At 59.8% G+C, this 56,025-nt stretch carries 57 protein-coding genes and 2 pseudogenes (1 of these 59 only partly in view); 32 read left to right on the top strand and 27 right to left on the bottom strand.

All coding sequences use genetic code 11. The features are described from left to right. The first annotated feature begins 362 nt into the window (after positions 1–362). Both HB780_RS16590 and HB780_RS16585 read left to right on the top strand, forming a co-directional pair. Positions 363–731 carry an Hpt domain-containing protein gene (locus HB780_RS16590; RefSeq protein WP_183693764.1) on the top strand — a complete coding sequence of 123 codons (369 nt, stop codon included), beginning with the start codon at positions 363–365 and terminating at the stop codon, positions 729–731. A 149-nt stretch (positions 732–880) separates the two neighbouring features. Beyond that, positions 881–1,201 (top strand): 2Fe-2S iron-sulfur cluster-binding protein, encoded by a 321-nt coding sequence (locus HB780_RS16585; protein ID WP_183693762.1) that lies wholly within the window; start codon positions 881–883, stop codon positions 1,199–1,201. A 372-nt stretch (positions 1,202–1,573) separates the two neighbouring features. Here HB780_RS16585 and HB780_RS16580 read toward each other — a convergent pair whose 3' ends face one another. Then, positions 1,574–2,194: a DUF922 domain-containing Zn-dependent protease gene (locus tag HB780_RS16580; RefSeq protein ID WP_183693759.1), complete on the bottom strand. Its 621-nt coding sequence runs from the start codon at positions 2,192–2,194 to the stop codon at positions 1,574–1,576. Positions 2,195–2,371: 177 nt separating this feature from the next. On the opposite strand from HB780_RS16580, the gene folP reads away from it, so the two are divergent. From folP to folK, 3 genes are read left to right on the top strand one after another with little or no spacing between them, the layout of a single operon-like run. Next, entirely contained in the window at positions 2,372–3,160 is a 789-nt protein-coding gene (gene folP / locus HB780_RS16575) for a dihydropteroate synthase (RefSeq protein ID WP_286203209.1), read from the top strand. 5 nt (positions 3,161–3,165) lie between these two features. Beyond that, a complete protein-coding gene (gene folB, locus HB780_RS16570; protein WP_183697178.1) occupies positions 3,166–3,528 on the top strand; it encodes a dihydroneopterin aldolase in 363 nt (120 codons plus the stop codon). Beyond that, a complete protein-coding gene (folK, locus tag HB780_RS16565; protein WP_183697181.1) occupies positions 3,521–4,039 on the top strand; it encodes a 2-amino-4-hydroxy-6-hydroxymethyldihydropteridine diphosphokinase in 519 nt (172 codons plus the stop codon). The genes folB and folK overlap by 8 nt, the downstream gene beginning before the upstream one ends. Before the next feature lie 62 nt (positions 4,040–4,101). On the opposite strand, the gene HB780_RS16560 is transcribed toward folK, so the two are convergent. The 4 genes from HB780_RS16560 to HB780_RS16545 all read right to left on the bottom strand — a co-directional run bounded on the left by HB780_RS16560 (position 4,102) and on the right by HB780_RS16545 (position 7,944). Beyond that, positions 4,102–4,653 (bottom strand): hypothetical protein, encoded by a 552-nt coding sequence (locus tag HB780_RS16560; RefSeq protein WP_183693753.1) that lies wholly within the window; start codon positions 4,651–4,653, stop codon positions 4,102–4,104. A gap of 112 nt (positions 4,654–4,765) precedes the next feature. Next, positions 4,766–5,854: a YcjF family protein gene (locus HB780_RS16555; RefSeq protein WP_183693750.1), complete on the bottom strand. Its 1,089-nt coding sequence runs from the start codon at positions 5,852–5,854 to the stop codon at positions 4,766–4,768. After that, a complete protein-coding gene (locus HB780_RS16550; protein ID WP_183693746.1) occupies positions 5,851–7,326 on the bottom strand; it encodes a YcjX family GTP-binding protein in 1,476 nt (491 codons plus the stop codon). The genes HB780_RS16555 and HB780_RS16550 overlap by 4 nt, the downstream gene beginning before the upstream one ends. A 126-nt stretch (positions 7,327–7,452) precedes the next feature. Then, positions 7,453–7,944, bottom strand: coding sequence for a SixA phosphatase family protein (locus HB780_RS16545; protein ID WP_183693744.1), 492 nt, complete (start codon positions 7,942–7,944; stop codon positions 7,453–7,455). 280 nt (positions 7,945–8,224) lie between these two features. On the opposite strand from HB780_RS16545, the gene dksA reads away from it, so the two are divergent. Then, on the top strand, positions 8,225–8,644 hold the full coding sequence (dksA, locus tag HB780_RS16540; RefSeq protein ID WP_183693741.1) for an RNA polymerase-binding protein DksA: 420 nt from the start codon (positions 8,225–8,227) through the stop codon (positions 8,642–8,644). Positions 8,645–8,745: 101 nt separating this feature from the next. Here the strand turns inward: dksA and HB780_RS16535 are convergent, their stop codons facing one another. After that, positions 8,746–9,588 carry a flagellar biosynthetic protein FliO gene (locus HB780_RS16535; protein ID WP_183693738.1) on the bottom strand — a complete coding sequence of 281 codons (843 nt, stop codon included), beginning with the start codon at positions 9,586–9,588 and terminating at the stop codon, positions 8,746–8,748. 290 nt (positions 9,589–9,878) lie between these two features. On the opposite strand from HB780_RS16535, the gene cckA reads away from it, so the two are divergent. Then, a complete protein-coding gene (gene cckA / locus HB780_RS16530) occupies positions 9,879–12,494 on the top strand; it encodes a cell cycle histidine kinase CckA (protein WP_183693735.1) in 2,616 nt (871 codons plus the stop codon). A 159-nt stretch (positions 12,495–12,653) separates the two neighbouring features. Here cckA and HB780_RS16525 read toward each other — a convergent pair whose 3' ends face one another. The 3 genes and pseudogenes from HB780_RS16525 to HB780_RS16515 form a co-directional block, all read right to left on the bottom strand. Then, the gene (locus tag HB780_RS16525; RefSeq protein ID WP_183693734.1) at positions 12,654–12,905 is read right to left on the bottom strand and encodes a hypothetical protein; all 252 of its coding nucleotides are present in this window, start codon (positions 12,903–12,905) and stop codon (positions 12,654–12,656) included. Positions 12,906–13,227: 322 nt separating this feature from the next. Continuing rightward, positions 13,228–14,153: pseudogene (locus HB780_RS16520) on the bottom strand (pseudouridine-5'-phosphate glycosidase). Positions 14,154–14,199: 46 nt separating this feature from the next. Beyond that, complete coding sequence (locus HB780_RS16515; protein ID WP_183693730.1) at positions 14,200–15,144, bottom strand: carbohydrate kinase family protein; 945 nt, start codon at positions 15,142–15,144, stop codon at positions 14,200–14,202. A 239-nt stretch (positions 15,145–15,383) separates the two neighbouring features. Here HB780_RS16515 and recA point away from each other — a divergent pair, with 239 nt between their 5' ends. The 3 genes and pseudogenes from recA to HB780_RS16500 all read left to right on the top strand — a co-directional run bounded on the left by recA (position 15,384) and on the right by HB780_RS16500 (position 20,290). Then, a complete protein-coding gene (gene recA / locus HB780_RS16510) occupies positions 15,384–16,469 on the top strand; it encodes a recombinase RecA (protein WP_183693727.1) in 1,086 nt (361 codons plus the stop codon). Positions 16,470–16,642: 173 nt separating this feature from the next. Beyond that, on the top strand, positions 16,643–19,303 hold the full coding sequence (gene alaS, locus HB780_RS16505; protein WP_183693725.1) for an alanine--tRNA ligase: 2,661 nt from the start codon (positions 16,643–16,645) through the stop codon (positions 19,301–19,303). A gap of 136 nt (positions 19,304–19,439) precedes the next feature. Beyond that, positions 19,440–20,290: pseudogene (locus HB780_RS16500) on the top strand (AraC family transcriptional regulator). Between the two features lie 46 nt (positions 20,291–20,336). Here the strand turns inward: HB780_RS16500 and HB780_RS16495 are convergent. Further along, on the bottom strand, positions 20,337–20,963 hold the full coding sequence (locus HB780_RS16495; protein ID WP_183693722.1) for a glutathione S-transferase family protein: 627 nt from the start codon (positions 20,961–20,963) through the stop codon (positions 20,337–20,339). Between the two features lie 118 nt (positions 20,964–21,081). Further along, positions 21,082–22,296, bottom strand: coding sequence for an NADP-dependent isocitrate dehydrogenase (locus HB780_RS16490; protein WP_183693719.1), 1,215 nt, complete (start codon positions 22,294–22,296; stop codon positions 21,082–21,084). A 313-nt stretch (positions 22,297–22,609) separates the two neighbouring features. On the opposite strand from HB780_RS16490, the gene HB780_RS16485 reads away from it, so the two are divergent. The 13 genes from HB780_RS16485 (at position 22,610) to HB780_RS16425 (ending at position 34,142) form a co-directional block, all read left to right on the top strand. Then, positions 22,610–23,110, top strand: coding sequence for a hypothetical protein (locus HB780_RS16485; protein ID WP_183693716.1), 501 nt, complete (start codon positions 22,610–22,612; stop codon positions 23,108–23,110). Between the two features lie 111 nt (positions 23,111–23,221). Next, entirely contained in the window at positions 23,222–24,064 is an 843-nt protein-coding gene (locus tag HB780_RS16480) for an RNA methyltransferase (RefSeq protein ID WP_183693713.1), read from the top strand. After that, the gene (murI, locus tag HB780_RS16475; RefSeq protein WP_183693710.1) at positions 24,045–24,845 is read left to right on the top strand and encodes a glutamate racemase; all 801 of its coding nucleotides are present in this window, start codon (positions 24,045–24,047) and stop codon (positions 24,843–24,845) included. The genes HB780_RS16480 and murI overlap by 20 nt, the downstream gene beginning before the upstream one ends. 4 nt (positions 24,846–24,849) lie before the next feature. Further along, positions 24,850–25,314, top strand: coding sequence for a GNAT family N-acetyltransferase (locus tag HB780_RS16470; protein WP_183693707.1), 465 nt, complete (start codon positions 24,850–24,852; stop codon positions 25,312–25,314). Positions 25,315–25,393: 79 nt separating this feature from the next. After that, on the top strand, positions 25,394–26,539 hold the full coding sequence (locus tag HB780_RS16465; protein WP_183693704.1) for an alpha-hydroxy acid oxidase: 1,146 nt from the start codon (positions 25,394–25,396) through the stop codon (positions 26,537–26,539). 138 nt (positions 26,540–26,677) lie between these two features. Then, positions 26,678–28,195, top strand: coding sequence for a helicase HerA domain-containing protein (locus HB780_RS16460; RefSeq protein WP_183693700.1), 1,518 nt, complete (start codon positions 26,678–26,680; stop codon positions 28,193–28,195). 220 nt (positions 28,196–28,415) lie between these two features. Further along, positions 28,416–29,033 carry a 30S ribosomal protein S4 gene (gene rpsD, locus HB780_RS16455; RefSeq protein ID WP_183693697.1) on the top strand — a complete coding sequence of 206 codons (618 nt, stop codon included), beginning with the start codon at positions 28,416–28,418 and terminating at the stop codon, positions 29,031–29,033. A gap of 71 nt (positions 29,034–29,104) precedes the next feature. Then, positions 29,105–30,034: a glutaminase gene (locus HB780_RS16450; RefSeq protein WP_183693685.1), complete on the top strand. Its 930-nt coding sequence runs from the start codon at positions 29,105–29,107 to the stop codon at positions 30,032–30,034. Positions 30,035–30,093: 59 nt separating this feature from the next. Then, the gene (gene ttcA / locus HB780_RS16445) at positions 30,094–30,957 is read left to right on the top strand and encodes a tRNA 2-thiocytidine(32) synthetase TtcA (protein WP_183693683.1); all 864 of its coding nucleotides are present in this window, start codon (positions 30,094–30,096) and stop codon (positions 30,955–30,957) included. A gap of 90 nt (positions 30,958–31,047) precedes the next feature. Further along, positions 31,048–31,875 carry an inositol monophosphatase family protein gene (locus HB780_RS16440; protein WP_183693680.1) on the top strand — a complete coding sequence of 276 codons (828 nt, stop codon included), beginning with the start codon at positions 31,048–31,050 and terminating at the stop codon, positions 31,873–31,875. A gap of 17 nt (positions 31,876–31,892) precedes the next feature. Further along, a complete protein-coding gene (locus tag HB780_RS16435; protein WP_183693677.1) occupies positions 31,893–32,717 on the top strand; it encodes an inositol monophosphatase family protein in 825 nt (274 codons plus the stop codon). A 54-nt stretch (positions 32,718–32,771) separates the two neighbouring features. Next, a complete protein-coding gene (locus HB780_RS16430) occupies positions 32,772–33,107 on the top strand; it encodes an antibiotic biosynthesis monooxygenase family protein (RefSeq protein ID WP_183693675.1) in 336 nt (111 codons plus the stop codon). Between the two features lie 114 nt (positions 33,108–33,221). Beyond that, positions 33,222–34,142, top strand: coding sequence for an adenylate/guanylate cyclase domain-containing protein (locus HB780_RS16425; protein ID WP_183693671.1), 921 nt, complete (start codon positions 33,222–33,224; stop codon positions 34,140–34,142). Between the two features lie 26 nt (positions 34,143–34,168). Here the strand turns inward: HB780_RS16425 and HB780_RS16420 are convergent, their stop codons facing one another. The 3 genes from HB780_RS16420 to grxD all read right to left on the bottom strand — a co-directional run bounded on the left by HB780_RS16420 (position 34,169) and on the right by grxD (position 37,171). After that, the gene (locus tag HB780_RS16420) at positions 34,169–35,449 is read right to left on the bottom strand and encodes a multidrug effflux MFS transporter (RefSeq protein WP_183693668.1); all 1,281 of its coding nucleotides are present in this window, start codon (positions 35,447–35,449) and stop codon (positions 34,169–34,171) included. Positions 35,450–35,462: 13 nt separating this feature from the next. Then, entirely contained in the window at positions 35,463–36,695 is a 1,233-nt protein-coding gene (locus HB780_RS16415; protein WP_183697172.1) for a multidrug effflux MFS transporter, read from the bottom strand. 140 nt (positions 36,696–36,835) lie between these two features. Then, positions 36,836–37,171, bottom strand: a complete 336-nt coding sequence (gene grxD / locus HB780_RS16410; protein ID WP_183693665.1) for a Grx4 family monothiol glutaredoxin — start codon at positions 37,169–37,171, stop codon at positions 36,836–36,838. A 330-nt stretch (positions 37,172–37,501) separates the two neighbouring features. Here grxD and HB780_RS16405 point away from each other — a divergent pair, with 330 nt between their 5' ends. Continuing rightward, the gene (locus HB780_RS16405) at positions 37,502–37,810 is read left to right on the top strand and encodes a hypothetical protein (RefSeq protein ID WP_183693662.1); all 309 of its coding nucleotides are present in this window, start codon (positions 37,502–37,504) and stop codon (positions 37,808–37,810) included. A gap of 143 nt (positions 37,811–37,953) precedes the next feature. After that, complete coding sequence (locus HB780_RS16400) at positions 37,954–39,153, top strand: hypothetical protein (RefSeq protein WP_183693659.1); 1,200 nt, start codon at positions 37,954–37,956, stop codon at positions 39,151–39,153. Here HB780_RS16400 and HB780_RS16395 read toward each other — a convergent pair. The 4 genes from HB780_RS16395 to HB780_RS16380 form a co-directional block, all read right to left on the bottom strand. Continuing rightward, a complete protein-coding gene (locus HB780_RS16395) occupies positions 39,139–39,372 on the bottom strand; it encodes a BolA family protein (RefSeq protein WP_004108912.1) in 234 nt (77 codons plus the stop codon). The two genes, HB780_RS16400 and HB780_RS16395, sit on opposite strands and share 15 nt — an antisense overlap. Before the next feature lie 17 nt (positions 39,373–39,389). After that, complete coding sequence (gene purL / locus HB780_RS16390; RefSeq protein ID WP_183693656.1) at positions 39,390–41,621, bottom strand: phosphoribosylformylglycinamidine synthase subunit PurL; 2,232 nt, start codon at positions 41,619–41,621, stop codon at positions 39,390–39,392. A 155-nt stretch (positions 41,622–41,776) separates the two neighbouring features. Continuing rightward, positions 41,777–42,307 (bottom strand): acyloxyacyl hydrolase, encoded by a 531-nt coding sequence (locus HB780_RS16385; protein WP_286203122.1) that lies wholly within the window; start codon positions 42,305–42,307, stop codon positions 41,777–41,779. A 193-nt stretch (positions 42,308–42,500) separates the two neighbouring features. Next, a complete protein-coding gene (locus HB780_RS16380) occupies positions 42,501–43,919 on the bottom strand; it encodes an aminotransferase-like domain-containing protein (protein ID WP_183693650.1) in 1,419 nt (472 codons plus the stop codon). A gap of 103 nt (positions 43,920–44,022) precedes the next feature. On the opposite strand from HB780_RS16380, the gene HB780_RS16375 reads away from it, so the two are divergent. Beyond that, on the top strand, positions 44,023–44,271 hold the full coding sequence (locus tag HB780_RS16375; RefSeq protein WP_183697169.1) for a DUF1127 domain-containing protein: 249 nt from the start codon (positions 44,023–44,025) through the stop codon (positions 44,269–44,271). A gap of 222 nt (positions 44,272–44,493) precedes the next feature. Here HB780_RS16375 and HB780_RS16370 read toward each other — a convergent pair whose 3' ends face one another. The 5 genes from HB780_RS16370 to HB780_RS16350 form a co-directional block, all read right to left on the bottom strand. Next, positions 44,494–44,901: a hypothetical protein gene (locus HB780_RS16370; protein WP_183693647.1), complete on the bottom strand. Its 408-nt coding sequence runs from the start codon at positions 44,899–44,901 to the stop codon at positions 44,494–44,496. 127 nt (positions 44,902–45,028) lie between these two features. Then, entirely contained in the window at positions 45,029–45,700 is a 672-nt protein-coding gene (gene purQ, locus HB780_RS16365) for a phosphoribosylformylglycinamidine synthase subunit PurQ (RefSeq protein WP_183693644.1), read from the bottom strand. Between the two features lie 103 nt (positions 45,701–45,803). After that, entirely contained in the window at positions 45,804–46,046 is a 243-nt protein-coding gene (gene purS, locus HB780_RS16360) for a phosphoribosylformylglycinamidine synthase subunit PurS (RefSeq protein WP_007696302.1), read from the bottom strand. An 18-nt stretch (positions 46,047–46,064) separates the two neighbouring features. After that, entirely contained in the window at positions 46,065–46,829 is a 765-nt protein-coding gene (gene purC, locus HB780_RS16355) for a phosphoribosylaminoimidazolesuccinocarboxamide synthase (RefSeq protein ID WP_007696300.1), read from the bottom strand. 264 nt (positions 46,830–47,093) lie between these two features. Further along, entirely contained in the window at positions 47,094–47,648 is a 555-nt protein-coding gene (locus HB780_RS16350; protein ID WP_183693641.1) for an RBBP9/YdeN family alpha/beta hydrolase, read from the bottom strand. A 172-nt stretch (positions 47,649–47,820) separates the two neighbouring features. On the opposite strand from HB780_RS16350, the gene HB780_RS16345 reads away from it, so the two are divergent. After that, positions 47,821–48,627, top strand: coding sequence for a DUF2189 domain-containing protein (locus tag HB780_RS16345; RefSeq protein ID WP_183693639.1), 807 nt, complete (start codon positions 47,821–47,823; stop codon positions 48,625–48,627). Positions 48,628–48,747: 120 nt separating this feature from the next. Then, on the top strand, positions 48,748–49,218 hold the full coding sequence (locus HB780_RS16340; protein WP_183693636.1) for a low affinity iron permease family protein: 471 nt from the start codon (positions 48,748–48,750) through the stop codon (positions 49,216–49,218). 12 nt (positions 49,219–49,230) lie between these two features. Here HB780_RS16340 and purB read toward each other — a convergent pair whose 3' ends face one another. The 3 genes from purB to rpe form a co-directional block, all read right to left on the bottom strand. Continuing rightward, positions 49,231–50,532 (bottom strand): adenylosuccinate lyase, encoded by a 1,302-nt coding sequence (gene purB / locus HB780_RS16335; RefSeq protein ID WP_183693633.1) that lies wholly within the window; start codon positions 50,530–50,532, stop codon positions 49,231–49,233. Positions 50,533–50,634: 102 nt separating this feature from the next. Beyond that, positions 50,635–51,156, bottom strand: a complete 522-nt coding sequence (locus HB780_RS16330) for a hypothetical protein (RefSeq protein ID WP_183693631.1) — start codon at positions 51,154–51,156, stop codon at positions 50,635–50,637. Then, on the bottom strand, positions 51,143–51,829 hold the full coding sequence (gene rpe / locus HB780_RS16325; RefSeq protein ID WP_183693627.1) for a ribulose-phosphate 3-epimerase: 687 nt from the start codon (positions 51,827–51,829) through the stop codon (positions 51,143–51,145). Before rpe ends, HB780_RS16330 begins: the two co-directional genes overlap by 14 nt. 167 nt (positions 51,830–51,996) lie before the next feature. On the opposite strand from rpe, the gene HB780_RS16320 reads away from it, so the two are divergent. After that, positions 51,997–52,284, top strand: coding sequence for a hypothetical protein (locus HB780_RS16320; protein ID WP_183693624.1), 288 nt, complete (start codon positions 51,997–51,999; stop codon positions 52,282–52,284). Between the two features lie 31 nt (positions 52,285–52,315). Here HB780_RS16320 and HB780_RS16315 read toward each other — a convergent pair whose 3' ends face one another. Beyond that, entirely contained in the window at positions 52,316–53,398 is a 1,083-nt protein-coding gene (locus HB780_RS16315; RefSeq protein WP_183693621.1) for a branched-chain amino acid ABC transporter substrate-binding protein, read from the bottom strand. Positions 53,399–53,544: 146 nt separating this feature from the next. On the opposite strand from HB780_RS16315, the gene HB780_RS16310 reads away from it, so the two are divergent. The 3 genes from HB780_RS16310 to HB780_RS16300 form a co-directional block, all read left to right on the top strand. Further along, entirely contained in the window at positions 53,545–54,063 is a 519-nt protein-coding gene (locus tag HB780_RS16310) for a flavin reductase (RefSeq protein WP_183693618.1), read from the top strand. Between the two features lie 123 nt (positions 54,064–54,186). After that, positions 54,187–55,116: an AAA family ATPase gene (locus HB780_RS16305; protein ID WP_183693616.1), complete on the top strand. Its 930-nt coding sequence runs from the start codon at positions 54,187–54,189 to the stop codon at positions 55,114–55,116. A gap of 4 nt (positions 55,117–55,120) precedes the next feature. Then, positions 55,121–56,025, top strand: partial view of a vWA domain-containing protein gene (locus HB780_RS16300; RefSeq protein ID WP_183693612.1) — the 5' portion only. The gene runs 343 nt beyond the window's last position; the window shows 905 of its 1,248 coding nt (coding positions 1–905); the start codon lies at positions 55,121–55,123; the stop codon falls past the right edge of the window.

The raw sequence follows: 56,025 nt of genomic DNA, 5'->3' as shown, positions 1-56,025 counted from the left end.
ATTACATTTCAGGGTGGATACCCGCTTTATCAAACGGAAGGTATGAAAACATTACCACCATCCACTTTTTGGGCAAAGGCATGTGCCATAAACCCAATTTAACAGTATCGTAGTGACACATTCCCCCTAGCGTGACAATTAATTCCACCGCCGCCCCACTGTGACATTAAGCTGTTGTTAACATTTTTCGACTGCGGAACCCGTTGAAAATCTAATAATTCAGCCATGTTTAACGCGCGTTAACCATGTCGCGAGATTTGCGTCCTGAATGTGCCAAAATTTAACTCGATGGCCATCAGCAGGCCGCAAGCATGCGGCAGATCCCAAAGAAGTCATAGATAGATAAGACGGGAAGTTGGCACATGGCAGCATTGAATATCGCGTTCGAGGCCCCGGATAATTCGCGCGGCGCGGCGCCGTCGCGGGAGCGGGCGATCGACCTGGTTCACCTGGCGAAGCAGACGATGGGCGACAAGGCCCTGGAAGTGGAAGTGCTACAGATGTTTGCCCGGCAGGCCCGGTCCTGTCTGCAGGAAATCGGTAGCGGCGACAGCAAACGCATTCTGGCTGCATCGCACCGGCTGAAGGGTGCCGCCAGTGCGGTCGGCGCCTTCAAGGTGGCGGATGCCGCCAATGCGCTCGAAAGCGATGCCGGCGACGCTTCCTGCATGGCGAAGGTGACGACCTGCGTCATCGAGGCAGAGAACTTCATTCTCAAGCTGTCGCGTTGAACTGAGACTGCCGGACACCAAAGATTCTTCTCATTGCGCCGCCAAACGGTTTCAGCCGTTTCGGCGGCGCAAATGTTGACTGCCTCGGGGAATTGGTGGAAGAAAAATTCCGGATCATCCTTGAAACACGAATACCGGAATTCATTCACATGACCAAACTGACCATCGTCGCTTTCGACGGCACGCGTTTTGACCTCACTGCCGACGATGGCTCCACAGTGATGGAGAATGCCGTTCGCAACTCCGTTCCTGGCGTTGACGCCGAATGCGGCGGCGCTTGTGCCTGCGCCACCTGTCATGTCTATGTCGATGAGGACTGGGTGGAGAAAGTCGGCGGTCCGGCGCCGATGGAAGAGGATATGCTGGACTTCGCCTTCGACGTTCGTCCGAGTTCAAGGCTCTCCTGTCAGATCAAGGTAACGCAGGCGCTCGACGGTCTTGTCGTGCACGTTCCCGAACGTCAGGCTTGATAGGCAGCAATCTTTTCATACTGTTGGCAAAAGATGCCTCGCTCAGCTTGTCGCAGCGAGCGAGGCAAGGCGGGCGCATCACCAACAGGCAAGGGAGGAAACACCTGTGGTTTGAGGACGCGCCAGGAGAACACCTGGATATATGCGTTAAGAGCAGAACTCTGACAGGTCTTTGCGAAAAGCTTTTTTTTTTTTCGCCCTTAGATCCGCCAGCATCGGATCAGCGCTGTAACTACTAGGAAGAACCTGTTTTAGATTCTCGTAAAGTTCAAAGAGTGAAACTGGTGAACGATTCACAGCTAATAGTGACAGTTTTCACACAGGTGGCTGTGATCAAAGTATGATTTTGGTGGAAAACCGCCTTGGCGACCCTTATTCGCCACGCCGCTGGCTGCGATAGGTCAGCAGCCGCTGCATGCGATTCTGGAAATTCAGCGCTTCGATTCGGTCGAATCGGGCCTGATCCTTGTCATGGAGTTCGGTTTCCCGCGCGGTGGCGTCGTTCGCTTTGTCTTGAAGCGTATCGCAATCCCTGGCTGGCGGCAGGGCGAGGATCGCCTGTTCCATCCGACGTGCATGCTGGCGCGCGATGTCTACATGCCGGTCCTCGTGCCGCCGGATGTCCGCCGAGAGCGTATCCCAGATCATCGATAGCTGCCGGCTCGCATGCCGCCGGTCGCGCCAGCGTGGCAGGATGATTTCGGTATCGACCGTGATCTTGACGCCGGCGATATGGCAACGTCCGTCTCTCTGCACATAGGTTGCATTGCCGCCGAAGCGGATTTTCGTGGCGCCGGGATGATGGCTGCTGGAGCCCATGGCGAGCGGTCCGCGCGCATTCAATGACGCATCGAGCGTATCGGCGCCGCTGCCCTTGATATCGAAATAGGAGACGGATTTGTGGGCGATCACCTCTGCCTGCGCTACGCCGGAAATGCCGCACAGAAGTAACAGGATAAGCGGCAAGCGGATGTGGCGGGATGCAAACGGCATTCATGCTGCTACCAGTTGAACTTCGATCAAGCTTGCGGCATAGCCACTGCGAGCGCAATATCGGGCGCGAGGTTTTTTTGTTTTCAATGGGATGGACGGTTCGTGACGGAGCTTCGCAGCCATAGCTGGCATGTTGCGCACGGGCGCAGCCTCGATGTCGGCGAACAGAGCGTCGTCATGGCGATCGTCAACGTGACGCCTGATTCCTTTTCCGACGGCGGTCACTATGAGGCCGTCGATGCGGCGGTCGCCCATGCACTCGCTTGCGTCGAGGAGGGAGCTGATATCATCGATATCGGCGGGGAGTCGACCAAGCCGAACGCGGCCGCCGTCAGTGCCACGGAAGAGCAGGGGCGTGTGCTGCCCGTCATCGAGGCGTTGCGCGGCAAGACGGATGCGCTGATCTCCATCGACACCTATCGCGCCGATACGGCACGGCTGGCGATTGGCGCCGGCGCGCATATCGTCAACGATATCTTTGGTTTACAACGAGAACCTGAGATTGCGGCGTTGGCGGCACAGACGGGCGCGGGGCTCTGCATCATGCATACCGGCCGCGATCGTCAGAAGCTCACCGATGTCATCGACGACCAGGTGCTGTTTCTGAGCCGATCGCTCGATATTGCCGCGGCGGCCGGCGTGAGCAGGCAGAACATCGTGCTCGACCCCGGCTTCGGTTTTGCCAAGGATAACGAGGAGAATCTGGAGTTGATGGCGCGCTTCACCGCGCTGCTGCGCTTCGAATTACCCCTGCTGGCCGGCACGTCGCGCAAGCGTTTCGTCGGTGCGATTACCGGGCGCGAGGCGTCGCAGCGGGATGTGGGGACGGCGGCGACCAGCGCTATATTGCGTTTGCAGGGAGCCGCGATTTTTCGGGTACACAATGTCGCAATCAACAGGGACGCACTGGCGGTCGCGGATGCTATCCTTAGGACACGGGCGAAATTAGGCGGCAGGACGCCATGAGCGAAATGATCTACACCATCACCCTTCAGAACTGTGCCTTCTTTGCTCGCCACGGCGTGCATGATGAAGAGGAATTCCTCGGCCAGCGCTTCTTCGTCGATGCCGAACTCGATGTCGACGGAGGCGATGCGCTGGATAAGGATTCGATCGTCGATACCGTCAATTACGGCATCGCCTTCAGCGTCATCGAGGAAATCGTCACCGGCCGTCGCCGCTATCTGATCGAAGCGCTGGCTCTCGACGTCGCCAGGGAATTGTGTCGGCGTTTTCCGACCATTCGCAGGGCGAAGATCACTGTGCGCAAGCCGAATGCGCCGGTTCCGGGCGTTCTCGATTATGTGCAGGTGAGCGTTGAGCACTTTGCCTGAAGCTGGTTTCACGCGCGCCACTCTCGGCCTCGGCGGCAACCTCGACAATCCCGTGCGGGCCATGGCGCTTGCCTTGCAGATGCTCGATGCGCGCGCCGACTGCCGCGTTGTCGCAGTCTCGAGGGTCTACCGCACGCCGCCATGGGGCAATACCGACCAATCCTTCTTCTATAATTCCTGCGCCGCCGTCGATACGACGCTGTCGCCGGAAGCGCTGCTCGATGTCTGCCTGAATATCGAGCGCGAGATGAAGCGGGTGCGGCTCGAGCGTTGGGGGCCGAGGACCATCGATATTGATGTCCTGACCTATGGCGATGTCGAGCAGGTCGAACCTTTGCTGACCATCCCGCATCCGCGCATGACCGAACGGGGGTTCGTGATGATGCCGCTTGCGGATATCGCCGCCGCTCTCGTGGTCAAAGGGAAAGCGGTGAGGGATTGGCTGAGCACGGTGGACGTGCAGGGCATCGAGATTGCCGACGAAAACCGCGATTGGTGGCGCTCGGCCTGAGCCACGAAACGAAAAAAGCCGGCATCTGCCGGCTTTTCCATAAATAACGATAGGCCAGTATTTTACTGGATCGATCCCACGGCCATCTGGTCGACATCGGCGCGCTGCAGTGTGACACCGATCACCGGTACCATCTGTTCCCCGACCTTGACCGAGATCGTGACGTTCATCGACTTGTTGTCGGTGACGCGGGCGATCATCGCGCCGTTCAGCTTCTGGCGGTTGAGCCCAAGGACTACAGTGCCGTCACTGACGGTGCCAGACGTGATGTCGAGGCCCTTGCCCGCCGCTCCATCCAGGAATTTGCCGCTATAGCTGCCACCATTTTGGGTGATTTCGGCCGACATCGGCTGCTGGAAGACGCCGACGCGGCAGGTGCCGTCGAGCTTGACGCCGCTCGCGCCGCTGTCGAGCGGCTGACCGGTCAGATTGCAGGTGAATTTCGTACCCTTGTATTTGCCGGCGACGATCTCGCCCGGGCCGCGCCAGGAGCCGGCGACGGACTGGAAGAAGGCTTTATCACGGGATCCCGCATCGGCTGAATGCACCCAGGCACCTAAGGAAAGAGCCGCGGCGGCAAAGCCGCTAACAAGAAGAAACTGGCGCGAAAACATGGACATTCCCTAACGAAGAGGAACCTGAAACTGATGTCTACTTTTGCATTAGAATGGTTAATGCTTGGTTTCTTATGAAGGAGAAAGCCGCTTTCGTGGGCGTTTAAAGCATTCAGCGACCGGTAATGTTCGGGGTGAGGTCCCCGACAAAATCGCCGATTCCCGGCCGTTTCAATGCCTTGAACGACAGGGGCCGGCAGAGATCCATGGCGGCGATGCCGATGCGCGCCGTCATCATGCCGTTGACGACGCCTTCGCCCAGCCGGGCCGAGAGTTTCGAGGCAAGGCCGTGGCCGATCAACTGCTGCACGATGCTGTCGCCAACGGCGATGGAACCGGTGACGGCGAGGTGGGCGAGCACGTCGCGCATCAGCCGGATCATGCCGAGCCCGCCGGGCCTGCCGCCATAGAGTTCCGCCATGGCGCGCACCAGCTTGGCTGACTCGTAGAGGACATAGAGGATATCGACGAGCGCGCGCGGGCTGACGGCGGTGACGACGGAGACGCGTTTCGAGGCGCCGAGAATGAGCGCGCGGGCGCGGCGGTCGAGCGGACCGAGCAATTCGCGCTCGGCGAGGTCAATGAGGTGCGGCGCGTCGATGATATCGTCTTCGGCGGCTTTCAACGTGGCGCGACCCTTCGCTGTCGCCGGATTGGCCTCCAAAAGCGTGCAGAGGCGCTGAACAAGGGCTTTGGCGCGCGCCGGTCGCGTTTCGATAATAGCGGCGTCAGCCTCCGCCTTGATCGTCTGTACTGCCGCAAGCCGCATCATGCCGGCCGTTTCGCGTACGACAATGGCAAGGACAGCGAGGATGCCGATGGCAAGTACGGTCAACGCCGTATAGCCGAGCCAATCGGCGCGGCTGAACAGATTGCGAATCAATTCGTCTGTCCACAGGCCGAAGGCGAGCGAAACGAGAATGCCGAAAGCGCTGAGCGCGACCTTGCCGAAGGAGAATCTGCGGCGGCGCGGCGCGGCAATGGCGGCTTCTGCATCCGATGCGGTAAGGGCAGGGCTGAGGAAAGGATCCTCTTCGTCCGGTGTCAGAACGATCTCGGTGTCGAAACTCTGCGGCTTGCGGCGCGGTGTCTCTGCTGCCGTTTTGGTGTGACCACCGTCCCTTGGCGCCTCCGGCTCCAGCGAAAAGGCGGCGGGACGGCGGGAGAGGCCCTTTGGATCGTCTTCTGTCGGCTTCGTCATGCGAGGCGGTCTCCGAACAGGAACTGCATGGCGCGGTCGAGGCGGATATGCGGCACGGAGAGTTTGATGCCGCCGCCGGTCTCGTCCAGCTCCGGCGGACGGAAGCGGACCACGTTCACCTCGGGCAGATGGACATTTGTCGCGCCGGGTTCAAGCGCATCGAACAGCCATTGCGGATTTTCCGGCAGGTCGCCGGGAAAGACCGCCGTCTTGCGATTGCCGTCGAAGCGCTCGCCGCCGATCGTTTCCCCATCCATCGGTGTGCCGACGATGACGGGCAGGGTCTGGCCGTCGCGTTTGACTGTCGCCTCGCGGGTGGCGCGCACCGAAGCGATCGCCATGACGTCGATGCCGGCGCCGGCCATGCCGATACGGTCGATGGCGCGCTCCACAAGGCGGCGGGTCAAGGCTTCCAGTCGGTCATGGCTTTCGTGATGGAGGTGATCGGCCTTGGTCGCGGCGACCAGCACGCGGTCGATACGGCGGCCGAGCAGAGCCGACAACAAGGAATTGGTTCCCGGTCGGAAGCAGGCGAGCACATCCGTCAGTGCGCGTTCGAGATCCTGCACGGCCTCCGGACCGCGATTGATCGCCTGCAGCGCGTCGACGAGGACGATCTGGCGGTCAAGGCGGGCGAAATGCTCACGGAAGAAGGGTTTCACCACGACGGATTTATAGGCCTCGTAGCGCCGCTCCATCATCGCCCAGAGCGAACCTTTCTGGGCGGAAGTCTCGACCGGAAGCGCCAAGGGCGCGAAAGTGAGCGCCGGCGAGCCATCGAGATCGCCGGGCAAAAGGAAACGGCCGGGCGGCAAGGTCGACAGCGAGCGCTCATCGGATTTGCAGGCTTTGAGATAGTCCGCGAAGGCGGAAGCGAGATCGCGCGCCGTCATCTCGTCCGCGGGTGCGGCAATGTTGGTGGCTTGCGTCATCGCCAGCCATTTTTGAGAGAGTTCGGCGCGCACGCCAGTTTTCGCCAGCGCCAGCGTCTCCTCGCTGAAGGTGCGGAAATCCTTGGCGAGCAACGGCAGATCGAGCAGCCATTCGCCGGGATAGTCGACGATATCGATGGAGAGGCGACCGGGCGAGAACAGCCGATTCCAGCCGCTGGCGCTCTGGTAATCCAGCGTGATGCGCAGCTCCGAGATCGCCCGCGTCGAATCCGGCCAGATGCGCTCCTTCACCAGTGCGCGGATGTGATCCTCGTATTGGAAGCGCGGCACGGCGTCGTCCGGCTGGGGCTCCAGGCGTACGGCGGAGACGCGGCCGGATTGCACCGGCTCGAACAGCGGCAGGCGTCCGCCATTCAGCAGATTGTGTACCAGGGAGGAGATGAAAACGGTTTTGCCCGAGCGCGACAGGCCGGTGACGCCAAGACGAATGGTCGGATTGACGAGGCCCGTTGTGCGGTCGACGAGGTTGTCGAAGGCGATCCGGGCGTCGTCCGTGAAGGAGGTCAGGCTTGGCGGCAAGGTAGGATCCCTGAATGACAGCGTGGTCGTCAATATAGGAAGCAATGCAAGCGCCGAAAAGATGAGCAGGCTTTATAGATCAAAACTCGCTAAATCATCGCCTGGCCTGCTATTTTCCAACTGGCCCTATTCGGTAACGAATTCCGTCAGGACCCAGCCCGAGGATGTGGCGTCGATCACGGCAAGACCGCCGGTCGGAAAGCCGCTGGGCAGGGCGGCGATCAGCGCGTCATGGCCGATCAGGGCCTCGAGCGTCTGCTCGATGACCGGGTTATGGCCGACCAGCATTACGGAGCCTTCGGTTGCCTGTGAGGAGATGAGTTCCAGATAGACGTCCGGCGTAGCGTTATAGAGCGCATCGACGAAACGGAATTCGGGAGGCGGGGTCATGGCACGGCGGACTGCATCGGCGGTTTGGCGACAGCGCAGTGCCGTCGAGGAGATGACGAGGTCCGGCTTGTAGTCCTTGTCGGCGGCTTTGTCGGCGACGATCTCGGCCGCCGCATAGCCATTATCGCTTAGCGGACGGTCGAAATCCCGCTGGCCGGGGGCGGCGTGCTGAGCCTGGGCATGACGCAACAGGTAAATCCTGGAGGGCGGCGGTGAGATGCTGGTCATGGCGATATTCCCATGCTGGATTTATCCTTTGACGTAACGTTTCATCCCATGCGCCGTCAACTGCGGAACTATTGATGACGCGGCTACTTGGCGAGCCCTCACGCGAAGGTTACAACGACAGCACAATTTCGATATTGCAAGAATATGATGAAAAAATAGACCGTTAGCTGAATTTTATGACAAAATTAAAAATCAGTTTACAGCGTCTATTTGGCTTGAACCGACACTATCGGTTGGGATATACACCCGGCCATATGAGATGTTCTTCAGGAGAATCGCGTTGAGTGAGAAGATCGATCTTAGCGAGTATGTGCCCTCGGAAAGCGAGGAGTTCATGAATTCGCGTCAACGGGCCTACTTTCGAGCGAAGTTAGTCGCCTGGAGAAATGATATCCTAAGAGAAGCGCGCGAAACGCTTGAGCATTTGGCTGAAGAAAGCGCAAACCATCCCGATCTCGCCGACAGGGCTTCCTCGGAAACCGACAGGGCCATTGAACTCCGGGCTCGCGACCGCCAGCGGAAACTGATCTCGAAAATCGATGCTGCTATGCAACGCATCGATGAAGGTACCTACGGCTTCTGCGAAGAAACCGGCGAGCCGATCGGCCTAAAGCGTCTGGACGCTCGTCCGATCGCTACCCTGTCGATCGAAGCACAGGAGCGCCACGAGCGCCGCGAAAAAGTTTATAAAGACGAATAGTTACTGTCCGGCTGAAATAGGACTGCAAAAAATGAAGGCACGACGGAAATCTCCGCCGTGCCTTTTTTGTGTTCGCAGAGCTTGTTGCGGCGGTATCCCGATTACTTATCGCGGTTGACGCTCATTTCGCCGAAAATGCGCGCGACTTCCTTCTGAAGTGCTGCGTCCGAGCCGGTGACCGGTGCGAGTTCCGGGTCGCGGCGTTGAGCGGGGGCGATTGCGGGTTGCTGTTGTATTTGCTGCTGCGGCTGCGCGTTCGGAATGATCCGTTCGGCGGTGAGGTTGTTTGCCATCTCCGCCTCCAGCACGCGCTGGAAATCGCTGCCGGGTTCACGCGCCTGTGGCGCGGCCACCACCGGGGCGGCGGAAGCGGGGCGCGGCGGTTCGGGCGGCAGGACGACGTGACGTGCCGCGTCCAGTATCTCGGCTGCTTCAGCCTCGCTTAGCACGGCTGCCGCAGCCTGTTGCGCGCGCGGCGGCTGTGCTGCAACAGGTTGCGGGCGCGCGATTATTGGCTCGATGGCAATGGTCGGCTCGGCATTCAGGTAGGCTTCAATCCTGGCTTCTGCGGGCTCGGGCGGTTGACGCTCAAGGCGTGGGAGTTCCTGAGCCGCCGGCAGTTCGACCGGGATCGGCGTCTGTGCTGCGGCTTTGCTTGGATCGGAAATACCGGATTCGATGACGATATCGGTCGGGCCGCCGATCATGATCAGGTGTTCGATGCCGTCGCGCCGGACCAGCACGAGGCGGCGGCGGGCATCGACTGCGGCGGCATCCAGCACCTGCAGGCGCGGCTGGCGGTTCTTTCCACCCCGCACGAAGGGCGACGGCGCCCGGCTGCGCAGGATCCAAAGGATGCCGATCAACAGGAGAAGGGCAATGCCCACCCCACCGGCTGCAAGAAGGAAGCGGCTGCCATAGGCCCCGGCGATTTCGTCCCACATGTCGAGATACTCCGTAATTAACCCCGATGTCGCGGCCTTGCCGTGCTAATACGACTGGCCGCGCGCGTTCCTCTTTGTCCTGATATGAGGCAATCATATGGACAGGTCCACCTTCGAGGCAAGATAGGATCGTTCGCTGTCCAGCGCTCTTCCTTGTGAATACAAGCCTTTCTGTCTCCGCAAAGCTTTTTGCTGAGGCGGCAAATTGCTAAAGAAGATTCGAAAGCTCCGATTCTGGTGATCCGTCAAGTGCACGACGCGACAAGGAAGAGGACGGAGACGAGGGGTCTATGACGAAGCAGCGTCCGTCCGACGAGTATAGCGTACCGCTGGTGGACCGCGGGGTTCGTTCGGGCACCGTGTTGCGCATCATCCTGCTGGCGCTGGTATTGGTGGCCGCGGCGGCTGCTTTTGTGGTCTTCAAGGACCAGCTCGACAACGAGGCCGTCCTCGGCGGGCTCGGAATTCTTGCTATGGTCGGCATCTTCTTTCTCGTGTCGTCGATCATCGGCTTCGTCGAGGTGATGCCACAGACGCAGTCCGACAGCCTGGCGCGCTCTTTCCTGAACAGCCATCCGGACGGCACACTGATCACGGACGAAAAGGGCCGCATCATCTACGCCAATACCGCCTACGGCCGGTTGACGGGCGCGGCCAAGGCGACCGAGGTGCAATCGCTGGAAACGCTGCTATCGCGCAACCGCGAATCCAACGAGGCGCTCTATCGCCTGGCCAATGGCCTACGCGACGGCAAGGAGGGGTCCGAGGAATTCCGGCTGCTGAAGCCGCTTGGCCTTGCGGAAGGCAATGGCAATGGCGCGCATTGGTATCGCCTGAAGGCGCGCGTTCTGCCGCCGGAGCAAGGACGCGGCAAGGCGCTGCATATCTGGCAAATCACCGACATCACGTCAGAACGCGATGACCAGGAGCGCTTCTTCAAGGAGCTGCAGAACGCCATCGACTATCTCGATCATGCGCCGGCGGGTTTCTTCTCGGCCGGGCGCAAAGGCGAGATATTCTATCTGAATGCGACGCTTGCCGAATGGCTGGGCTTCGATCTCACCAAATTCACGCCAGGCTCGATGAGCGTCGGCGATCTCGTTGCGGGCGAGGGCCTGACGCTGATCCAGTCCGTCCAGGCCGAACCGGGGCTGAAAAAGACGGTGACGCTCGATCTGGACCTGCGCCGCGCCAACGGCCAGAGCCTACCGGTGCAGATTGTCCACAGTGTCACCTCGATGCGCGACGGCGCGCCGGGCGAAAGCCGGACCATCGTTCTGACGCGCCAGAATGGCGGCGACAACGACCAGTCGGCGTCCGTCGCAGCGATGCGTTTCAGCCGCTTCTTCAACAACACACCTATGGCGATCGCTTCAGTCGATGGTGCTGGGCGCATCCTGCGCACGAACGCGCCATTCCTGAAGCTCTTCTCCGATCTCGTATCGCGCGACGATATCGAGCGCGGGGCGGCGCTTGAAACGATCGTCAATGAAAGCGATCGCCCGAGGCTCAAGGATGCGCTGGCCGCCGCCAAGGACCGGCAGGGCGATATCCCGCCGATCGATTCCCGCAATCCGAAGGACGACACGCGGCATTTCCGCTTTTATATCAACGCCGTTATCGACCAGACCGATGAGGCGCCTGAGGAAGCAGCCATCGTCTATGCCGTAGAAGTGACCGAGCAAAAAGCGCTCGAAACGCAGATGGCGCAGACGCAGAAGATGAATGCGGTCGGCACGCTTGCCGGCGGCATCGCGCATGATTTCAACAACGTGCTGACGGCGATCCTGCTGTCTTCCGACCATCTGCTGCTGCAAGCCCGGCCTGCCGATGCCAGCTTCGCCGATCTGATGGAGATCAAGCGCAATGCCAACCGTGCCGCTGTGCTGGTGCGGCAATTGCTTGCCTTCTCGCGCAAGCAGACGATGCGGCCGTCGATCCTCAATCTGACAGACGTTATTGGCGATCTGCGCATGCTGGTGGAGCGACTGCTGTCGGGCACGCATGTGAAGCTAGATGTCGACTACGGCCGTGATCTCTGGCCAGTGAAGACCGATCTATCGCAGTTCGAGCAGGTGCTGATCAATCTTTGCGTCAACGCCCGCGACGCCATGCCGGGTGGCGGGACGCTGACGCTGCGCACCCGCAATCTGCCGGCCATGGATGTTGCCGCCTTCAACTATGCCTATCTGCCGCATGAGGAGATGGTGCTGGTCGAGGTCAACGACACCGGAACGGGTATTGCTCCCGAGATCATGGACAAGATCTTCGAGCCCTTCTTCACGACGAAGGAAGTCGGCAAGGGCACCGGCCTCGGCCTTGCCATGGTCTATGGCATCATCAAGCAGTCGGGCGGCTATATCCATCCGGAATCGGAAGTCGGCAAGGGCACGACCTTCCGCATCTTCCTGCCGCGCCATATTGTCGAAATGCCAGCCTTGACGGAAGGCCAGACGCTCGAGGGCCGCGATATCTCAGCGATGGACCAGAGCGTCGCCGCTGTCGTTCCGCCGGAAGAGCCGGCGGATCTCACCGGCAAGTCGGCCGTCGTGCTGCTGGTCGAAGACGAAGAGGCAGTCCGTCGCGGCGGCAAGCGCATGCTCGAGACGCGCGGCTACACTGTCTACGAGGCCGGCTCCGGCGTCGAGGCGCTCGAGATCATGGAAGAGCTCGACGGCCAGGTGGATGTCGTCGTTTCCGACGTTGTCATGCCGGAGATGGACGGACCGACGCTGCTGGGAGAACTGCGCAAGAAATATCCGGATATGAAGTTCATCTTCGTCTCGGGCTATGCCGAGGACGCCTTTGCCCGCAATCTGCCGGCCGATGCCAAATTCGGCTTTCTGCCGAAACCGTTCTCGCTGAAGCAGCTTGCAGTTGTCGTCAGGGAGGCGCTGGATCACTAATGAAACAATTTTCGAATATCTGACGTTCCGCAAAGTTGAAATGCCATAGCATTGCGACACAACACCTGATTTGGTGGCGTCGATTGCAGCGGGTTATTGGCGTCGGGGTTCTTTCGGCTTGGAAGCGCCTGACTCTTCGCGCCGCAAGGGGACGTTATGTTAGTCGCCAACAAGAAGCTTCCGTGCTTCCTGCCATTCCTCCCAGGCCTTTTCTAGGTCGATATCTTTGTAGCCTCGTTCCTCGTCTATTTTTAGAGCGACCTCACGAGGCACGGCGATGGAAGGGCAATTGTCTCTTATGAAGATCACTTCCTCCTCGATCAAAGGTCTGCCTTTTGATGTTTCCGCGTTAAGTAGCGTGGCGACGAGACTAGGCATGGGGTAAATCAAGAGATTATCATCGAGTTGCATGTAAACTCCTGAGGACGGCCGGGAAATCTCGATGTTCCCATTGCCATTTTCATCCAATCCGTGGGATCACGCAACCATGATCGACTTTGCAAATCCCAATCTGCGGATGTGGTGGCGCTCCTTCTAGGAGCGGCAGTCGTCATTTCTTGAAATCGACCCTTGCCGCCGTGATCCGGCTTGTGTCCTGGATTGGCTGCGGCAGGGCACGCAGAAGGCAATGCAGCGGACCGAGGCGACGATTGCCGAACTGCGCGCCGCTCTCGGTCTCTTCACATTGACCTGATGAGCGACGCTGTGTCCGACAACCGTCGTGTAGTTCTCGTTATTCCGCCAAAGCAACCGCGATTTCAGCGGCGAGGCGTGCATTGTTCTCGACGAGCGCAATGTTGGTCTTCAGGCTGCGGCCATCGGTGAGGTCGAAGATGGTGCTGAGCAGGTAGGGAGTGACCGCCTTGCCGACGATTTCGTCGCGTTCGGCGCTGTCCAGCGCGCGTTCGATATAGATCTCCATCTCCTCGCGCGGGATCTCGGCGGCTTCCGGTACCGGATTGGCGATCAGCATGCCGCCGTCGATGCCGAGCTGGTCGCGGGTCACCTGGAAATTGGCGATCGCGGCCGGGCTGTTGAGCGTCAGCGGGCTCGGCAGGCCGGAAGCGCGCGACCAGAAGGCCGGGAATTCGGCGCTGTCGTAGGTGACGACCGGGACGCCACGGGTTTCCAGCACTTCCAGCGTCTTCGGAATGTCGAGGATCGCCTTGGCGCCTGCGCAGACGACGATGACGCCGGTGCGCGCGAGTTCTTCCAGGTCGGCGGAGATGTCAAAGCTTTCCTCGGCGCCGCGATGCACGCCGCCGATGCCGCCGGTGGCGAAAACCTTGATGCCGGCGCGGGCAGCAGCGATCATCGTCGCGGCGACGGTTGTTGCGCCCGTGCGGCGCTCAGCGATGGCGAAGGCGAGGTCGGCGCGGGATACTTTCATCGCGCCTTCTGTCTTGGCGAGCGCTTCCAGTTCTGCCGGCTCCAGGCCGATATGCAGAACGCCGTGGATTACGGCGATCGTTGCCGGCACGGCGCCTTCCTGGCGGATGATCGCCTCAACGCTCTGCGCCATCTCGATATTGCCGGGATAGGGCATGCCGTGGGTGATGATGGTCGATTCCAAAGCCACCAGCGGTGCGCCACGCAGCTTGGCGGCGGCAACTTCCTTCGAATAGGAGATCGGTAGCAGGGGGAAATGGGCTTGGTCATGGTCTAGTCCAATCGGCTGAAACAGGAAATACGAAGTCAATGCGCTTCATGACAGAATTGCGGCTTGGGGAACAAGAGCCAACATCGTCTTCAGAAGCGCGGGCGACAAATTTTCCGCCGTGGCGAAAGGCGATTGCACGGTGATTGCGGCCGCAGCGGTGCCGTGACGCACCGCCTCGCCGAGATCGTGGCCGGCAAGCAGAGCGGAGAGAACGCCGGCAGCCAACGAATCTCCAGCGCCGGTGACATCGGCGACATTGTCGACGATAGGCGGCTGGAGGCTGACGATGGTGTCACTGGAGAAGGCGATCAATTCGCGCTTGCCACGGGTAATCACGCCGTTTTTGAGACCGAGTGCGCGCAGTTCGGCAACCCAGTCGCGCGGGTCGTCCGGACGGCTATCGGTCAGTGCCGCAGCTTCGGCCTCATTGAGGAAGAGATGGTCGATGCCGGCAAGACATGGCTTCAGGCGCACCACCTTCGCTGGCGAAATCGCGATCGCGGCCAGTGGCTTGCCGTGGGTTGCTGCCCGCGCGGCAATCGAGCTCAACGTGTCGGCCGGCAGGTTGGCGTCGCAGAGGATGAGATCGGTGGCCTCGAAAGCGTCGCGAATGGAGCGGATCGCCAGCCGGCGCGGGACGAACAGCTTATAAAGCTCCATGTCGGCGAGCGCGATCACCAGATTGCCGTCGCGCTCGAGGATCGCCGTATAGCTCGGTGTCTTGCGATCGAGGAAAACGAAAGGCTTGTCGTCGACGCCGGCGTGGTTTGCGGCTTCCGCCACCATCTCGCCTGAGGGATCACCGCCGCGCGGCGAGATCAACCGCACATCGAAGCCGAGGCGGGCCAGATTGCGCGCCGCGTTGAAGCCGCCACCACCTGGCTCCTCGAACCAGGCGCCGGGGTTGCTGGCGCCGGGCGCCGTATCGCCGAAAATGCGGCCGCGCCGATCGATATGAGCACCGCCCAGAACGAGAATCTTCTTCGCCATATCGATCTCCTCAGCAGCTCAAAAGGCGAATCGAAGCAGTTGCCAACATGCCGGAAATGACTTGCGAGGGCATGTAAGTGCTTGGGATGAAAGAAGAAAACAAATGTAGAACGAAATTCATTTTACCTTTTTCTTTCAATTGCTTGTTGTGGCCTTGTGAGATGAGAACAAATAGAGTACACAATTCTCATCAGCGGCGACATTGCTTGAGCGGCTTCAATAACCTAAAGGTGGATCGAATGTCTCAGAATTCTTTGCGGCTTGTAGAGGACAAATCGGTGGATAAAAGCAAGGCACTTGAAGCGGCACTCTCTCAAATTGAGCGGTCGTTCGGCAAGGGCTCGATCATGAAGCTCGGCTCTAACGAGAACGTGGTCGAAATCGAAACAGTTTCCACTGGCTCCCTGAGCCTCGATATTGCGCTCGGCATCGGCGGCTTGCCGAAGGGACGCATTGTCGAGATCTACGGGCCGGAAAGCTCCGGTAAGACGACGCTGGCGTTGCAGACGATCGCCGAGGCACAGAAGAAGGGTGGCATCTGCGCCTTCGTCGACGCTGAGCATGCGCTCGATCCGGTCTATGCCCGCAAGCTCGGCGTCGACCTGCAGAACCTTTTGATCTCGCAGCCAGACACCGGCGAACAGGCGCTTGAAATCACCGACACGCTGGTGCGTTCCGGCGCCATCGACGTTCTCGTCATCGACTCCGTTGCGGCGCTGACGCCGCGCGCCGAAATCGAAGGTGAAATGGGCGACAGCCTGCCGGGCCTGCAAGCCCGTCTGATGAGCCAGGCACTGCGCAAGCTCACCGCTTCGATCTCGAAGTCCAACACCATGGTGATCTTCATCAACCAGATCCGCATGAAGATCGGCGTCATGTTCGGTTCGCCGGAAACGACGACCGGCGGTAATGCGCTGAAATTCTACGCCTCGGTTCGCCTCGATATCCGCCGCATCGGCGCCGTCAAGGAGCGCGAAGAGGTGGTCGGCAACCAGACCCGTGTCAAGGTCGTCAAGAACAAGATGGCGCCGCCCTTCAAGCAGGTGGAATTCGACATCATGTATGGCGAAGGCGTTTCCAAGACTGGGGAACTGGTCGATCTCGGCGTCAAGGCCGGCATCGTTGAGAAGTCGGGCGCCTGGTTCTCCTATAACAGCCAGCGCCTTGGCCAGGGCCGCGAGAACGCGAAACTCTTCCTGCGCGACAATCCGGATCTCGCTCGCGAGATCGAACTGTCGCTGCGCCAGAACGCCGGCCTGATCGCCGACCGCTTCCTGCAGAATGGTGGTCCTGATGCCGATGACGGCGAGGCCGCTGCGGAATAGTGATTTCCGGGAGCGATCCCAGAGGGTGATCCAGGATTAAAATTCGAAACCGGCCGCATTGTCCAAGGGATGTGCGGCCGGTTTTGTTTGTGCGGCTGGACAGGGCCGGGAGCGGACGATAAAAGCCACTGACTTTGATAGAAGTTGCTGAAGGCAATACTGAAGGGCCCAACATGAGCGGTGTGAATGAAATCCGGTCGACCTTTCTCGACTATTTTAAGAAAAACGATCACGAGATCGTTTCGTCGAGCCCGCTCGTGCCACGCAACGACCCGACATTGATGTTCACCAATGCCGGCATGGTGCAGTTCAAGAATGTCTTCACCGGCCTGGAGCAGCGCCCCTACAAGACGGCGTCGACCGCGCAGAAATGCGTGCGCGCCGGCGGCAAGCATAACGACCTCGACAATGTCGGCTACACCGCCCGTCACCACACCTTCTTCGAAATGCTCGGCAATTTCTCCTTTGGCGACTATTTCAAGGAGCGCGCCATCGAGCTTGCCTGGAACCTGATCACCAAGGAGTTCGGCATTGATGCCAAGCGCCTGCTGGTGACGGTCTATCATACCGATGATGACGCCTTTAACCTCTGGAAGAAGATCGCCGGCCTGTCGGATGACAGGATCATCCGTATTCCCACCAGCGACAATTTCTGGGCGATGGGTGATACCGGCCCCTGCGGTCCGTGCTCGGAAATTTTCTACGACCATGGCGACCATATCTGGGGCGGCCCTCCCGGTTCGCCGGACGAAGACGGCGATCGCTTCATCGAGATCTGGAATCTCGTCTTCATGCAGTTCGAGCAGATCACCAAGCAGGAGCGGGTCGACCTGCCGCGTCCGTCGATCGATACCGGCATGGGTCTCGAACGCGTTGCCGCCGTGCTGCAGGGCAAGCATGACAACTACGATATTGATCTCTTCCGCGCACTGATCGAGGCTTCGGAAGAAGCAACCGGCGTCAAGGCGGAGGGCGAGCATCGCGCCAGCCACCGCGTCATCGCCGACCATCTGCGTTCTTCCGCCTTCCTGATCGCCGATGGCGTGCTGCCGTCGAACGAAGGTCGTGGCTATGTGCTTCGCCGCATCATGCGCCGCGCCATGCGCCATGCGCAGTTGCTCGGCGCCAAGGAACCGTTGATGTGGAAGCTGCTGCCGACGCTGATCCAGCAGATGGGCCGCGCCTATCCCGAGCTGGTGCGCGCTGAGGCGCTGACCTCCGAGACGCTGAAGCTTGAAGAAACCCGTTTCGGCAAGACGTTGGATCGCGGCCTGTCGCTGCTGACCGATGCGACCTCGACGCTGAACAAGGGCGACAGCCTCGACGGCGAAACCGCTTTCAAGCTTTACGACACCTATGGATTCCCGCTGGACTTGACGCAGGACGCATTGCGCGCGCGCGGCATCGGCGTCGATATTTCGAGCTTTACCGATGCGATGGAACGGCAGAAAGCCGAGGCACGTTCGCACTGGACTGGCTCCGGCGACAAGGCGACCGAAACCATCTGGTTCGAGCTCAAGGAAAAGCACGGTGCTACCGAGTTCCTCGGCTACGACACGGAAGTTGCCGAAGGCGTGATCCAGGCAATCGTCAAGGACGGTGTTGCCGTCGATAGTGCTTCTGCCGGCGACAAGGTGCAGATCGTCGTCAATCAGACGCCGTTCTATGGCGAATCCGGTGGCCAGATGGGCGATACCGGCGTCATTTCCGGCGACGACGGCAAGCTTGCGGTCAGCGATACGCAGAAGAAGGGCGAGGGCCTGTTCGTGCATATCGCCACGGTTTCGGATGGCACGATCAAGGCCGGCGACGCTGTGGTGCTGACGGTCGATCACAACAGGCGCTCGCGCCTGCGTGCCAACCATTCGGCGACCCATCTGCTGCATGAAGCGCTGCGCGAAGTGCTGGGCACCCATGTGGCGCAGAAGGGCTCGCTGGTCGCGCCTGAGCGCCTGCGCTTCGACGTCTCGCATCCAAAGCCGATGTCGGCTGAGGAGCTGAAAATCGTCGAGGATATGGCCAATGAGATCGTGCTGCAAAATTCGCCGGTCACGACCCGCCTGATGAGCGTCGACGATGCCATTGCCGAAGGTGCGATGGCGCTGTTCGGCGAGAAGTATGGCGATGAAGTGCGCGTGGTGTCCATGGGGCAGGGCGTGCGCGGTGGGAAGGCCGGCAAGGCCTATTCCATCGAGCTTTGCGGCGGTACACATGCCGCCGCGACCGGTCAGATCGGCCTTATTCGCATCCTCGGCGACAGCGCCGTCGGCGCCGGCGTGCGCCGCATCGAGGCGGTCACCGGCGAATCCGCTCGTGATTATCTGGCCGAACAGGACGATCGCGTGAAGGCGCTTGCTTCCGCGCTGAAGGTGCAGCCGACCGATGTCGTTTCGCGCGTCGAAGCGTTGATGGATGAGCGCCGCAAGCTGGAGCGTGAACTGGCGGATGCCAAGCGCAAGCTCGCCATGGGCGGTGGGCAGGCTGGCTCGGCCGACGCAGTCCGCGAAATCGGTGGCGTCAAGTTCCTTGGCAAGGCCATTTCCGGCGTCGATCCGAAGGATCTAAAGGGCCTTGCCGATGACGGCAAGACCAGCCTTGTCTCCGGCGTCGTCGCGCTGATTGGCGTTTCCGAAGATGGCAAGGCCAGCGCTGTCGTTGCTGTCACCGACGATCTGATCGGCCGTTTCAGCGCCGTCGACCTCGTCCGCATCGCCTCTGCCGCTCTCGGCGGCAAGGGCGGCGGCGGGCGTCCCGACATGGCCCAGGCCGGTGGACCGGATGGCGACAAGGCGGATGAGGCGATCGAGGCGGTTGCTGCGGCGCTCGCCGGCTAAGGCGCGGATTTCATTTCACTATTGCTAAGCGGCGGGGGCGAATAACCCCGCCGTTTTGTTTGTGCTCGAAACTCAGCAGGATTTGTCAAATCGAGTTATGGTTCCTTGGGGCCGATCGATTTGCAAGGGGGCTGACATGAATGGCGAAACGGCATGGGCGCTTTATGAAACCCGTCTACGGCGGGTTTCTGCCTATATCCACGAGCATCTGGACGAAGAGCTCGATATGGAGAGACTTGCCGAGATCGCCTGCATGTCCAGCTATCACTGGCACAGGATCTATCGGGCGATCTATGGCGAGACGGCGGCTGCCACAGTCAAACGGTTGCGGCTGCACCGCGCCGCCGGTGATCTCGTCCGCACAGATCTTGTCGTCAGCGACATTGCAAAGCGGTCGGGCTATCCCAACCTCCAATCGTTCAACCGCATCTTCAAATCCGTCTACGGCATGCCGCCGGCGCGATATCGGAATGAGGGAAGCCACACGATCTTCGAACCCAGCACCCAAGGAAGGATCAAGCTTATGTTCGACGTTACGCTTCGACCATTCCCTCGCTTTCGCTCATCGGGGTCTCTCATATCGGCTCCTACATGCAGATCGGCCAGGCTTTCGAAACCCTGTTCGGCACGCTCTATGCCCGTGGCCTCGCCAGGCCCGACATGCGAATGATCGGTGTCTATCTCGACGACCCGGATGTCGTCCCGGCGGAGAAATTGCACTCGTATGCCTGCGTCAACGCCACCGAGGAGATAGCCGCCAACGCTCCGCTGGAGCGTCGGAGGGTCGATGGCGGTGAATATGCCGTGCTGCGGCACAAAGGCCCTTATGCGGATATGTACAAGGCCTATCAATGGCTCTACGCCGAATGGCTGCCTGCCTCCGGCCGGCAGCTGCGCGACGCGGTGATGTTCGAGGAGTACCTCAACAATCCGCGCGACGTGCAGCCGATGGAATTATTGACCGACATCCATATGCCGCTGCAATAGCGACTTGAAGTCTCGCCTGAGAGAATAGCTGTAGAGATTTGTCTTTTCAGCCATTCGGTTGTTTCGGCATTGCCGCATTGTCGATTTCGTTGCCGCGGCGATAGGCATCGCGGTCGCTCACGCGGCTCCAGTAGTCGATGTAGGCCGGCCGCTTTTCGATTGTCCCGAAATTGAGACCCCAGCCAATATGGGATCCGACATAGACGTCGGCGGCCGTGAAACGGTCGCCGACGATGTAGGGCGAAGCGGTCACTGCCTGTTCCAGCGTATCGAAGACATTATCCAGACTGCCGCAGCCGGCCATGCGAAGACGTTCGGAGGGAATGTCGAAACCAAGGGCGCGATTGGTCACGGCCATTTCCAACGGTCCGGCGGCAAAGAACATCCAGCGGAGGTAGCGACCGCGCTCGGCTGCGGTCGGCGCGAGGCCAGCCTGCGGAAAGGTCTCAGCCAGATAGGCGCAGATGGCAGCACCTTCGGTGACGATGGTATCGCCATGCTTGATCGCCGGCACCTTGCCCATGGGATTGACCTTGAGATAGTCGGGCGCCTTCATTGTCGTGCCGAAATCCAGATATTCGGTGCGGTAAGGCACACCGACTTCCTCCAGCATCCAGCGGGCAATGCGCCCGCGCGACATCGGGTTGGTGTAGAAAACCAGTTCCTCGGTCATGCGTTCCTCCCTTTTGTTGCGCCATTCTTGTCATCAAGCACACGCGGCGGCAAGATTTTCCGGCAAAGAAAACCCGGCACCAAGGCCGGGTTTCCGTATGCTTTGATGTTGCCGATGCTTAAGCGGCCATGGCCTTCTGCAGGTTCTCGTCGATCTTGTCGAGGAAGGCGGTGGTGGAGAGCCACGGCTGGTCGGGGCCGATCAGCAGCGCCAGATCCTTGGTCATGAAGCCGGCTTCGACGGTGTCGACGCAAACGGTTTCGAGCGTTGTCGCGAACTTGGCAAGTTCGGCATTGTCGTCGAGCTTGGCGCGATGTGCGAGGCCACGGGTCCAGGCGAAGATCGAGGCGATCGAGTTCGTTGAGGTTTCCTGGCCCTTCTGGTGCTGACGGTAGTGGCGGGTAACCGTGCCGTGAGCGGCTTCGGCTTCCACCGTCTTGCCGTCGGGCGTCAGCAGAACAGAGGTCATCAGGCCGAGCGAGCCGAAGCCCTGGGCAACCGTGTCGGACTGGACGTCGCCGTCATAGTTCTTGCAGGCCCAGACGTAGCCACCGGACCACTTCAGCGCGGAAGCGACCATGTCGTCGATCAGGCGGTGTTCGTAGGTGATGCCGATTTCGTCGAACTTCGCCTTGAATTCGCTCTGATAGATCTCTTCGAAGATATCCTTGAAGCGGCCGTCATAGGCCTTGAGGATGGTGTTCTTGGTCGAGAGGTAGACCGGCCACTTGCGCATCAGGCCGTACATCATCGAAGCGCGAGCGAAATCGCGGATCGATTCGTCGAGGTTGTACATGGCCATGGCCACGCCAGCGCCCGGAGCTTCGAAGACTTCCTTCTCGATGACCGCGCCGTCTTCGCCGACGAACTTGATGGTCAGCTTGCCCTTGCCGGGGAACTTGAAGTCGGTGGCGCGATACTGGTCGCCGAAGGCATGACGGCCGACGACGATCGGCTTGGTCCAGCCCGGAACCAGGCGTGGTACGTTCTTGCAGATGATCGGCTCGCGGAAGATGACGCCGCCGAGAATGTTGCGGATCGTGCCGTTCGGGCTCTTCCACATCTGCTTGAGATTGAATTCCTTGACGCGGTCTTCGTCCGGCGTGATCGTCGCGCACTTGATGCCGACGCCGTGCTTCTTGATGGCGTTGGCGGCATCGACGGTGACCTGGTCGTTGGTCGCATCGCGGTTTTCCACCGAGAGGTCGTAATAGTCGATATCGATATCGAGGTAGGGATGGATCAGTTTGTCTTTGATAAACTGCCAGATGATGCGAGTCATCTCGTCGCCATCGAGATCGGCAACGGGGTTAGCGACCTTGATCTTCTTCATGCTTCTGCCTCGTTTAAGCTGATGGGAGCGGATGTCCCCGTGAGTGATATGAAGTCTCGAGCGCTATAGCATCGCAAGTTCCGAACGCAAAGCCAAAGAGGCGCTGAAGCGGCGTTTTTGCTCATCACATCCTCCTTATCGCGAGGTTTGCTTTTCCGGATCGGACCATTGCCAAAGCGATGGATGCGGCTAATGTCGCGCGCATGCTTCGCTGATCATTACGGATTTTTATCATGCAGAAAATTGTCGCTGCCGCGCTTCTCGCTGTTTTCCTTCCCTTCTCGCTCAGTGCAGGTCCGGCGCGGCGGCCGATGTGACGGCGCCGGTCAAGGCAGTAATGGACGCTACCGTTTCAAATTGGGCGGGCGGCGACAGCGAGTGGCAGGATATTTTCGACGAGAGCAAACTGGGCGAGCGCTTTAGCAAGGATTTCATCGCGAAATACAAGGCGGCGGCACAGTTTCCCGCCGTTGACGAGGACGGTATTTCGCCCTTCGACTATGATGTCATTATCGGTGGTCAGGATGCGTGTCCGTTGCAGGACCTGAATATTGCCCCGCAGGCCCCCAAGGGCGACACGACGGAGGTCGTAGCAACCTTCAAGACGTTGGCTTGCCAGGGGGCGGACGCTGCTAGTCAGGCGACGACCACGGTGCGTTTCGAGGTCATTCAGGAAGCAGGCAAGCCAGTCATCGATGACATCATCACGGTTGACGAGGGCGGTCAGTCCAATTCGCTGAAATCCGTTATGCAGGATATCGTCAAGCAACAGCAGTCGGCGGACCAGCAGCAGAAACAACCGGATCAGAAATAGTCTTCGTTCCGGACTGAACGGCCCGGGGCTCAAAAGTCTTGCCGATTGCCGCTTGTCTCGTTATTGCGACCATGATTTGCGCGGTATGGTCCGCGCATGGGGAAAGGCGTCATGGCAGGCACGAATAGCGAGCGTCAACTTCTGGCCGAAGGACCGGCCGTCATTCTGGTCGAGCCGCAGATGGGCGAGAATATCGGCATGGTGGCGCGCGCCATGGCGAATTTCGGCCTCGCCGAACTTCGCCTCGTCAACCCACGCGATGGCTGGCCCAACGAAAGAGCGCAGGCGACTGCCTCCAAGGCTGATCACATCATCGAGGCGACCAAGGTCTACGACACGCTGGAACAGGCGGTCGCCGACCTCAATTTCGTCTACGCGACGACGGCACGCGAGCGTGACGGCTTCAAGCCGGTGCGCTCGCCGGTGGTTGCCGCCGAGACGCTTCGTGCCAGGTTCAAGGCCGGCGAGGGTACCGGTATTCTTTTTGGCCGTGAGCGCTGGGGGCTGACGAACGAGGAAGTGGCGCTGGCCGACGAAATCGTGACCTTTCCCGTCAATCCGGCCTTTGCCTCGCTGAATATCGCCCAGGCCGTGCTGCTGATGTCCTATGAATGGATGAAGACCGGCATGGAGGATCTTGCCGCCGTTCCCTTCCAGGCGATGCAGCAGCGCCCGTCGACCAAGGAACAACTCTTCGGCCTGTTTGACCAGCTCGAAGACGCATTGGATGCGCGCAACTATTTCCATCCCGCCGGGAAAAAGCCGAAAATGATCGACAATCTGCGTGCGGTTCTCTCGCGCCGGGCATTTAGCGAACAGGAAATCAGCGTCTTGCGCGGCGTGATCTCATCCCTCGACCGCTTCACGCGAAGTTCTCCGCGCGGCAGCGGCCCGCGTCCCAGATCCTCTGTCGCACCCAAGGAAACCACAAGCGATGACAGCAGCGGCGAATGAGCTGAAACCGATCCTCGTTTTCGATTCGGGCATTGGCGGCCTGACCGTGTTGCGCGAGGTGAGGGTGTTGATGCCGGAGCGCGGTTTCATCTATATCGCCGACGATGCCGGTTTCCCCTATGGCGACTGGGAAGAGCAGGCGTTGCGCGAGCGCATCGTTGGTCTCTTCGCCAAGCTTTTGGCGGATTACGATCCGGAAATCTGCATCATCGCCTGCAACACGGCCTTCACGCTCGCGGGTGCCGATTTGCGCGCCGCTTTCCCGCAAATGACCTTCGTCGGCACTGTCCCGGCCATCAAGCCGGCAGCCGAGCGGACACGTTCCGGTCTGGTCTCTGTTCTGGCAACGCCGGGCACCGTCAAGCGGGCCTATACTCGCGATCTTATTCAGTCCTTCGCGACGCAATGTCATGTCCGGCTCGTCGGCTCGGAAAACCTGGCGCGCCTGGCGGAAGCCTATATTCGTGGCGACACCATTTCCGACGATGCGGTGCTCTCCGAAGTCAACCAGTGCTTTGTCGAGATGGACGGCCGCAAGACGGATATCGTCGTGCTTGCCTGTACGCATTACCCCTTCATGGCCAATATCTTCCGCAGGCTCGCGCCCTGGCCGGTCGATTGGCTCGATCCCGCCGAGGCGATCGCGCGCCGCGCCCGCAGCTTGGTGCCGCAGGTGGCCGATGCCGTGCATCCAGACAATTACGATTTCGCCGTCTTCACGTCCGGCACCCCGGATTTTCCGACGCGACGGCTGATGCAGGGCTTTGGGTTGAGGGCATAACGATATGGCTGGCACGATTTCATTGCGGAAACTCGATCTCGCTGACATGCCGGCTGCGGCCGGGGTCCATCGGGCCGCCTTCGATGAGCGGCTTCCAACGCTGTCGGGGCTTCATTCGTCGGAGGAGGATGTCGGCTTCTGGAGCGCGGTCGTCTTCAAGGATTGCCAGATATGGGGGGCGGAAGAGGGTGGTCGCCTCGTTGGCGTCATCGCCTTCCTCGAGGATTGGATCGATCAGCTCTATGTCCTGCCAGAGGCGCAGGGTCGCGGTATCGGCACCAGATTGCTGGAGGTTGCCAAAGCGGCCTATCCGGCGCTTTCGCTCTGGACATTCCAACGAAACGCCGCTGCCCGCCGTTTTTACGAGAAACACGGCTTCTTGGTTGTTGACGAGTCGGACGGGGCGGGCAATGAGGAGAAGGAGCCCGACGTGCTCTATAAATGGGAAGCACGATTGCATCGTTTATAGAGCACATTGAGAGCGGTATTGGGAGGACGATAATTGAGGTCTTTTGAAAAGCATTGCAGTTTCACGGTCGAGGCAAATCATGCGCCTTACTGACTGCTATAACTTCCATGATTTCCGCGCCTTGGCGAAAAGCCGCCTTCCGGGTCCGATTTTCAACTACATCGATGGCGCTGCCGACGATGAAGTGACGCTTCGCCGCAATACGCAAAGCTTCGAAAGCTGCGATCTGGTTCCCAATGTCCTGCGCGGCGTCAGCAGCGTTGATATGTCCGTCACGGTGATGGGGCAGAAGCTGGCAACGCCGTTTTACTGCTCCCCGACGGCCTTGCAGCGGCTCTTCCATCATGAGGGCGAAAACGCGGTTGCTGCCGCGGCGTCTTCCATGGGCACCATGTTCGGCGTTTCCTCGCTTGGTACGGTCAGCCTCGAAGAAGTGCGCAAGAAGCATCGGGGGCCGCAGGTCTATCAGTTCTACTTTCATAAGGATCGCGGCCTAAACCGCGCCATGATGCAGCGGGCCAAGGACGCCGGCGTCAATGTGATGATGTTGACTGTCGACAGCATCACCGGGGGGAACCGCGAGCGCGACCTGCGCACTGGTTTCTCCATTCCCTTCAAGCTCAATCTGGCTGGCCTGGCGCAATTCGCCATGAAGCCGGCATGGGGCTTGAACTATGTCACCCATGAAAAATTCCGTCTGCCGCAGCTCGAGGAGCATGTGGACATGAGCGGCGGGGCGATGTCGATCGGCAAGTATTTTACCGAAATGCTCGATCCATCGATGAACTGGGACGATGTCGCCGAGATGGTACGGCATTGGGGCGGGCAATTCTGCCTCAAGGGCGTGATGTCGGTGGAGGATGCCAAGCGCGCCGTCGAGATCGGATGCACGGGTATCGTGCTTTCGAATCACGGTGGGCGGCAACTGGATGGCTCGCGCTCGGCCTTCGATCAGCTGGCAGAAATCGTCGATGCGGTCGGCGATCGGATTGACGTGATGATGGATGGCGGCATTCAGCGCGGGACGCATGTGCTGAAGGCGCTGTCGCTCGGTGCCAAGGCTGTTGGTGTCGGACGCTTCTATCTCTATCCGCTGGCGGCTGCGGGCCAGCCGGGTGTCGAGCGTGCGCTCGGCATGCTTCGCACCGAGATAGAACGCGGCATGAAACTCATGGGCTGCACGACGGTCGATCAGCTATCGCGCGCCAACCTGCGTTTCCGGTAGTCGGGTGGCCGGATCACATTCCCCTGTGGGTTTCTGAAATCCGTTCGCGTAAGCCGCAGAAATCTTTGATAGACGGGAGCGCTCCGTTTCTGAAAGATGGGCGCTTCCACATCTGAGTCTTGTCAAAGGGGTATTGCATTGCAGGTCGGCATCGACATGGGAACGGCGTCCGGCGGGACCAGCGCCCAACTCGATATCGAGGAACTGTTGGCAACCCGTCTCCTCGTTCAGGGCAATTCCGGTTCCGGAAAATCGCATCTGTTGCGACGCCTGCTAGAGCAGTCCGCGCAGTGGGTGCAGCAGGTTATCATCGATCCCGAGGGTGATTTCGTCACGCTGGCCGATAAGTTCGGCCATGTCGTTGTCGATGGCGAGCGTACAGAGGCCGAGCTTGCCGGCATCGCCAACCGTATCCGTCAGCATCGCGTCTCCTGCGTCCTGACGCTTGAAGGGCTGGATATCGAGCAGCAGATGCGCGCCGCCGCCGCCTTCCTCAACGGCATGTTCGATGCCGAGCGCGAATATTGGTATCCGGTGCTGGTCGTTGTCGACGAGGCGCAGATGTTCGCGCCTTCGGTCGGCGGCGATGTCTCGGAAGATGCGCGCAAGATGTCGCTCGGCGCCATGACCAACCTGATGTGTCGTGGCCGTAAGCGCGGTCTTGCTGGCGTCATCGCCACGCAGCGCCTGGCGAAGCTCGCCAAGAACGTTGCCGCCGAAGCCTCGAACTTCCTGATGGGCCGCACTTTTCTCGATATTGACATGGCCCGGGCCGCCGATCTGCTTGGCATGGATCGCCGGCAGGCGGAGATGTTCCGCGACCTGAAGCGCGGCAATTTCGTAGCACTCGGCCCGGCTCTCTCGCGCCGGCCGCTGCCGATCACCATCGGCAACGTGGAAACCTCGGCGCGCTCCTCCAGCCCCAAGCTGATGCCGCTGCCGGATGCGCCACAGGATGTCGAGGATCTGATTTTCACGCCGGACCCGGAAGAATTCTCAAGGCCGGTCGTTCGCCGCGCCACGCCCGCACCGCGCCCGACGACGGATATTCTGGCAGAACTCTCGCGTTCCACGCCCGCTGCAAGCGCAGCACCAGCCGAACCGAGGGCGAGCCAGCCGGAACTGTCGACGGAAGACCGCGAGGCGCGGGTAGGCACCGTACTCTCCGAGATCCTCGACGATCCCGCCTCCGGTTTCCGTACGGATTCAGTGCTCTATCAGGAATTCCTCGTGCGCCTACGCATGCGCCGCGTGCCGGGCGTGCCAATGGCCCTGTCGGAATTCCGTCGGCGTCTGGCGATCGTGCGCTCTGGTGCCGACGAGGCGACCATGTCGACGGAGGCCTGGACAACAGCCATGTCGCTCTCGACTGGCGTCACGGACGATCTTCAGGGCGTTTTCCTGATGCTCGCCAAGGCAGCCATCTGCGGCGAGCCATGCCCCTCCGACGCCCGCATCGCCCGCGCCTACGGCACCCATTCCGCCCGCCGCGCCCGGCGTCTGCTCAGCTATTTCGAAGAACAGGGCAGTGTTGTTGTTCACACGGATTTCTCAGGGAAACGCATCGTCGCCTTCCCGGATATCGGCAGCCAGACCGCACCGGGCGATGCCAATGCGCCTGATATCGATGGTGGTGATCAGGCGGCCGCTGAATAGGCGTGTTATTGCCCTTGCCGCTGTTGACAATTTCATGACGACCCCTTACAGACCGCCCCAACGCCGGGCAGAAATGTCCGGTGTTTCACTGACATGTCCCGTGGTCCCTCCGTTCGCTAACGTGAGGAGCCTGTCAGAGCTCGAAAACGGAGTTCAGAGGAGGGCGTGTTTCCTTCGCGGTTTGGCAACAAGCCGCTAAAACACTTTGAAAGGAAATGCGATGAGCAAGCGCGAATCGTCCAAGTACAAAATTGACCGCCGTATGGGCGAAAATATCTGGGGTCGTCCGAAGTCCCCGGTTAACCGTCGCGAATACGGCCCGGGCCAGCACGGCCAGCGCCGCAAGGGCAAGCTTTCGGACTTCGGTGTGCAGCTGCGCGCCAAGCAGAAGCTGAAGGGCTACTACGGCGACCTGCGCGAGAAGCAGTTCCGCGCCACCTTCGACGAAGCTAACCGCCGCAAGGGCGACACCTCGGAAAACCTGATCGGCCTCCTCGAATCACGTCTCGACGCGATCGTCTACCGCGCCAAGTTCGTTCCGACCGTTTTCGCTGCTCGTCAGTTCGTAAACCATGGCCACGTCACGGTTAACGGCGTTCGCGTCAACATCGGCTCCTACCGCTGCAAGGCTGGCGACGTTATCGAAGTTCGCGAAAAATCCAAGCAGCTCGTCATCGTTCTGGAAGCGGTTTCGCTGGCTGAACGCGACGTTCCGGACTACATCGAAGCTGACCACAACAAGATGGTTGCTACTTTCGCTCGCGTTCCGACCCTCGCTGACGTACCGTACGCAGTCGTCATGGAACCGCAGCTGGTCGTCGAATTCTATTCGCGTTAATCAGCGGATATCTTTCTTACGAATGGAAAAGCCGCTCCTTCTGGGCGGCTTTTTTCTTTGCGGAGATCACCATGGCGGATTTGCAGGCAATTCTCGACGGCATCCATGCTGAGCTTTCGCCGCGTCTCGGCGAGGGCAAGGTCGCGGACTATATTCCCGAGCTTGCCAAGGTCGATCCGAACCAGTTTGGCATGGCGATCGCGACGGTGGACGGCAATATCCACACGGTAGGTGATGCCGATATCCCCTTTTCCATCCAGAGCATTTCCAAGGTCTTCATGCTGACGCTGGCGCTCGGCAAGGTGGGCGAGAGCCTGTGGAACAGGGTCGGCCGAGAACCGTCGGGAACGGCGTTCAATTCCATCGTCCAGCTCGAGCGTGAAGAAGGGATTCCGCGTAATCCCTTCGTCAATGCAGGCGCGATCGCCGTCAGCGACGTCGTGCTGTCGGGCCACGCGCCACGCGAGGCGATCGGCGAGCTTTTGCGCTTCGTGCGCTATGTCGCCGATGACGAGTCGATCACTATCGACGACAAGGTGGCGCGCTCTGAGACGCAGACCGGCTTCCGCAACTTCGCGCTCGCCAATTTCATGCGCGCCTATGGCAATATCGACCATCCCGTTGAACATGTGCTCGGCGTCTATTTCCATCAATGTGCGGTGTCGATGAGCTGCCAGCAGCTCGCCAAGGCAGGGCTTTATCTTGCGGCTCGCGGTACCAATCCGATCACCGGCCATTCCGTCGTTTCGCCGAAGCGGGCGCGGCGTATCAATGCGCTGATGCTGACCTGTGGCCATTATGACGGCTCCGGCGACTTTGCCTATCACGTCGGCCTGCCCGGCAAGAGCGGCGTTGGCGGCGGGATTCTGGCGGTGGCGCCGGGTATCGGCTCCATCGCGGTTTGGTCGCCAGGGCTGAACAAGGTCGGCAATTCGCAACTCGGCGCGGTGGCGCTGGAAATGCTTGCCGCGCGTACCGGCTGGTCGGTCTTCGGCGATTGAGACCGTGTCTTTGACCGCGCTTTCTGCTATCAGCGTGGCAAGGCCTGAGGGATGACAAGATGAATATCGCAACGACAGTGGCGGACGATATCGAAGCAGAAGACGGCGGCGGCGCTCATCCGCTGTTCGCCGACGCACCGCGTTCGGTCTCCTTCAATAAGCTGCGCAAGCGCCTGCTGCGTCAGGTGCGCCAGGCAATGGACGATTTCCAGATGCTGAAGGGCCAGAAGCGCTGGTTGGTTGGCGTATCTGGCGGCAAGGATTCCTACGGTCTGCTGTCGATCCTGCTCGATCTCAAATGGCGCGGTCTGCTGCCGGTGGAGCTGATCGCCTGCAATCTCGATCAGGGACAACCGAATTTCCCCAAGCATGTGCTGCCGGAATATCTGACGAAGATCGGCGTCGAACACCGCATCGAATATCGCGACACCTATTCCATCGTGAAGGAAAAGGTGCCGGCGGGCGCGACCTATTGCTCGCTCTGTTCGCGTCTGCGCCGCGGCAACCTCTATCGCATCGCCCGAGAGGAGGGCTGCGACGCGCTGGTGCTCGGCCATCATCGCGAGGACATTCTCGAGACCTTCTTCATGAATTTCTTCCACGGCGGCCGATTGGCCTCGATGCCGGCGAAGCTCCTCAATGATGAGGGCGATCTGATGGTGCTGCGTCCGCTCGCCTACGCCGCCGAGGATGATCTCGCCAAGTTCGCCGCTGCCATGCAGTTTCCGATCATTCCCTGCGATCTCTGCGGCTCGCAGGACGGCCTGCAGCGCAATGCAATGAAAGACATGCTTGGTGATATCGAGCGCCGCATGCCGGGCCGCAAGGATACGATGCTGCGGGCTCTGGCGCATGTGAACCCATCGCATCTGCTCGATCCCAAGCTTTTCGATTTTGCTGGACTGATGGCGCACAAGCCTTGAGCCGCGCCTGTCGGATTTAATTGGTTTTGCCACAAGGCTGTCATCGAATCGGGCATAAGGGGAGCCATCCTCTTTCTGTAGAGATCATCGATGACCCTCTCCGATCCAGACTTCGACTATCTGATGGCAACCGTGGCCGAGGCTGCGGCGCTTGAAATCATGCCGCGCTTCCGCAATCTCGGCGCAGGCGACATTTCCGAGAAGACTTCGTCCGTCGATCTGGTGACGGAAGCCGATCTGTTGACGGAGAAGCACATCACTGCGGCGCTGAATGCGCGCTTTCCCGACGCGCTTGTGGTTGGCGAGGAAGCCTATGAGGTAGACAGATCCGTCGTACCGGCATTGTCCGATGCGGATCTTGCCTTTGTCATCGATCCTGTCGATGGTACCTTTAATTTTGCCTCCGGCCTGCCGGTCTTCGGAACGATTCTTGCCGTCGTCGCCAAGGGCGAGACCATCGCCGGGATCATCCATGATTCCGTGCTCGGCGATACCGTGACCACGGTGCGCGGTGCCGGCACCTATTTGCGGCGGCGCAACGGGCAGTCGAGTCGGCTTGCGGTTGCCCCCGCTGTTCCGTTAAGCGAGATGACCGGCCTGATCTCCTGGGGCCATATGGACGAACCGGACCGCTCCCGCATCAGCGCCAATATGGCGAAGATACGCATGGGGTTTGCGTTGAACTGCTCGGCCTACGAATATTGGATGGTTGCCTCCGGTAGGATCCATTTCATCGGCCACTCGAAACTGATGCCCTGGGATCATCTGGCCGGCGTGCTCGCCCATCAGGAAGCCGGTGGCTTTACCGCGAAGTTTGACGGCACGCCCTACCGGCCCGGCGAGACGACGGGCGGCATTATTTCGGCACCCGACGAGGAAAGCTGGCGGATCATCCGCCGCGAGATCGTTGGCGCCTGACAGGAGAGGACTGCATCATGACATCATCCGTTGATGTGACGACCCTTGCCGATCTGCTGCGCCAGGCGGCAAAGGCGGAGATCCTGCCACGCTTCCGTCGGCTCGGTAGCAATGACGTCCGCGCCAAGAGCGAGGCGACCGATCTGGTGACGGAAGCAGATGAGCAGGCCGAGCGGATGATCAAGGCCGAGGTGGCGCGGCTATGGCCCGAGGCGCTGTTCATCGGCGAGGAGTCCGTTGCCGCCGATCCGGCTCTGCTTCACAAGCTTCAGGGTGCGGATCTGGCCATCGTCGTCGACCCGGTCGACGGCACGTTCAATTTTGCAGCCGGTATTCCCGCCTTCGGCGTCATGGCCTCCGTGGTTTCCAAGGGCGAGACCGTGGCGGGCATCATCTTCGACCCGATGGGTGACGATTGGGTGTTGGCGGAAAAGGGCGGCGGGGCCTGGCTGCGTCGGCCGGATGGCGAGGCGCAGCGTCTCTCCGTGGCAACGCCGGTCGCACTGGAGGATATGGTCGGCATGGCATCGACCGGCTATCTGCCGAAGGGAAAACGTGCCGAGATCCTGGGCAATCTCGCCAAGGTGCGCTTTATCACCAACTACCGCTGCGCCGCTCATGAATACCGCACCTTTGCCGGCGGTCATGTCCATTATCTCATGTTCAACAAGCTGTTACCCTGGGATCATCTGGCCGGCGCGCTAATTTCAGAGGAAGCGGGCGCCTATATCAAGCGTTTCGACGGTTCGCCCTATCTGCCGCATCATCTTGACGGCGGCCTGCTGGCTGCGGTGGACAAGCCATCCTGGGAGCTGCTGCGGCGCGAGGTCTTCACTGTCTGAGGCATTTCTCCGGATAGACGGACGCTCGGATTTAACTTGGGACTATAGAACAGAATGCCACCCTCGAAATTCGCCAAGCTTCCTCATCTCGCCTGTTATGCTGTGATTTCTTCCTCTCAGCGTACGAAAACTGACAATGGCTATGCGGAAGCCGCCGAACGGATGGAAGAGTTGATCGCTACCATGCCTGGCTATCTCGGAGCGGAAAGTGTTCGTGGGGCCGATGGTTTCGGAATAACCGTGGCCTATTTCGACACGGAGGAGAACATTCTGGCATGGAGAAACCAGGCTGAGCATGCTGACGCGCGTAGGCGAGGTCGCGAAGAGTGGTACTCCCATTTCGAAGTGCGGATAGCAAAGGTAGAACGAGCTTATGGCTTCTCGCGATGATGTTTGCGACGGGTTCGGCTTATTGAGCGTACTTGGAAATTCGTGAGGGGAGCGTTATCTTCACACATGACAGGCAACCGTCCTTTGGCGGGGTATGCCGCTGGGATGAGGCCGATGTCCGAGACGAGCCGAAAGCTGACCACAATCTTCTGCGCCGACGTGCAAGATTATTCGCGCCTGATGCGAAACGACGAGGAAGGCACGCTCGCAACACTCAAACGGTATCGCGATGCGATGGCGCGCCTGATCGAAGCGCATGGCGGCCGGGTGATCAACACATGGGGTGATGGGGTATTTGCCGAATTCCCCAGTGTTGTCGAAGCATTGCGCGCGGCGGTTGATATCCAGAATGAACTCGCGGGCTACAATGCGAAAAGCGATCCGGATACGCAGATGCAGTTTCGCATCGGCCTCAACCTTGGCGACGTGATTGCCGAAGGCAATGATCTTTATGGGGATGGCGTTAACATAGCCGCGCGTCTTCAGGCCTGCGCCGTTGCCGGCGGCATCGTGATTTCCAATACAGTCTACGATCAGGTTCGCAACAAGGTCGCTGTCGGCTTTGATTTTCTCGGCCAGTTGGAGGTCAAGAATATCGACGGCGGCGTGGCGAGTTATGCGGTGCGGATCGGCGCGCCACAGGCTGCCAGTGCATCGCCGGGACCTCGCAGTATTCCTGAAGAGGCTCGCGCTCCAGCGCCGCCGAATACCGGACCTGTGGCAGGAGCAGCCCAGATTTACGGTCCGCTGGCTTTTGCCGCCTTTGCCGTTTTGGTGGTCAATGTATTCACCTGGCACGGTGACTTTTGGGCGGCATGGCCCTTGCTCGGCCTTGCGTTCGCCGCCGGTCTTCGGTGGGCGCGGACGAACACGCAGGTCGATCCTCAGCTTGCTACCTTCGCCGTAATCGGTGTCGGTCTTCTTGGCATCAACCTTCTGTCCTGGCACGGAACGCCCTGGGTGATATGGCCGCTGCTGGGCTTGGTCATTGTCGCCGGCCGACGCTGGTTCAGGCGATCACGCGGCGACATTTGATTGGCCGCCGCGCCCGGAATCCCTGATCAGATATGACCCATGCCGGGCTCCAGCTTAGGGCTGTCGCCAGGATGGGTGAAGAGCTTGCCTTTTTCCGCCCACAGCGTCGCAACGATCGACAGTGCACCGAAAACGGTGAAACCGGCGATCAGCGGCTGGGCGGTGCCGTCGAACATCTGACCGACAAGCCCGCCAAGAAGCACGCCGCCGGTCGTGGAGACGGAGCTGGTGATGGAGGCGGCGGTTCCCGCAAGATGTCCCATCGGCTCCAGGCTAATGGCCATGATATTGGTCGTGATGACCGCGAACATCATCAGCATCACCGAAATCAGCACATACATGAACACGAAGCTCGGCTGGCCCGCCGTGCCAACGATATAGCCGAAGACCCCGAGGAGCGTGAAGATGATCATGGCAGCGTGCGAGATGCGCCGCATGCCGAAACTGCGAACGAAATAGCCATTGGCGAACTGCGCCACCGCCGTGCCTGCCGCCGTCGCGGCAAAGGCGATCGGAAACCACTCGCCGAGGCCGTAGACTTCACCGAATACCTGCTGGACCGACACGATGTAGGCGCAGATGACGGCGGTATAGAGCGTCAGGCCGATCATGTAGCCGCAGGTGACGCGGTTGGTCAGCACCGTCTTGAAGCCAGATATGACCGAACTGACGGAAAGCGGCAGTCGCTCATCGTCTGGCAAGGTCTCCTTCATGCGCAGGAACGCGATGAGAAGCAGACCGGCGCTTGTTATGCCGAGCGCGATGAAAATCCACTGCCAGTTCGAATAGGCGACGATCATCTGACCGACTGCGGGGGCGACCATTGGCATGATCATGAAAACGATCGTGACATAGGACATGACCTGCGCCATTTCGCGGCCGCCGAAGCAGTCACGCACGATCGCCAGGGTGGAAATGCGCACGGCCGCAGCACCGACGCCCTGGGTGAAGCGCAGCACCAGAAGCATGGACAAGCTGCCGCTCCAGGCGGCGGCAAACAGTGCCACCGTATAGAAGGCGAGGCCGCCGAGCAGGATGTTCCGTCGGCCATAGGCGTCGGCCAGGCTGCCGAAGAACAGTTGGCAGATGCCGAAGCCGAGAAAATAGACAGCTATGACCATCTGCGTATCGTTTGGATTGGCGACCGCCAGCGAGTGGCCGATATTTGGCAGGGCCGGCAGCATGCTGTCGATGCCGAGCGAAATGCTCGCCGTCATCAGCGCGATGATGATGATGAATTCAACGATGCCGAGGCCGATACGCGCGGAGCCGGTTGGTTCCGCTGATTTTGCTTGGGGCGGGGTCATGTAAATATGCCTGTCAATGAAGGGCGATGGATTGATCGGCGGGCGGTGGCGCATTGTGTGGCTGGAAGAGGCGGCCCTTCTCGGCGATCAGCACGAAAACGATGCCGATCAGTGAGACGGTGAAGTAGCCGACCACCATCGGCGTCGCCGTGCCGTTAAAATACTGACCGATTCCGGCACCGATGGATGCACCGCCGACCGTGCTCATGAAGCCGAGCACGGAGGAGGCGGTGCCGGCGACATGGCCGAGAGGCTCCATGGCCAGCGAATTGAAGTTGGAGCCGATCCAGCCGAACTGGAACATCGCCAGCGCGAAAAAGACCATGAACAGCAGGAAGGGCATCGGCGCGGGGCCATAAAGCTGCACCATCAGCCAGATGAAGGTGACGAGGGAGAAGCCGAGCAGCGCCCCATGCGACAGTCGCCGCATGCCGAAGCGGCCGACGAGCTGCGAATTGATGAAGGACGACAGGGCCATGAACACCGCCACGCTGCCAAAGGCGACGGGTGTGTAGACACCCAGTCCGTAAATGCCGCTGTAGATCTGCTGCGCCGAATTGATGAAGCCGAACAGCGCGCCGAACAGGAAGGTGCTGGCGAGCGTGTAGCACAGCGCGACACGGTTCGTCAGAACCATGCCAAAACCGGCGGCGACGGATTTTACGGTCAAGGGACGGACATTTTCGGGCTTCAGCGTCTCTGGCAGGCGGAAATACATCCAGATGCTGACCAGGGTCGCCATGGTGGCGATGAACACGAAGATCATGTGCCAGGTACTCAACAGCATGATGATCTGGCCGCTTCCGGGTGCGATGACCGGAACGATCATGAAGACCATCATGATCAACGACATGACCTCGGCCATCTGGCGACCGCCGAAAATGTCGCGGACGATGGAAATCGTAATGACGCGCGTTGCCGCCGAGCCCAGGCCCTGGATGAAGCGCAGGGCAAGCAGGCCGGCAAAGGACGGAATGAGCGCGATGCCGAAAGCGGAGATGATGAAGATGATGAGGCCGATCAGCAGGGGCCGACGACGGCCGAAGCGATCTGAAAGCGGCCCGTAGAAAAGCTGCGCCGAACCGAATCCGATCAGATAGGCTGTCACCACATATTGGCGGTGGTTCTCGTTTTCAACGCCGAGGGTGGAGCCGATCTGCTGCAGGGCGGGGAGCATGATGTCGATCGCCAGCGAGTTGATCGCCATCAGAAAAGCCGCGAGCGCTATGAACTCGCGTTTGCCCATGGGCAGCTGCCCATGAGACGTGGCCTGGGATGGAGTCGTCACGGTTTTATTCCCATAAACATATCAAGGCGCTGTCCAGCGACAGCGCCTTATCAATCGAATTGGACTATGGAAACCGGACGAAAGAGCCCGGTGACCGGTCAGGCGGCGCCGCGAACGCTGATGCCGTGTTCCTGAAAATGCTGCTGAAGCTCGCCCGCCTGGAACATTTCGCGCACGATGTCACAGCCGCCGATGAACTCGCCCTTCAGGTAGAGCTGGGGGATGGTCGGCCAATTGGAATATTCCTTGATGCCCTGGCGAATTTCCGCGTCAGCCAGAACATTGACACTCTTATAGTCTACGCCGATGTAGTCGAGGATCTGGACCACCTGGCCCGAGAAACCACATTGCGGGAACTGCGGGGTGCCCTTCATGAAGAGAACGACGTCGTTGGTCTTCACTTCATTTTCGATGAATTCGTTGATGCCGCTCATATTCCAGTCCTTTCACATGCGGGGTCAAGGTCCGCAGCTCCAAATCTTTTCCTTAAATAGCAAGGAGAAGGTTTGATTTCCAGCCGCAATAACGTGCCCGAATGTTTTTCATCGCATGAATGGGTTTTCGCGCCACATTGGTCCCGAATGATGGCGTCGTGTTGGAATTATCACCTTTTTTTGAACAGTGCGTTTTGAAATTGCTTCTTCAACTCGGAAACCGAACAACACATATAACAAGAAGCAAGGGACGCTTAATATTACGCTGCTGGGTTTTTTAGAGTCGGTACCTGTTCCTTTGCGAGCATTGCATTTTAGGGAGTGGGTATCATGAGCCATCATCACTATTCTGACGGCCAAGTCGGCGAGGAGCGCGATTTTTACGGCTCCAACGAGACGAGCGAAGGCGAGCGGGAATATTATGAGCATGTCCGAACCCCCAAAGCATCGATACTGAATAGCGCCGTTACGGTCAGTGCCATCGTTCTGGTGCTCAGCATCGCCTTTGGCTATCGCGCCACGACAACGATAGCGGCGCCGCAGGTTCAACCGCAGCCCCAGGCGGTCCATAGGATTATAACCGCGCCGCCGGCCGATCCCTGCGCCGATTACTCACCCTATTCAGGCCGGGAGTGCTGACGTAGAGGCTTCCTTAACCATGCTGTGGGAGCCTCTTGCCCAGTTTTCATCGCGGTATGCCATGAAAAAGCCGGCTGGCCATGATGTTGGCGGTCTCTGATATCGATGCGATGCCGTCCGTGCGCCGGGGAACCAAGAACATTATGCGTAACGTTGAAAAGAGGGTGGTCCTTCACTTCCCCGGCTTTGAGCCATTGGATGCGTCCTTGCATCGGGCGCGTTATGAGCGTTCGGCTCGGCAGAGTGCGGCCGCATGGGATTTTTCGGTAGCCGTCGATTCGTTGCAAAACTTCGGCAGAGCGCCGTATTTCGATGTGAACGCCAAAGGTGCGGATTGGCAGACCCATAGCCGCGTCCATATCCTCGATCACAATGATCTGGTCGCAAAGCTGAATGGCAGACCGTTTTTCACGCGGCTGGTCCAAGGTTATCTCGCAGCCGGTAGGGTTGTGGCCTCCGGCGGCATGACGGGCTATTTCCGTCATGCTTGGCGCTTCGGCCTCTTTTTTATCTTTCCGTTCCTATTGATTCTGGTCGGGCTGCTTCTCAGCCTCTCCATCGCGTTTTCCCCGTTTCTCCTCGGGCTTCCGTCCTGGAGTCATATCGGCAGTATTGCGCTGGCCGTGGCCTTCTTCATCTATGTCTTCCTGCCTCAGGCCGAACGGCTGCATACGTTGCACCTCTTCGCCGACTGGGAAATGGCGGTCGCCATGGCGGGGTTGAACGGCATTGGCGCCGAGCAATGGATCGAAGCCTGCGCGATCAGTGCGCGTCAGGCGCTCGATGAACCGGCGGATGAGTATGTCATCTCCTCGCACAGCATGGGATCGAGCGTTGCCGCCCATGTGATCGGGCTGCTGCTCGAACGGGAGCCGGCGCTATTTCAGGGCAAACACGTCGTGTTCACCACGCTTGGCAGCGCCATCCTGCAATGTGCATTGATGCGGCCGGCCGCGACGCTGCGGTCAAGGGTTGGCCTGCTGGCAAGCTGTCGGGAAATCTTCTGGCTCGACATTCACTGTCTGACGGACGCAATCCATTTCTACAAAGCCAAAGTCGCCGCAGTCTGCGGACATGCTGACGCGCCGCAGGCCACCATCCAGTTCATTCGCTTCAAAAAAATGCTGTCGTCGAAGCATTATGCCAAGATCAAGCGCGATTTCCTGCGCGTACACCGGCAATATGTGCTCGGACCGGATGTCCGAGCTCCCTTCGATTTTACGCTTCTGACGGCCGGCCCGCTGCCTGCATCCAGTTTTGCTGCGTTCACACAGACAGATATGCCGGAGCTTGCTTTCGGCCCCGGCAATGACAGCGTCCGGATTTCCTCAATCGGGCGCTGAGGTCTGTAGCGCCAGGGCGTGCAGGACGCCGCCCATGTTGCCCTTCAGTGCGTCATAGACCATCTGGTGTTGCTGCACGCGGCTCTTGCCACGGAAGGCTTCGGCCACGACTTCGGCGGCATAGTGATCGCCATCCCCGGCCAGGTCGCGAATCGTCACCTTGGCACCGGGAATGCCGGCCTTGATCATGTCTTCGATATCGCCGGGATTCATTGGCATCAGTGATTTACCTCATTCTATTCGGCAGCAGCGAGCGCACTGCCATCCATGAAGGCAGGAAACCACGATTCATGCGCCTGACGCAACTGCTGAACGGAAACGGAGAGCAGCCCGTCAATGGCTAGAGCGTCACCGCCAACCGTGCCGAGACGACGGAAAGGCACGCCAGCGCTTTCGGCATTAATGCAGATGAAATCGGCAACATCGGCAGGCACAGCAATGACATAGCGCGCCTGATCCTCACCGAAGAGCAGGGCATGCGGCAGCCCCCTGCATTCGGCAAGTTCGACGCGCAGACCCTTGCCCGACGCCATGACCATTTCGGCGAGCGCAAGCACGAGACCGCCCGAGGAAATGTCGTGGCAGGCGGTGACCTGGCCGTTACGAATGGCCGAACGGATGAAATCGCCGTTGCGGCGTTCGGCGAAAAGATCGACTTCCGGAGCCGGGCCGTCCGTCGAGCCGAGGATGTCGCGCAGATAGATGGAAGAGCCGAGATGGCTGCCATCGACGCCGATCATGATGACGCGATCGCCTTCGGAGGCAGAGCCGATGCGCGCCATTGCCTTCCAGTCCGGCAACAGGCCGACACCGGCAATCGTCGGCGTCGGCAGGATCCCGACGCCGTTGGTTTCATTGTAGAGCGACACGTTGCCCGAGACGATCGGGAAGTCGAGTGCGCGGCAGGCTTCGCCGATGCCCTTGATGGCGCCGACGAGCTGGCCCATGATCTCGGGCTTTTCCGGATTGCCGAAGTTCAGGTTATCCGTCGCAGCCAGCGGTTCGGCGCCGGTCGCTGTGATATTGCGCCAGCATTCGGCAACGGCCTGCTTGCCGCCTTCGAACGGATCGGCCTCGACATAGCGCGGCGTCACGTCGGAGGAGAAGGCGAGCGCCTTGGTCGGATGACCTTCGACGCGAACAACGCCGGCGTCGCCGCCCGGAAGCTGCAGGGAGTTGCCCTGGATCAGCGTGTCATATTGTTCGTAGACCCAGCGGCGGCTGGACTGATTGGCCGAGCCGACCAGCGACAGCAGCGCTTGGCCGTAATCCCCCGGTGCCGCGACGAGATTGGCGGGCAGGGGCGCGCGCTTGTCGGATTCGCGCCAGGGACGGTCATATTCCGGCGCTTGGTCGCCGAGATCCTTGATCGGCAGATTGGCGACTTCCTCGCCCTGATGGATGACGCGGAACCGGAGGTCGTCGGTGGTCTTGCCGACGATGGCGAAATCCAGACCCCACTTGACGAAGATCGCCTTGGCGACCGCTTCCTTTTCCGGCTGCAACACCATGAGCATGCGCTCCTGGCTTTCCGACAGCATCATTTCATAGGCCGTCATCTGCTCTTCGCGCACCGGCACCTTGTCGAGGTCAAGCTCGATGCCGAGGTCGCCCTTGGCGCCCATTTCGACAGCCGAGCAGGTGAGGCCGGCGGCACCCATGTCCTGGATGGCAATGACGGCGCCGGTCTGCATCAGCTCAAGGCAGGCTTCCAGCAGGCACTTCTCAGTGAAGGGGTCGCCGACCTGAACGGTCGGGCGCTTCTCTTCGATCGATTCGTCGAATTCCGCCGATGCCATGGTCGCGCCGCCGACGCCGTCACGGCCGGTCTTGGCGCCGAGATAGACGACTGGCAGGCCGACGCCCTTGGCCTCGGACAGGAATATGGCATTGGATTTGGCAAGACCGGCCGCAAAAGCGTTGACCAGGATATTGCCGTTATAGCGCGCGTCGAATTCGACTTCGCCGCCGACTGTGGGCACGCCGAAGGAATTGCCATAGCCGCCGACGCCGGCGACGACGCCGGAAACGAGGTGGCGGGTCTTCGGATGGTCCGGCTCGCCGAAGCGCAGCGCGTTCATCGCTGCAATCGGGCGGGCACCCATGGTGAAGACGTCGCGCAGGATACCGCCGACGCCGGTCGCAGCGCCCTGATACGGCTCGATATAAGAGGGATGGTTGTGGCTCTCCATCTTGAAGACAACGCAATCGCCGTCATCGATGTCGACCACACCGGCATTTTCGCCAGGGCCCTGAATGACGCGCGGTCCCTTGGTCGGCAGGGTGCGCAGCCACTTCTTCGAGGATTTATAAGAGCAGTGCTCGTTCCACATGGCCGAGAAGATGCCGAGCTCTGTAAAGGAGGGCTCGCGGCCGATCAGATCCAGGATGCGCTGATATTCGTCCGGCTTCAGGCCGTGGGAGGCAATCAGTTCCGGGGTAATCTGGATCGTGTTCGAAAGGGTCATGGGCGCTCGAAGGTCCTTGCCTGTAAAGGGTTTGAAGGCCGGTCAGGGGATTGGGGTCTCTTTAGCGCATGTGAACCTGTCGCGCGACAGGAAAATGACCGCGATTCACAATAGGTAAATCGCGGGCCTGATCATTCGTGGCCGCTTGGCGGCGATCAGAACTTGTAGCCGACCAGAAGCCCGACGCGCGTCATGCCGCCATTGGGACCATCGCAAAGATCGGCATGGGAGGAATGGGCAATCTGCGCCATCATGTTCCAATGGCTATCGAAGTTGTATCCGAGCCCAGCATATTCATGGAATAGCAGGCGACAGCCGAGCATTGGGCCGTGCTCGGTCCAGTCATCGAGGTTGCCGGTATGAATGGTGCCGCCGAAACCAGCTTCGGTGAAGATGCCGTTGTTGTGCGTGATCGTCCAGGTCAGGCCGCCATAGAATTGCGTCGCAGAGCCGGCCGTGCCGACAGAGGTTCCGAGATGGATGCGCGGATGCGCCAATTGATCCTTCCAGTCCGCGGTCGGATTATAGCCGAACGGATTGAACAGGACCTGGACATCCGGGAAGACGCCCTTTTCATGATCGTATCCGCTTTGAATGGAAGCGCTGGAGCCGAAACGCAGCTCATCGAATATCTTGTTGTCTGCGGCAGCAGCGGTTTCAGTGGTAACGAAAATCGAGGCAGTCATAACAAAAATAGCTGCGAGACCGTTCCTCCCAAAGAGGCGGCTCAAAATAGAAACGTTAGGCATGCACTCCCCCCAATATGGCGAGCGAATCGTGTCGTATTGGGGATGGTAGCACCCGCGAACGCGAGGTAAAGCATGCCTTGTTAAGTAAGACTTAGTTTTTCGCGGTCGGAGCAAAACCGCAACAGTGCCGTCATATGTGGCTGTCGTAGCCGGCCGAGCCGTTTTCCAGAAGACGGCGCAGCGTCATGAAACCGGAGGCGACGTCGTCGCGCCGCTGCGGAGAGGAAAAGGCGACGCGAACGCGGTGATAGACCCTATCCGAGCGCCCTGCCTTGAACTCGTCCTCATCGTCGACAAGCACGCCTTCGGCGAGGGCCGCATTCTTGAATGTGCCTGAAAGCCATGGCTCTGGCAGCTTCAGCCACAGGAACGGCACATGCGGATGCGAGGTGAATTCGAAGCCGGATAGCGCCTCGCGCGCCAATTGTTCACGGGCGCGGATTTCATCGACCGCCTTGCGGCGCAGCGCCAACGCATGGCCCTCAAGGACCAATCGGGCGCAAGTTTCCGCCAGGATGAAAGGCAGGCCGCCAGTTGTCATCTTGTGGGTGACTTTGATGCGCTGGGCGAAATGCGGCGGGCAGGCAACCCAGCCGCCGCGCACGCCTGCGGTGACGGATTTTGACAGGCCGCTGACAAGAAAGGTGCGCTCCGGCGCGATGCTTGCCATCAGCGGATTCTGGTCCTCGGTCATGCCGCCATAGAGATCGTCCTCGATCAGCCAGACGCTGTGACGCCGGGCAATGGCGGCGATCGCGCGGCGTCGTGTCTCCGGCATCGTGATCAATGTTGGATTGTGCGCCGTCGGCATCAGGAAGGCCAGGCGCGGATGTTGCTGCTGGCAAAGCCGCTCGAAATCGTCGGGAATGATACCGTGTTCGTCGGAATCCACCAATATGGAGCGGCGGCCAAGGAGACGGGTGGCGCGGCTAACCTGGGTGTAGGTCAGGTTCTCAAAGACGATCTTGTCGCCGGGGGAGGTGACGGCCGAAATGACGGCGATGGCAGCGGCATGGGCGCCGAGCGTCGGCACCACCGTCTCGATCGCCGGCTGCCAGCCGTTGCGGGCAAGCCAGACCTGGCCGGCGCGGAACCAGTTCGTCGGAAAGCTCCGCGAATAGGAGGAAATCTCCGCCTGATGATCCCGGCTGATGTCTGCGAAAAGCCGACCGATAACCTCGCCCTGGCCGATATCGGGCGCTGCCGTCGTATCGAAGCGGATCTTGCCATCAGGGGTTTCCAGGCCACGGGTGCCGGCCAGCGCCTGTGTGATCGGGTCCACCGGCTCGATCTGCTTGCTGTTGATGCGGTCGAGCACGTAGGTTCCGCGGCCGACTTCACCGGCGACGAGGCCGCGTTCGTGCACGAGCGCATAGGCCCGGCTGACGGTGCCGATTGTCACCCCAATATCGTAGGCGAGATTGCGTTGCGGCGGCAGCTTCGTCCCCGGCGGCAACACGCCATGGGTAATCGCGTTTTCAATACTGTCGGCGACGCGGATGTAAACCGGTCCGTTGCCGCTGGAAATGTCAGGCAGCCAATTTGTCATGATGACAATTTCTTAGATTGCCTCGAAAATAGAGTCAATACTATGAGTCAATTGTATCGTTTGGCTCGATACATTTTCATTGTCACAATTCCGCGAGCGCAAAATGGATACAATAGATACAATCTGCCTTTCCAAAGGCACCGCACCCGTCAAGATACCGCTTGATGCTTTCAGGCCGACGCAATCAATGTCGCGCTTGGTACACCGTCTTTTGGCGTCCTTTGCGCTTTGGCTACAGAAGCGCGAAAGCCGGTGTACGTTGCGAGATCTGACGGATGATCAATTGCGCGATATCGGGCTGACGCGCAGTGAAGCGAAGACTGAAGTCAGCAAGTCGTTTTTCTGGGATTGAGCAGTCGAGTCGCGCTAACACCTAGCTAAATATGCACCCCGGCTCCTCGACCACCGGATACCCTCGACGCTTCGGAGCCTCGAGCAAGGTCGACTTGCGGCCGTTCGAGCAACCTGAAATGACGACGAAACGATCCATTGCTATGAACTGGGAAGGTGAGGGTTTGTCACACCTTCCCAAGACGGTCTTGTTGCCGGCGATGAAATCGCGGCGGGGAAACCGTTACTGGCAGCCCCTTGAGCCTGCGGCCCAGCGGTTGACATCGCCGGTGATGCGGCCGCCGGATGCGCCTGACATCATCGGACCGAAAGCCTGCAGCTGCGCCGGATTGCCTTCCGCCTGGACGACGAGAGACGGGCGGCCTGTCGGGTGCTTCTTGTCGACCACGAGGATGCGCGGGCGGCCGGTGAAGGAGTTGAGCTCAGGCGCGAGCTGATAGCCGGCAAAGGCCGGATCGGCCGTTTTGAACCAGCATGCGTTGGCGCTCAGCATGACACGTTCCATCGTCGTCAGTGCGGTACGATCAACCGTAACAGGGGTCGGTGCGCGCGTGCCGCAGGACGTGACAAGCAGGCCGAGAGCCGTGAGAGCGGCGGCGGAATAAAATCCGGTAACGAGGCGAGGGCGCATCAATCTCTCTTCCAATGGATGGGTTTGGGCTGCTCTTAGCCACTGATGTAAAGGGAACCGCCCGACGCTGTTACGAGACAAGGCGTCAGCCGGTTCGCAAGTTCCACTGTTGGTGCGGATGATCGCCTTAGGCGGCGATCACGTCGAGGGCGGAGGCGAAGAGGCCGCGACCGTCCGAGCCGCCATGAGCTGCCTCGATCAGGTTTTCCGGATGCGGCATCATGCCAAGTACATTGCCCTTGGCGCTGATGACGCCGGCGATATCGTTCATCGAGCCGTTCGGATTGGTGCCTTCGGCATAGCGGAAGACCACCTGGCCATTGCCTTCGATCGCCGCCAGCGTTTCGGCGTCGGCAAAATAATTGCCGTCATGATGGGCGACCGGGCTACGGATCACCTGGCCCTTGGCATAAGCGCGGGTAAAGTCCGTTTCGGCGTTGACGACTTCAAGCTTGATCTCGCGGCAGACGAACTTCAGCGAGGCATTGCGCATCAGCGCGCCGGGCAGCATGCCGGCTTCGACCAGAATCTGGAAGCCATTGCAGACGCCGAGAACCTTAACGCCCTTGTCGGCCTTTTCCTTGATCGCCTGCATGACTGGCATGCGGGCTGCAATTGCGCCGCAACGAAGGTAATCGCCATAGGAGAAGCCGCCGGGAATGACGATCAGATCGACATCCGGAATCTCGGTTTCCGTCTGCCAGATCGTGACAGGCGCAACGCCGGAAATCTTGGTCAGCGCTGCGATCATGTCACGGTCGCGATTGAGACCGGGAAGTTGAACGACTGCTGATTTCATGATTCTGCTCCCGAGATAGGCGAAGGATGCTGGCTTGGATGTGTTCGGCGAGCCATACTCCATTGTCTACGACAAAGAAAGAATGGCTCCCGGAAAACGGCAATCAGTCGATCGAAATGCTGAAGTTCTCGATCACCGTGTTGGCGAGGAGCTTTTCGCACATGGCTTTCAGCTCGGCTTCGGCTTTTGCCTTGTCGGCACCGTTGAGCTCCAGGTCGAAGACCTTGCCCTGGCGGACCTGGCCGACGCCTTCGAAGCCGAGCGCGCCGAGTGCCCCTTCAATGGCCTTGCCCTGTGGGTCGAGAACGCCGTTCTTGAGCGTGACGGTTACACGAGCCTTGATCACGATTGTCCTTCCTGCGCTTTACTTGACGAGAACCGGCCCCGTGCCGCGCACGGGTTCGTTTTCATTGATGATGCCGAGACGGCGGGCAACTTCGGAATAAGCCTCCACCAGGCCGCCCATGTCGCGACGGAAACGGTCCTTGTCCATCTTCTCATGGGTTTCGATGTCCCAGAGACGGCAAGAGTCCGGCGAGATTTCGTCGGCGAGGATGATGCGCATCATGTCGCCTTCGAACAGGCGGCCGCATTCGATCTTGAAATCGACAAGCTGGATACCGACGCCGAGGAAGAGGCCGGTCATGAAGTCGTTGACGCGGATGGCGAGCGCCATGATGTCATCGAGTTCCGCCGGGTTGGCCCAGCCGAAGGCGGTGATGTGTTCTTCGGAGACCATCGGGTCTTCGAGTGCGTCGGACTTGTAATAGAACTCGATGATCGAGCGTGGCAGAACCACGCCTTCCTCGATTCCGAGGCGCTTGGCGAGCGAGCCGGCGGCAACGTTGCGCACGACGATCTCGAGCGGGATCATCTCCACTTCCTTGATCAGCTGCTCACGCATGTTGAGGCGGCGGATGAAGTGTGTGGGAATGCCGATCTTGTTCAGATGGCTGAAAATATATTCGCAGATGCGATTGTTCAGAACACCCTTGCCATCGATGACTTCGTGTTTCTTCTTATTGAAGGCGGTGGCGTCATCCTTGAAAAACTGGATCAGCGTGCCCGGCTCAGGTCCCTCGTAAAGGATCTTGGCCTTGCCCTCGTAAATACGGCGGCGACGGTTCATTGGTGTTGTTCTCTATCGTTGGCGCTCTGGAGGAAGCGCAATTGGATCTGTCTGTTGGCGTCCCCATAACGGATAAGAAGCAAATTCACAATCCGCCAGCGCCTCCTTCCTCGGATTTCCGGCTTTGGTGGGTACCAATGCGAGAATCGCGATCCTGTCTTCTCATATTCTACAGGCTTTTACTTGACGATGGAATGAAGCCCACCGGTACTGCACAGGCTAGTGACCCAGCCTATGCAAGCCATTGTATCACACTGGCCGCTATTACGGTTTGAGGCTGCTCATAAACTTGGCGAAGACCATCGTGCCTTCCGGCCAGGGACCGTGGCCGGAATCGGCATTGATATGGCCCGCCTCACCGGCATCGATCAGCTGAGAGCCCCAGCTACGGGCCAGCTCTTCGGTATGCTCGTAGCTACTGAAGGGATCGTTGCGGCTGGCGATGATGAGCGAGGGAAAAGGCAGGGGATCGAGCGGGTAGGGACCGAAAGTCATCAGATGCTTCGGTTTGATCTTCGGATTGGCGACATCGGGCGGCGTGACGAAGAAGGCGCCAGCCACTTTTTTGCGAAAAAGCGGGATCGCGTGGATCACCGAGGGAACGCCAAGCGAGTGCGCCACCAGTACCACCGGTTTGGTGCAAGCGTTCACCTCTTCGGCGATACGGGCAACCCAATCATCGCGCACGGGCTTTGACCATTCAGCCTGTTCCACGCGCCGCGCCGTCGAGAGCTTCTGCTCCCAGCGCGTCTGCCAGTGGTCGGGGCCGGAATTGGTGTAACCGGGAACAATGAGAATATCTGCTTCGGAGACTTTCATGATGTGCCGATGTGGAAAAGGAAGGCCTGGCTGTCAAGGGAAAAGGCGACAATTGCCGCAAAATTTGCTAGTATCATGCCTGCCGGTAGCGATTGATGATGTCGGCGTCTCTTTTGCTCGACATTCCCGTGCCGCCAGCTGAACACATAGGCTGATGAGGAGGAGGAATATTATGGCAGCATTTCACGTCATGGCTGGAGCAGACCATACCTTTACGCGTCCGGCCATCCGCAAGATCGGCGTTGCCGATCTCGTCGATGCCCTGAAACTGGGGCTGGACGACTTCAGGGAAAAACCATCGCACTATGTCTTTCTGTGTTTGATGTATCCGATCGCGGGTATTGCGCTGCCCCTGTGGAGCTCTGGCGCCAACCTGCTGCCGTTGCTCTTTCCGTTGATGTCCGGCTTCGCACTGCTGGGGCCGTTGGCGGCGATCGGCCTTTACGAGATCAGCATGCGACGGGAAAAAGGGATGGATACATCCTGGCGGCATGCTTTCGACGTGCGCTTTTCGCCGGCCTTGCCGTCGATCATCGTGGTCGGCCTTATGCTGTTTGCCTTCTTCATCGTCTGGCTGGTGGTGGCGCAGACCATCTATGTGGCCTTTTTCGGTGATGCGGTGCCGGTAACGCTGTCGTCGTTCATATCCAATGTGCTGACGACACCGCAGGGCATGGCGATGATGTTCTGGGGTAATCTCGTCGGCTTCGTCTTTGCCGTTGTGGTTCTGGCGACCACCATTGTCACCTTCCCGCTACTGCTCGACCGCGATGTCGGTGCCGTGGCGGCGGTCGATGCCAGCCTCCGCGCAACATTGCTCAATCCGGTGCCGATTGCGATCTGGGGCGTGATGGTGGCCGCACTTCTGGTGATCGGTACTATCCCGATCTTCGCGGGCCTTGCCGTAGTCATGCCTATCCTCGGCCATGCCACCTGGCATCTCTATCGCAAGCTGGTCGTGCCCGCCGGTGCGCATTAGACCAGGCTTGTCTGGCGCCCGTTGTATGGAACCGGGATGACCTTGCAGCGTTGATCCGCGTCACCTCTCATGTATCTCCCAATTCGGGGGATACGCAGGGCGTGGAGGAGGATGCGGTTCATGGCAGAGCTCAAGCATATTTTCGCGCGTTTCGCCGCCATTGTTTCGGAATGGGCGGGGAAACCGGTTATTTTCATCTTGGCGCTGCTATCGGTTGTAGTCTGGGGTCTGACGGGGCCGATCTTCGATTTCTCAGAGACCTGGCAGCTTGTCATCAACACCGGCACCACCATCATCACCTTCTTGATGGTCTTCCTGCTGCAGAACGCACAGACGCGTGATACGCGCGCCATCCAGGCCAAGCTCAACGAACTCATCCTGACCAGTGCCGCGGAAAACCGTTTCGTCGGGATAGAGAATCTCGACGAGGAGGATCTGAAACACCTGGACCGACTGGTGGAAAAAGCTGCGAAGAGCCGCGGCGAGGAGGCGGAAAATGGCCAGCGAGAAAATATGCCCTCCGCGAAATCGCGCCTGAAACAGAAAAAGCGGCGCATTGTCAGCGCCGCCCCTTCAAAATCGGATCGATAGGCTTGTTCGACCTTAGCCGAAAACGCGCTTGAAGATCGTGTCGATGTGCTTGGTGTGATAGCCGAGGTCGAACTTTTCGCGAATCTCCTCTTCCGAGAGCGCAGCGCGGACCTCCTGGTCGGCAAGCAGCTCCTCAAGGAAGTCCTTGCCCTGTTCCCAGACCTTCATGGCATTGCGCTGGACGAGACGGTAGGAATCCTCGCGGGAAACGCCGGCTTGGGTCAGCGCCAACAGCACGCGCTGGGAATGAACAAGTCCGCGGAACTTGTTCAAATTATTCATCATATTTTCCGGATAGACCAGAAGCTTGTCGATGACGGTAGTGAGGCGTGACAGTGCGAAGTCGAGGGTCACGGTCGCGTCCGGGCCGATCATGCGTTCCACAGAGGAGTGCGAGATATCGCGCTCGTGCCAGAGAGCCACGTTCTCCATTGCCGGAAGGGCATAGGAGCGGACCATGCGGGCAAGGCCGGTCAGGTTTTCGGTCAAGACCGGGTTGCGCTTGTGCGGCATGGCCGACGAGCCCTTCTGGCCGGGGGAGAAATATTCCTCGGCTTCCAGCACTTCGGTGCGCTGCAGATGGCGGATTTCGACGGAGAGGCGCTCGATCGAGGAGGCGACGACGCCGAGCGTTGCGAAATACATGGCGTGGCGATCGCGCGGGATGACCTGCGTCGACACCGGCTCCGGCTTCAGGCCGAGGGCGGCGGCGACATGCTCTTCGACGCGCGGATCGATATTGGCGAAGGTGCCGACAGCGCCGGAAATGGCGCAGGTGGCGACTTCCTCGCGCGCGGCGATCAGGCGCTGCTTGCAGCGCTCGAATTCGGCATAGGCAAGCGCCATCTTGACGCCGAAAGTGATCGGCTCGGCATGGATGCCATGCGAGCGGCCGATGGTGACGGTATCCTTGTGTTCGAAGGCGCGGCGCTTCAGCGCTTCCAGCAGCTTGTCGATATCGGCAAGCATGATGTCGGTGGCGCGTACGAGCTGGATGTTGAAGCAGGTGTCGAGCACGTCGGAAGAGGTCATGCCCTGGTGCACGAAGCGGGCATCGGGACCGACGATTTCGGCCAGGTGCGTCAGGAAGGCGATGACGTCATGCTTGGTGACGGCTTCGATCTCGTCAATGCGGTCGACGTCGAAGGTCGCCTTGCCGCCTTTTTCCCAGATGGTCTCGGCAGCGGACTTCGGAATGACGCCGAGTGCGGCCAGAGCGTCGCAAGCGTGAGCCTCGATCTCGAACCAGATACGGAACTTGGTTTCGGGCGACCAGATGGCGACCATTTCCGGTCGGGAGTAGCGCGGGATCATGGGCTCACAACTTTCTTGGGGTGCGGGAAACGAATGCTTGGCGCCCCCATAACAAAGACGGGCGGCAATCTCAATGTTTCTTGGCGCAATCTTTCGTTCGGCTCAACGCATATGCCTGGCGAGATAGAGGCTCGCGGCCGCCAAACAGAGGAGACCGAAGGGTAAAAACAGGCCAAGGCCGAGGACCGCGAACTGATAGACGGCACTGGCGCTGGTGAAGGCGAACTGGAATGCCCAGACGAGCGTACCGAAAGGCGCATGCCAGCGCGCATAGAACCAGCGGTAGTCCATGGCAAAGAGGAAGGCTGTCATGGCGACGGTGCCGACCGACAGCGTCAGGAAGAAGGCCGCGAAACGCGCTTCGAGTGCTCGACCGTGCGCGAGCAACCGCGCCAGCGGCAGCATGAAGGGCCAGGCAAGCGCGCCGCCGAGGAAATAGACGGCGATCAAGGCAGGCAGATGGCTCGTCAGAAGGCCATTGCGCAGATAGAGCGCTACCAGTGCTGAGCTTGCCATTGCGCTACCCCAGCAGAGCGCCCCGATCAAGAGCTGTCGATAGGAAGGGACGGCTGCCCTCAGCCGCCCGCTCGCAACGACAGCGCTGGCCGGATTAATTTGATCCAACGCGGCCCCGTTCTGCCGCAGCCCTGAGATCGGACACCGTCTGCTTGTAGGCCTCGACGGAAGCGCCCTTGAAGATCGCCGAGCCGGCGACGAGTACATTGGCGCCGGCGGCGGTGATCATCGGCGCGGTCTCGACGGTGACACCGCCGTCGACTTCCAGCTCGATCGGGCGGTCACCGATGAGTGACTTGGCGTTGCGGATCTTGTCGGCCATGGCCGGAATGAATTTCTGGCCGCCGAAACCCGGATTGACTGACATGATCAGGATCAGGTCGATATCGTCGAGTACGTTCTCCAGGATCGATAGCGGCGTTGCCGGATTGAGCGTGACGCCGACCTTCTTGCCGAGATTGCGGATTGTCTGCAGCGAACGATGCAGATGCACGCCCGCCTCTGCGTGAACCGTAATCCGGTCGCAGCCGGCCTTGGCGAAGGCTTCGAGATAGGGATCAGCGGGCGAGATCATCAGGTGGCAGTCAAATGTGGCGGTCGTATAGGAGCGCAGCGACTTGATCACATCGGGCCCGAAGGAAATGTTCGGCACGAAATGCCCATCCATGACATCGAGATGGATCCAGTCCGCGCCGGCTTCGGTCACATCTCTGACTTCCTGCCCTAGCTTGGCGAAATCGGCTGCGAGAATGGAGGGGGCAATGCGGATCGGCAAGGTCATGAGATGGCTGAACTCCGTCTGATTTTTTCGCGCTTGGCTTATCACCGGTTCTGCTGGTGGACAACCTAGGCTGTCGCGACGAAGCGTATCTTCCTGGATTCGGTTCGCTGAGGAAGGGTATCTCTGTTTGAATACGACTTTGTCGATTAAGAAGAGGCGCGAATTTCGTGGCAATTACATTGCTTGCCGGCGGCAACGTGAAATGTGGAGATATTGTTTTGCCTGAGCAAATAAAAAATAAACGCCGTCCATTTTTGTCAAAGAGAGAGAAGCTAAGTCGAATATTATATTTTGCTATATTCTATGCTTTTTGCTTCGCTGTTGTCGCTATATTCGACACGGAATGGGTAACGATTACACTGGGGTGCCTTGTTGTTGGCATCGGTATCGGCGAGCTTAACGGACTAAGTTTCTTATCCCTCTTCTCTCGACATCGTAACGAAAAAGACCAATGAGCCTTGGGTGCCAGACTTGCGCAGAACCCTATCAGTTCGACGCCGCCGCCACAGGCACGAAGGCGTTGCCGCACCATTCCAGCAAGCGGTAGGGATTGTCTGTCAATTCGTGGTTCCGGCCGAAGGTGATCGGGCCGATTGGGGTCTGAAAGGCTGTGCCGATGAGCTTGTCGGCAATCGGCTTGTTTTCCGCTTTGGCACTTTCGGCCGCCTGATTTGCGATCAGCGCTGCTGCTGCTGCCGGCAGGATGTAGCCGTCCGGTTCGATACCGCTGGTGCGCATAGCCTGTGTTGCCGCCTGGGCAGCGGGCAGACCGGCGTATTCGGGCAAGGCGATGGCCTGAACGCCGTCGGCCAAAGGCACAGGCTGATTGGCGGCGCGCATCGCGTCGCCGCCCATCAATTTCAATGGGATGCTCTCGCTCTGGGCATCTCGAGCGATGATTGCCACGTCGCTGCGGTCGCCACCGATGAAGACACGCGTGGCACCTGCCTTCTTCAGTCGGCGGACAAGGGCGATCTGCTGATCCTGGCCGGGGCGAAAGGTGTCGGTGAAAACAGGCTTCAGGCCTTTGTCCTCCAGCGCGCTGCGAACCGCGCTCACGAGTTCGCGACCGTGGATCGTACCATCGTCGATCAGCGCCATCGGCTCCGCCGTCCAGCCTTTCAGGATGGCGTCGACCGCCATCGCGGCCTCGGCAGTGTCGACCGGAGCAAGGCGGAACAACGGCCAGCCATTCTTCAGCGCATCGTCCATCAAGATGTGGGAGCGCGCCGAGACGGTGATGACGGGAATGCCGGCATCCTTCAGCCGTGGCAGCGCGCTTTCCAGGGTTTCGCTGCAGAGGAAGCCGATGGCGACCTGTACCTTGGCCGTGATCAGCGCCTCGGCCACGGCCTGGCCACCATCTTCAGTGCAGGGCTCATTGACGATGGTGGCGGAATTCTGCTGCGTTTGCACTTCGAATTTGGCGCCGGCGGTGATCTCGGCGCCGAGTGCTGCGAAGTTTCCGTCCTGCGGTGCTACAATACCAATATTGATGCCAGCGGCATGGCTGCTGCCGGCTGCCAGAAGCAGCATCATCAGAAGCGGTATGCGACGCAGAACATTCATCGGCTGGGTTATCCTGGGCAAATCTTCTGCCCTTTTATCCACATGACAGTGGTCGTCAAAGAAAAAGCAACAAAATCACTCGGTTTTCAATAATCCTATTGTAGAAAAGCTAGCATCCGACCGCCATATTGAACGGAAACTGAGAAATGACGGAAATGAGGGAAACGATCGTGCTTGATAGGCAGAGTATGGTTCCGGCGCTCTATCGCGATGCCATGAGCCGTTATGCGGGTCATGTGCAACTGGTGACCACGGCACTCGGCAGCGAGCGGCGCGGGGTGACGATCACGGCCGCCTGCTCGGTCTCCGATAATCCGGCCACGGTTCTGATCTGCCTCAACAACACCAATGTGAAGAACGAGATCTTCTTCAAGAGTGGTGTCTTCGCGCTGAATGCGCTCGGCGCCCATCATCAGGGGCTTGCGGACGCCTTTTCCGGAAAAATGAATCTGACCAACGATGAGCGCTTTGCCGCCGGCACCTTCGATACACTGGTGACCGGCGCGCCGGTGCTTGCCGACGCTCTGGCGGCCTTCGACTGCCGCGTCACCGAGATCAAGGAAGCTTCGACGCATCACATCATTTTCGGCGAGGTCATGGCTGTGCGTTTTAGTGAAACTAAGCCGGCTCTGCTCTATATGAACCGCGACTATCACACGCTATAAACTCCCTAGCGCATAACCCCTTGAATCGGAATCGACTTAAGGAAAGGTTTATGCGCCAGTTTAAGATGTTACTGCGTCCTTTGCGCGTCCGATAGGACGCGCGGCGCAGTAATGGGAGAAACCATGTCGGATAAAGCTGCCTCCTCATTGCCCGGCTCGATCGACGAGACGATCGCCTTGCTCGGCGCTCACGACTATCTCGCCGGACGGGCGCTTGGCACCGTGCTGTTTCTGGCGCTGAAGATGAAGCGGCCACTGTTTCTCGAAGGCGAGGCCGGTGTCGGCAAGACCGAGATCGCCAAGGTGCTGTCGAAGGCGCTCGACCGGCCATTGATCCGCTTGCAGTGCTATGAAGGCCTCGACGTTTCCTCCGCCGTTTATGAGTGGAACTACCCGGCGCAAATGCTGGAAATTCGCCTTGCCGAAGCATCGGGTCTTACCGATCGCGACCGTGTCGAGGCCGATATCTTCTCGGAGCGCTATCTGATCCGCCGGCCTGTGCTGCAGGCTTTGTCTAGCGTCGGAGGCCGCTCACCGGTCTTCCTGATCGACGAGCTGGACCGCACCGATGAGGCATTCGAAGCCTTCCTGCTGGAAGTGCTGTCCGATTTCCAGGTGACCGTGCCGGAGCTCGGCACCATCACGGCCGCCGAACCGCCGATCGTCATCATCACCACCAACCGCACCCGCGAGGTGCACGACGCTCTGAAGCGGCGCTGCCTTTATCACTGGGTCGAGTATCCCGAGGCGGCGCAGGAGCTTGAAATCATCCGCCGCAAGGTGCCGGGCTGCAACGAGGCGCTGTCGCGCCAGATCGTCGCCTATGTTCAGAAGCTGCGCACGCTCGACCTGTTCAAGAATCCCGGTGTCGCCGAAACCATCGATTGGGCGACGGCGCTGACCGAACTCGACCAGCTGGCGCTCGATCCGGAGACGATTTCCGATACGCTCGGCGCCCTGCTGAAATACCAGGACGACATCGCCCGCATTCAGGGCGGCGAGGGTAAGCGGGTGCTGGACGAGGTGAAATCCGAACTGCTCGCGACGGAATAAAGCGATGGAGCCGCAAGCGCAGGATGGCATCGTCGCTCTACCGTCACCACCCGGTGGCGGGCACCTTGCGGACAATATCGTCTTCTTTGCGCGTGCACTCCGCAAGGCTGGCCTGAAGATCGGGCCTGCTGCCATTGCCGACGCCATCGAAGCCGTGGAGGCGATCGGTATCGGTTCGCGCGAAGAATTTCATGCAGCGCTCTGTTCCACCTTCGTCAAGCGCCATGAGGATCTCGCGGTTTTCGACGAGGCTTTTCGGCTGTTCTGGCGCTCGCGTGATCTCGTGCAGAAGATGATTGCGATGATGTCGCCGATCGCACTCGACAATCGCGAAAAGGAAAAGCCGAAGCCGGGCGAAACCCGCGCCGGTGATGCCTTGCTCGGTGACCGTAACGACCGCCGGCCGCAGCGCGAGACGCCTGATATCGAGATCGATGCCCGCTTCACCACATCCGGCAGCGAAGTGCTGCGCCGCATGGATTTCGCGCAGATGTCGGCCGCGGAGATCGCCGTTGCGAAGAAGGAATTGGCGAGGCTGAAACTGCCGCTGGATAGTGTGCGAACGCGCCGTTTCGTGTCGGCACATGCACCGGTCAGGATCGATCCCCGCGCGACGATGCGCTCGGCGTTGCGCAACGGCGGCTCCCTGATCCTACCGCGTTATCGCAAGGCCAGGGAGATGCAGCCACCGCTGGTGGTGCTGGCGGACATCTCCGGCTCGATGAGCCAATATACCCGCATCTTCCTGCATTTCCTGCATGTGCTGACCGAGAGACGGCGGCGCGTGCATACCTTCCTGTTCGGCACGCGGCTGACCAATGTCACGCGGGCGATGCGCCACAAGGATCCGGATCAGGCGCTGGACGAATGCACCGCTGCGGTCCGCGACTGGTCAGGCGGCACGCGCAT

This window comes from Rhizobium lusitanum, assembly GCF_014189535.1.
In the GTDB taxonomy this organism is placed as follows: domain Bacteria; phylum Pseudomonadota; class Alphaproteobacteria; order Rhizobiales; family Rhizobiaceae; genus Rhizobium; species Rhizobium lusitanum_C.
Note: the sequence above shows the minus strand (reverse complement) of the source record. Positions and strands in the feature narration are given on the sequence as shown.

Excerpts from the sequence above, each read along its gene's own strand:
- HB780_RS16590 (WP_183693764.1), top strand. The coding sequence starts at position 363 with ATGGCAGCATTGAATATCGCGTTCGAGGCCCCGGATAATTCGCGCGGC.
- HB780_RS16585 (WP_183693762.1), top strand. The coding sequence starts at position 881 with ATGACCAAACTGACCATCGTCGCTTTCGACGGCACGCGTTTTGACCTC.
- HB780_RS16580 (WP_183693759.1), bottom strand. The coding sequence starts at position 2,194 with ATGCCGTTTGCATCCCGCCACATCCGCTTGCCGCTTATCCTGTTACTT.
- folP (WP_286203209.1), top strand. The coding sequence starts at position 2,372 with ATGGCGATCGTCAACGTGACGCCTGATTCCTTTTCCGACGGCGGTCAC.
- folB (WP_183697178.1), top strand. The coding sequence starts at position 3,166 with ATGATCTACACCATCACCCTTCAGAACTGTGCCTTCTTTGCTCGCCAC.
- HB780_RS16560 (WP_183693753.1), bottom strand. The coding sequence starts at position 4,653 with ATGTTTTCGCGCCAGTTTCTTCTTGTTAGCGGCTTTGCCGCCGCGGCT.
- HB780_RS16555 (WP_183693750.1), bottom strand. The coding sequence starts at position 5,854 with ATGACGAAGCCGACAGAAGACGATCCAAAGGGCCTCTCCCGCCGTCCC.
- HB780_RS16545 (WP_183693744.1), bottom strand. The coding sequence starts at position 7,944 with ATGACCAGCATCTCACCGCCGCCCTCCAGGATTTACCTGTTGCGTCAT.
- HB780_RS16535 (WP_183693738.1), bottom strand. The coding sequence starts at position 9,588 with ATGTGGGACGAAATCGCCGGGGCCTATGGCAGCCGCTTCCTTCTTGCA.
- cckA (WP_183693735.1), top strand. The coding sequence starts at position 9,879 with ATGACGAAGCAGCGTCCGTCCGACGAGTATAGCGTACCGCTGGTGGAC.
- HB780_RS16525 (WP_183693734.1), bottom strand. The coding sequence starts at position 12,905 with ATGCAACTCGATGATAATCTCTTGATTTACCCCATGCCTAGTCTCGTC.
- HB780_RS16515 (WP_183693730.1), bottom strand. The coding sequence starts at position 15,144 with ATGGCGAAGAAGATTCTCGTTCTGGGCGGTGCTCATATCGATCGGCGC.
- recA (WP_183693727.1), top strand. The coding sequence starts at position 15,384 with ATGTCTCAGAATTCTTTGCGGCTTGTAGAGGACAAATCGGTGGATAAA.
- alaS (WP_183693725.1), top strand. The coding sequence starts at position 16,643 with ATGAGCGGTGTGAATGAAATCCGGTCGACCTTTCTCGACTATTTTAAG.
- HB780_RS16495 (WP_183693722.1), bottom strand. The coding sequence starts at position 20,963 with ATGACCGAGGAACTGGTTTTCTACACCAACCCGATGTCGCGCGGGCGC.
- HB780_RS16490 (WP_183693719.1), bottom strand. The coding sequence starts at position 22,296 with ATGAAGAAGATCAAGGTCGCTAACCCCGTTGCCGATCTCGATGGCGAC.
- HB780_RS16480 (WP_183693713.1), top strand. The coding sequence starts at position 23,222 with ATGGCAGGCACGAATAGCGAGCGTCAACTTCTGGCCGAAGGACCGGCC.
- murI (WP_183693710.1), top strand. The coding sequence starts at position 24,045 with ATGACAGCAGCGGCGAATGAGCTGAAACCGATCCTCGTTTTCGATTCG.
- HB780_RS16470 (WP_183693707.1), top strand. The coding sequence starts at position 24,850 with ATGGCTGGCACGATTTCATTGCGGAAACTCGATCTCGCTGACATGCCG.
- HB780_RS16465 (WP_183693704.1), top strand. The coding sequence starts at position 25,394 with ATGCGCCTTACTGACTGCTATAACTTCCATGATTTCCGCGCCTTGGCG.
- rpsD (WP_183693697.1), top strand. The coding sequence starts at position 28,416 with ATGAGCAAGCGCGAATCGTCCAAGTACAAAATTGACCGCCGTATGGGC.
- HB780_RS16450 (WP_183693685.1), top strand. The coding sequence starts at position 29,105 with ATGGCGGATTTGCAGGCAATTCTCGACGGCATCCATGCTGAGCTTTCG.
- ttcA (WP_183693683.1), top strand. The coding sequence starts at position 30,094 with ATGAATATCGCAACGACAGTGGCGGACGATATCGAAGCAGAAGACGGC.
- HB780_RS16440 (WP_183693680.1), top strand. The coding sequence starts at position 31,048 with ATGACCCTCTCCGATCCAGACTTCGACTATCTGATGGCAACCGTGGCC.
- HB780_RS16435 (WP_183693677.1), top strand. The coding sequence starts at position 31,893 with ATGACATCATCCGTTGATGTGACGACCCTTGCCGATCTGCTGCGCCAG.
- HB780_RS16430 (WP_183693675.1), top strand. The coding sequence starts at position 32,772 with ATGCCACCCTCGAAATTCGCCAAGCTTCCTCATCTCGCCTGTTATGCT.
- HB780_RS16425 (WP_183693671.1), top strand. The coding sequence starts at position 33,222 with ATGTCCGAGACGAGCCGAAAGCTGACCACAATCTTCTGCGCCGACGTG.
- HB780_RS16420 (WP_183693668.1), bottom strand. The coding sequence starts at position 35,449 with ATGACCCCGCCCCAAGCAAAATCAGCGGAACCAACCGGCTCCGCGCGT.
- HB780_RS16415 (WP_183697172.1), bottom strand. The coding sequence starts at position 36,695 with ATGGGCAAACGCGAGTTCATAGCGCTCGCGGCTTTTCTGATGGCGATC.
- grxD (WP_183693665.1), bottom strand. The coding sequence starts at position 37,171 with ATGAGCGGCATCAACGAATTCATCGAAAATGAAGTGAAGACCAACGAC.
- HB780_RS16405 (WP_183693662.1), top strand. The coding sequence starts at position 37,502 with ATGAGCCATCATCACTATTCTGACGGCCAAGTCGGCGAGGAGCGCGAT.
- HB780_RS16400 (WP_183693659.1), top strand. The coding sequence starts at position 37,954 with ATGCGTAACGTTGAAAAGAGGGTGGTCCTTCACTTCCCCGGCTTTGAG.
- HB780_RS16395 (WP_004108912.1), bottom strand. The coding sequence starts at position 39,372 with ATGCCAATGAATCCCGGCGATATCGAAGACATGATCAAGGCCGGCATT.
- purL (WP_183693656.1), bottom strand. The coding sequence starts at position 41,621 with ATGACCCTTTCGAACACGATCCAGATTACCCCGGAACTGATTGCCTCC.
- HB780_RS16385 (WP_286203122.1), bottom strand. The coding sequence starts at position 42,307 with ATGACTGCCTCGATTTTCGTTACCACTGAAACCGCTGCTGCCGCAGAC.
- HB780_RS16380 (WP_183693650.1), bottom strand. The coding sequence starts at position 43,919 with ATGACAAATTGGCTGCCTGACATTTCCAGCGGCAACGGACCGGTTTAC.
- HB780_RS16375 (WP_183697169.1), top strand. The coding sequence starts at position 44,023 with ATGGATACAATAGATACAATCTGCCTTTCCAAAGGCACCGCACCCGTC.
- HB780_RS16370 (WP_183693647.1), bottom strand. The coding sequence starts at position 44,901 with ATGCGCCCTCGCCTCGTTACCGGATTTTATTCCGCCGCCGCTCTCACG.
- purQ (WP_183693644.1), bottom strand. The coding sequence starts at position 45,700 with ATGAAATCAGCAGTCGTTCAACTTCCCGGTCTCAATCGCGACCGTGAC.
- purC (WP_007696300.1), bottom strand. The coding sequence starts at position 46,829 with ATGAACCGTCGCCGCCGTATTTACGAGGGCAAGGCCAAGATCCTTTAC.
- HB780_RS16350 (WP_183693641.1), bottom strand. The coding sequence starts at position 47,648 with ATGAAAGTCTCCGAAGCAGATATTCTCATTGTTCCCGGTTACACCAAT.
- HB780_RS16345 (WP_183693639.1), top strand. The coding sequence starts at position 47,821 with ATGGCAGCATTTCACGTCATGGCTGGAGCAGACCATACCTTTACGCGT.
- HB780_RS16340 (WP_183693636.1), top strand. The coding sequence starts at position 48,748 with ATGGCAGAGCTCAAGCATATTTTCGCGCGTTTCGCCGCCATTGTTTCG.
- purB (WP_183693633.1), bottom strand. The coding sequence starts at position 50,532 with ATGATCCCGCGCTACTCCCGACCGGAAATGGTCGCCATCTGGTCGCCC.
- rpe (WP_183693627.1), bottom strand. The coding sequence starts at position 51,829 with ATGACCTTGCCGATCCGCATTGCCCCCTCCATTCTCGCAGCCGATTTC.
- HB780_RS16315 (WP_183693621.1), bottom strand. The coding sequence starts at position 53,398 with ATGAATGTTCTGCGTCGCATACCGCTTCTGATGATGCTGCTTCTGGCA.
- HB780_RS16310 (WP_183693618.1), top strand. The coding sequence starts at position 53,545 with ATGACGGAAATGAGGGAAACGATCGTGCTTGATAGGCAGAGTATGGTT.
- HB780_RS16305 (WP_183693616.1), top strand. The coding sequence starts at position 54,187 with ATGTCGGATAAAGCTGCCTCCTCATTGCCCGGCTCGATCGACGAGACG.